This is a genomic window from Streptomyces sp. AC627_RSS907, assembly GCF_019049165.1.
The window spans coordinates 55,205-104,271 of record NZ_JAGMUE010000092.1 but is presented as its reverse complement, the minus strand read 5'-3'; the positions used below and the strand labels follow the sequence as shown (position 1 = coordinate 104,271).

Below are 49,067 nucleotides of genomic sequence, written 5' to 3'. Positions count from 1 at the left end.
CCCCCGACGACCCAGGCACCCCCGACACCCCCGACGGCTCCGACACCCCCCGGAACCGCCCGTACTCCCCAGGAGGCCCGCAGTGAACGACGTGCTCGACGTCACCCTGCGCCTCCTCGTCGTCTTCGTCGTCTTCCTCACCTTCCCCTTGGTCGTCGGCCAGACCGAGCACAAGGTGATGGCCCACATGCAGGGCCGCCTCGGCCCGATGTACGCGGGCGGCTTCCACGGCTGGGCCCAGCTCGTCGCGGACGGCGTGAAGTTCGCGCAGAAGGAGGACGTGGTCCCCACCGACGCGGACCGCCGCATCTTCCAACTGGCCCCCGCCGTCGCCCTCCTGCCGTATCTCCTGGTCCTCCTCGCCATCCCCGTCGGCCCCGGCGAGGGCGCGGTCGGCCAGGTCGTCGACGCGGGCATCTTCTTCGTCCTCGCCGTCATGGGCGTGGGCGTCCTCGGCTCGCTCATGGCCGGCTGGTCCTCCGCCAACAAGTTCTCCCTCCTCGGTGGTCTGCGTACCGCCGCCCAGCTCCTCGCGTACGAACTCCCGATGCTGCTCACCGCCGCCTCCGTCGCCATGGCGGCGGGCACGGTCTCGCTCGTCGGCATCCTCGACGCCTTCGAGTGGTGGTGGCTGCCCTGGCAGATCATGGGCGCGATCGTCTTCTTCGTCGCCGGGCTGGCCGAGCTGCAGCGGCCCCCCTTCGACATGCCGGTCGCCGACTCGGAGATCATCTTCGGCGCCTACACCGAGTACACCGGCCTGCGTTTCGCCCTGTTCCTCCTCGCCGAGTACGCCGGGATCGTCGTCCTGTGCGGCCTGACCACCGTGCTGTTCCTGGGGGGCTGGCACGGCCCCTGGGGCGCCGACGGCCTCGGCTGGGTGTGGACCCTGCTGAAGACGGCCATCCTCGCCTTCGTCGTGATCTGGCTGCGCGTGACCTACCCCCGCCTGCGCGAGGACCAGCTCCAGAAGCTGTCCTGGACTCTCCTCGTCCCCCTCTCCCTCGCCCAGATCGCCCTCACCGGCATCGTCAAGGTGGTGATCCAGTAACCATGTCCCACCCGTCGCCCGACCACCGCCCCCCGACGACGCCCTCCCGGCGGACCCGCCTGTCGATCCCCGGCTCGGGCCTGGCCAAGGGCCTGGCCGTCACCCTGCGCACGATGACGAAGAAGACCGTCACCGAGCAGTATCCGGACGCCCAGCCCGATCTCCCGCCCCGCACCCGCGGCGTGATCGGTCTGTTCGAGGAGAACTGCACGGTCTGCATGCTGTGCGCCCGCGAGTGCCCGGACTGGTGCATCTACATCGACTCCCACAAGGAGACGGTCCCGGCGGCGACCCCCGGTGGGCGCGACCGCAGCCGCAACGTCCTCGACCGCTTCGCCATCGACTTCTCGCTGTGCATGTACTGCGGTATCTGCATCGAGGTCTGTCCTTTCGACGCCCTGTTCTGGTCCCCGGAGTTCGAGTACGCCGAGACCGACATCCGCGACCTCGTCCACGAACGCGACAAGCTCCGTGAGTGGATGTGGACGGTCCCGGCCCCGCCCGCGCTCGACCCCGGAGCGGAGGAACCGAAGGAACTCGCCGCCGCCCGCAAGACCGCCGACAAGCTGGCCGCCCAGCAGGAGGCGGCCCGGGCGAGCGGATCCCACGCCGACGAGCAGTCCCGCGCCGCCGAGCAGCCCACCCGCCCCATGGGGGACTCCAAGCAGCAGACGGACCAGCCGCGGCCCCCGGACCAGCCGCAGCCCCCGGACCGGCCGGGGCGTCCGGAGCAGCCGGGGCGTCCGGACCGGCCGGGGCGTCCGGAGCAGCCGGGGCGTCCGGAGCAGCCGGGGCGTCCGGGCCAGCCGAAGCCGGACGAGCCGAACGACCAGCCGAAGCCGGAGCAGGGAGGCCGGGAATGACCCTCGCAGCGACCGTCACCCGTCTCGCCGCTGGCTCCACGACCACGGCGGCCGAATCCCACGGCTTCCTCTCCCCGACCGGCGTCGAGATCGCCTTCCTCCTCGTCGGCCTGGTCACCCTCGGCGCCGCCGCCGTCACGGTCACCACCCGGCAGCTCGTCCACGCCGCCCTGTGGCTGGTGGTCGCCCTCGGCGGACTCGCCGTCGAGTACCTCCTGCTCACCGCCGAGTTCATCGCCTGGGTGCAGGTCCTCATCTACGTCGGTGCCGTCGTCGTCCTCATCCTGTTCGGCCTGATGCTCACCAGGGCCCCCATCGGCCGGTCCCCGGACGCCGATTCCGGCAACCGATGGGCCGCACTCACCGTGGCCCTCGCCGCCGCGGCGGCCCTGGTGTGGGTCGTCGTCGACGCCTTCCGCACCACCTGGATCGACCTGGACGGCCCGGCCGCCGGATCCACCGCCGTCACCGGAGCGAGCCTCTTCCAGAACTGGGTCCTCCCCTTCGAAGCCCTCTCCGTCCTCCTCCTCGCCGCCCTGGTCGGCGCCATCGTCCTGTCCCGCAAGGCCAAGGCGGTACGGGCAGCCGACGCGGCACGCACGGCCGACGCGGGCCGGGCGGCCGGTTCCGACCGCGAGACCGCCCCGAAGGGGTCCGGCAAGGGTGGTGTCCGCTGATGCACCTCGCCTATCCCGCCGTTCTCTCCGCTCTCCTGTTCTGCACCGGCCTGTACGGCGTCCTCGCCCGCCGCAACGCGATCCTGGTCCTGATGTCGGTCGAGCTGATGCTCAACGCCGTCAACCTCAACCTGGTCGCCTTCGACGTCTGGCTCAGCCGGGCCGCCGAGGAGACCCTGCACTCCGGCCAGGCCCTGACCCTGTTCACCATCGCCATCGCGGCCGCCGAAATCGGCATCGGCCTGGCGATCGTGCTCGCCGTCCACCGCAACCACGGCACCTCGGACATCGACAAGCTCCGCGACACCGCCGAGGGCCACGAACCGGACGCTCCGGACACCGACACCCCCGCGACCGGGACGGCCACCGAGAAGGCTGAGGCCACCGCGTGACCACGACCACCCTCGCCGTACTCGTCCCCCTCCTCCCCTTCCTGGGGGCAGCCGCCGGCCTCCTGCTGGGCCGCACCGCACCCGGCTTCGTCCGCCCGCTCGCCGTCCTGCCGACGCTGGCAGCCCTCGTCCTCGCCGTACTGGTCGCAGCGCGCCAGGGCGGTGACCAGGCCGTCGACGCCGTCACGGAGCTGACGCCCACCGGGTCGGTCCCCATCGAGCTCGCCCTGCACATCGACGGGTTCGCCGCCCTCGTCGCGGTCCTGGTCGGCACCGTCGCCACCTGCGTGCAGATCTACTCGACGGGCTACCTGCGCGACGACCCGCGCTACACCTCGTACGCCGCTCTCGTCTCCCTGTTCACCTCCGCGATGTTCCTCGTCGTCTACTCCGGCGACCTGATGGTGCTCCTGGTCGGCTGGGAGATCATGGGCATCTGCTCGTACTTCCTGGTCGGGCACTACTGGGAGACCCCGGAGGCGCGCGCCGCCTCCCTCAAGGCCTTCCTGGTGACCAAGCTCGGTGACGTCCCCTTCCTGATCGGCCTGCTGGCACTGGCCACCGACGTCGGCTCCTTCCGCATCACCAAGGTCCTCGGCGCGGTGGCGAGCGGCTCGCTCGATCATCCGACGCTGATCGCCCTGCTGCTCCTGGCCGGTGTCGCGGGCAAGTCGGCGCAGTTCCCGCTGCACACCTGGCTCCCCGACGCGATGGCGGGCCCGACGCCCGTCTCCGCGCTGATCCACGCCGCGACGATGGTCGCCGCCGGTGTCTACTTCGTCGCCCGGCTCCTTCCGCTCTTCGAGGCCTCACGGGCCGCGATGGTCGTCCTCGCCGTCATGGCCGCGGTCACGATGGCCGGCTCGGCGCTCGCCGCGCTCGCCCAGGACGACATCAAACGCGTCCTCGCCTACTCGACCATCGGCCAGCTCGGCTACATGACCGGCGCCCTCGCCGCCGGCGACCGCGGTGCGGCCGTCTTCCACCTCCTCACCCACGGCGCCTTCAAAGCGCTGCTGTTCCTCGCCGCCGGCGTGATCATCCATGCCGCCGGCACCAACTCACTGGCCGCCATGTCCCGCATGCGCAACCTGCGCGACCGCGTTCCGGACGCCTACTGGACGATGACCGTGGCGCTGCTCGCCCTCGCCGCGATCCCGCCCTTCAGCGGCTTCTTCTCCAAGGAGTCCGTCCTCGGGGCCGCGGAGCACGTCGCCACCGGCCACACGGAGCACGCGCCCGGCGCCGCGGGCTGGACCGTGCTCCTGGCCGGTCTGCTCACGGCCCTGCTCACCGCCGCGTACGCGACGCGCCTGTGGCTGCTGGCCTTCCACGGGCGGGGCGCCGAGGCCCCCGACCACGGCAGGCAGCCGGTGGTCATGAACGCCGTGCTCTGGGTGCTCGCCCTCCCCTCACTCGCCCTCGGCGGGCTCGCGTTCCGCCTGCTGCCCGACTGGTTCGACGGCCACGACCTCACCCCCACGCTCACCACCTCCGTGCTCGGCACGGGCGTGGCGCTGGTCGGCGGCATCGTCACCTACGCGGCCTGGCGCCACACCACCGCCCTCGCGGCCCGCTCCCCGCTGGGCGCGGTCGCGGCCCATCCGGAGGGTGACGCCGCCCTCGTGGAGGCCGCGGCCATCGCCAGCCACCAGCCCGCCTACGGAGACGTCGCCTACGCCACCGACCCCGCGGACCCCGGACGGCTCCTGCTGGGCCCCCTGCACCGGCACGCGGCCGTCGGCTTCCACCTGGACGCCGTGTACACGACCCTCTTCGTCCGCCCCGTGCAGGCCGGCGCGCGTCTCGTCCGGTTCCTCGACCGCGAGGTCGTCGACACCTACGTACGCGGGGCGGGCACCCTGCCCCGCTGGCTCGGGGCCGCCGTACGCCGTGCCCAGACCGGCAATGTGCAGACCTATGTGAGCGCGCTGCTCGCCGGCACCGTCGTCCTCGCGGTCGCCGCCGTCCTCGTCGCCACGGGAGCGTGAGCAGGCGTGATCGATATCAACGAGTCCGTGATGCAGTTCCTTCTGGCATTCGTCGTCGTCGGACCGCTCCTCGGCGCCGCCGCGGCTCTCCTGCCGGCCCCGCCCGGACTGAAGGGGAAGTCACCCGAGCAGGCGGTCCTGAGGCACGGTGTGACCGTGACCGGCGTCGTCCTCCTCGCCGCGATCGTTCTCGTTCTCGGTTTCGACCACGACCGTCCGTCGACGATGCAGGCTGGCACGGACATCAGCTGGATCCCCGCACTCGACGTGCGCATCCACCTCGGCATCGACGGCATCTCCCTCCCCCTGCTGGTCCTGACCGCGCTGCTGACGTTCCTCTGCGCGCTCTACTCGTACTTCAAGCCGCCCGCGGGCCCGGCCCCGAAGGCCTTCGTCGCGCTGCTGCTCGTCCTCGAGTCCGGCACCCTCGCGACCTTCGCCGTCCTCGACCTGATCCTGTTCTTCCTCGCCTTCGAGATGGTCCTCATCCCGATGTACTTCCTCATCGCCCGCTGGGGCGGCGAGGGACGGACCGGGGCCGCCTGGAAGTTCATCCTCTTCACGCTCCTCGGCTCCGTCGTCATGCTGCTCGGCCTGCTCCTGACCGGGATCACGGCGGGCACATTCGACATGGTGGCACTCGCCACTGACAACGGCCGGTCGCTGACCACGTCCGTGCAGGTCACCGCGGTTCTGGCGATCGGGCTGGGACTCGCGGTCAAGACCCCGATGTGGCCGCTGCACAGCTGGCTGCCCGACGCCCACACCGCCGCGCCGACCGTCGGTTCGGTCCTGCTGGCCGGCGTCCTGCTGAAGATGGGTACGTACGGGTTCGTCCGGATCCTCCTCCCGGTCGCGCCGGACGGCTTCCGCACCTTCGCGCCCTACCTCGCCGCGTTCGCCGTGGTCGGCATCATCTACGGCTCCCTCGCCTGCCTGGCCCTCGCCAAACAGGGCGCGAAGGGCGACCTCAAGCGCCTCATCGCCTACTCCTCCGTCGGCCACATGGGCTTCGTCCTGCTCGGCATCGCGACCATGACCCCGACCGGCGTGAACGGCGCACTGTTCGCCAACATCGCCCACGGCCTCATCACCGGCCTGCTCTTCTTCGTCGTCGGCGCGCTCAAGGACCGCACGGGCACCACCGACCTCGACACCCTCTCCGAGGACGCCGGAGCCGCCCTGTACGGCCGCGCACCGCGCCTGGGCGGCCTGCTCGCCTTCGCCGCGGTCGCCTCGCTCGGCCTGCCGGGCCTGGCCGGGTTCTGGGGCGAGATGCTGGCCCTGTTCGGCGCCTTCGACCCCCACGACGACCTCAGCCGTCCGGCCTTCCTCACCTTCATGGCCGTCGCCGCCTTCGGCACGTTGCTGACGGCCGCGTACATGCTGATCGTGGTCCGCCGCGTCTGCATGGGCGCCGTAACACGGGAGGCCCCGCAGCTCACCGACGTACGCACGTACGAGTTCGCCGCCTGGTCCCCGCTCGTCGCCCTCACCGTCGTCGCCGGGCTGTGGCCCAGGACTCTCCTCGGGCTGACCGACCCAGCCGTGCAGCAGCTCCTCTCTGGAGGCACCCGATGAGCTCCCCGGCCCAGCCCCTCGCCGAGACCCTGTCGCAGCCACTGGCCCAGAACCTCGTCCAGTCCGTCGACTGGCTCACCATCGCGCCGCCCACCATCGCGGCGGTCGTCGGACTCGCCGTCCTCGTGGCCGACCTGTTCGTCGGCGACGCCCGCAAGTCGCTGCTCGGCTGGGTGTCGGTCGCCGGTCTCGCCGCCTCCACCCTCATGCTGCTGCCCCTGGCCGACGGCGACCGCTCGACGTTCTGCCTGACCGGCGAGCCCGGCGTCTGCAGCTACACCGCGGACACCTTCACCCTCGCCATCCAGTTCCTGGTGCTCGGCGGCGCCCTCCTGACCGCCCTGCTCTCGGTCACCGCGGTGAGGGACGCCGACCGTGCACTCCCCGAGGGCGAGTTCTGGTTCCTGCTGCTCTCCTCGGCGGCCGGCGCCGCGCTCCTGCCGGCCTCCCGCGACCTCGCGACCCTCATCGTCGCCCTGGAGGTCGCCTCCCTGCCCGCCTTCGCCCTCGTGGGCCTGAGGCAGGGCGACCGCCGGTCCTCGGAAGCGGCCCTGAAGTTCTTCCTGTCCTCGGTCACCGCGACCGCGGTCAGCCTCATGGGCATCAGCTTCGTGTACGCCTCCACCGGCACCCTCTACCTCACCCAGGTCGCCGACCGCATCCAGCACGTCGACGGGCAGCTCACCACGCTCGCCCGGACCGGCGTCGTCCTCACCCTCGTCGGCTTCGCCTTCAAGACGGCCGCCGTCCCGTTCCACTTCTGGGTGCCCGACACCTACGTGGGCGCGCCCCTGCCGATCGCGGCCTACCTGTCCGTGGTCGGCAAGGCGGTCGGCTTCTCCGGCCTGATCCTCGTCACGGTCGTCGCCCTCCCGTCGTACGCCGACGTCTGGGGACCGGCCCTCGCGGCCCTGGCGGCGCTCACCATGACCGTCGGCAACGTCGGTGCCCTGCGCCAGCGCGCCACGCGCGCGTACAGCGCGGTCCGTCTGCTCGCCTGGTCGTCCGTCGGCCAGGCCGGCTACCTCCTGGTGCCGATCGCCGCCGCGGCGTACTCCGCCGACCCCGAGCGGTCGACCGGCTCGACCGTCGCCTACGCCCTCATGTACGCCGCGGTGAACCTCGGCGCTTTCGCGGTGGCCGCCTTCGTGGGCCGTACGAGGTCTTCGAACCGCGTCTGCGACTACCGGGGCCTGTACGCGTCCAACCCGCTGACCGCCCTGCTCCTGGCGTTCTTCCTGCTCTGCCTCGCCGGCCTGCCGCCCGGTGTCATCGGTCTCTTCGCCAAGGTCACGGTCTTCTCCGCGGCCGTCGACGCGGGCCTCGGCTGGCTGGCCGTCGTCATGGCCGTCAATGTGGTCGTCGCGCTGTTCTACTACCTCCAATGGACGGCGCTGCTGTTCCGCGCGCCGGAGGGCACGACCGTCAAACACCGCGTCCCCGCCCCCGTCACGGCCGCGATCACCCTGACCGCGGTCCTCGCCGTGGCCCTGTCCGGGGCACCCCAGCTGATCCTTCGCTTCGCCGACACCGGCCTCTTCTGAGCGACAGCGGTCTCGCGGTACGCGGGTGGGGGCACCCGCCTTCCACGCGTGCGTGCCGCCCGTCACGACCGTCACCCGTACGGACCACGCGTGCCTCCGCGGGCGCCGGGGAACTGGTGGCCGTCGCCTGGCGTTGACCAGTACGGAAGGGTCCACTGGACGTGAAGCCACGGCACCGGTGGCATCGAGGACCAGGAAGCAACCACAGCGAGCGAGACCAGCAAGCGAAGGGTTCCCCTGCCGCACCACTTGGAGGGCGTACCGTGCACCGCCGGCACAACGGGCTAAGGACCGCAGCACTCCTCGGGGGGCTGTCCGCACTCATCATCGTCATCGGCGGTTTCTTCGGCCGAGCGGGGCTCGTCGTCGCCGTCCTCGTCGCCCTGGGGACCAACGCGTACGCGTACTGGAACAGCGACAAGCTCGCGCTGCGCGCGATGCGCGCCCGCCCGGTCAGCGAGTTCGAGGCACCGGCGCTCTACCGCATGGTCCGCGAGCTCTCCACCCAGGCCCGCCAGCCCATGCCCCGGCTGTACATCTCGCCGACCGAGGCACCGAACGCCTTCGCGACCGGCCGCAACCCGCGCAACGCTGCCGTGTGCTGCACCGAGGGCATCCTGAGTCTGCTGGACGAGCGCGAGCTGCGCGGTGTCATCGGGCACGAGCTCAGCCATGTCTACAACCGCGACATCCTGATCTCCTCCGTCGCGGGTGCCCTGGCCTCCGTGATCATGTTCCTGGTCAACTTCGCCTGGCTGATCCCCGTCGGGCGGTCCAACGACGACGACGGCCCCGGTCTGCTGGGCATGCTTCTGATCATGATGCTCGGCCCGATCGCCGCGACCGTCATCCAACTGGCGATCAGCCGTTCCAGGGAGTACGAGGCCGACGCCTCCGGTGCCCAGCTCACCGGCGACCCGATCGCCCTCGCCGGCGCGCTGCGCAAGCTGGAACACGGCACCAAGCAGCTTCCACTGCCCCCGGAGCCCCGGATCGAGACCGCCAGTCACATGATGATCGCCAATCCGTTCCGTCCGGGCCAGGGGCTGTCGAAGATGTTCTCCACCCATCCTCCGATGGCGGAGCGGATCGCCCGGCTCGAAAAGATGGCAGGTCGACAGCAGTGAAGACCATCCTCAACGTCATATGGCTCGTATTCAGCGGCTTCTGGCTGTTCCTCGGCTACCTGGTCGCGGGCGTCCTGCTCTGCGTCACGGTCATCGGCATCCCCTTTGGAATCGCTGCCTTTCGCATTGGGGTCTACGCGCTGTGGCCTTTCGGGTACACGGCGGTCGAGCGCCGCGACGCGGGCGCGCCCTCCTGCATCGGCAACGTGTTGTGGCTGGTCCTCGCCGGCTGGTGGCTGGCCGTCGGCCACATCATCACCGGCATCGCGCTGTGCGTGACGATCATCGGAATCCCGCTCGGCATCGCCAACTTCAAGCTGATCCCCGTCTCCCTGCTCCCGCTGGGCCGCGAGATCGTGCGGACGGACCAGCCGTTCACGGCCACCGGCGGCACGCAGAGGACGTGGTAGGACCCGTCGTTCTCCACAACCGACGGGTTGTCCACAGGCCCGCCCGATTGTCAGTGGCGGCCTGCATCATGAACCCATGACCGAGATCGAGCAGTTGCTGGCACGGGTGGCCGCCAAGGCGCGCACCACCCGTCCGTGGGGCTGGACTTGCCTGCCCGAGCCCGCCGACGGGGCGACGCTGGCCCGCGCCGAGGCGGCCCTGGGCTTCTCCCTGCCCACGCTGCTCGCCGAGCTCTACCTGCGGATAGGGGACGGCGGTTTCGGCCCGGAGTACGGCTTGTTGCCCTTGCTCGACAGCCCGCCCGCCGGTGAGCCCGCCGCCGTCGCCCAGTACCTGACCAATCGTGAGGACGGCCTGAAGGACCCCGACTGGCCCTGGCCCGAGGGCGTCCTGCCGATATCCCACTGGGGCTGCGCGATGTACGCCTGCGTGGACTGCCGCTCCCCCCAGGCCACCGTCCTGCTCTTCGAGCCCAACGCCGGAGAAGCGGACCACGCCTGGTACGTCGACGCCCCGAGCCTCACGGACTGGCTGTGTGCCTGGGTCGACGGCACGGGCTGGTACGAGGAGGCCAACGAAGGACTGGAGCCGGCCCCGTGGTCCGACTTCGCCATACGTACGGCCGGAAGGCACACGACCGGCACAGCGCCCGCACGGGCCTCCTGAGGGGCAGCCGGCCGACAGGCTCCCGGCGTCGGAGCCACGCGCCGGGGAAGGGCCCGCCAGGCGTGCCTGCGGTACGGCCCGACCAAGCCCGACCCGGGGTCGGCTCACGTACAGCGGACCAGGTCCGATCGGGCCGGCAGACACACCCCGGCGTTCGCCCCCCGGACATGCTCACGCACGGCGAACGCCGCACAGCGAAGCGGATGCCCTGCCGAGCCCACGGCCCATCCGAGCCCACGGCCCTGCCGAGCCCGTCCGCCGCGGCCTGCCCCTCCTCGGCGGCCCGACCCGGGGCAGGCCGCGTAGGCGCACCCCCGCAGCCGCCTACCGCGAAGTCCCCCGTCGGCGCACCCCGTACGCCACCGCACCCACCGCCAGCACACCCGCACCCACGCCCACCGAGACCACCGGAAGCGAGAACGCGAGCCCCACACACCCGACCAGCCCCAGCGCCGGTACGACCCGCGCCGCCCTCGACGGGTCCAGGGTCCAGGCCGAAGCGTTGGCCACGGCGTAGTACAGCAGCACCCCGAAGGAGGAGAAGCCGATCGCGCCCCGCACGTCCACCGTGGCGGCCAGGACCGCCACCACCGCGCCCACGGCCAGCTCCGCACGGTGCGGCACCTGGAACCGCGGGTGCACCGCGGCCAGCGCCCCGGGAAGATGACGGTCCCGGGCCATGGCCAGCGTCGTCCGTGAAACGCCCAGGATCAGCGCCAGGAGCGAGCCCAGCGCCGCCACCGCGGCACCCACCCGCACGACCGGCACCAGCTCCGGCAGGCCGGCCGCCCGTACCGCGTCGGCCAGCGGCGCCGTCGCCTGCCCGAGACCACCCGAGCCCAGCACGGAAAGGACAGCCACCGCGACACACCCGTACACCGCCAGCGCGATGCCCAGGGCCAGCGGGATCGCACGGGGGATCGTGCGCTCCGGGTCCCGCACCTCTTCTCCGAGGGTCGCGATGCGCGCGTACCCCGCGAAGGCGAAGAACAGCAGACCGGCCGCCTGCAGGACCCCACCGACGCCGTCCGACAGCCCGACGTCCAGCCGTCCGGCACCCGACCGGCCGGACCCCAGGCACACCACCACCACGGAAGCGAGGACGACCAGGACCACCGCCACGATGGCACGCGTCAGCCAGGCCGACTTCTGGATGCCGCCGTAGTTCACCGCGGTCAGCATCACCACGGCCGCCACCGCCACCACGTGCGCCTGCTCCGGCCAGACGTACGCGCCCACGGTGAGCGCCATGGCAGCGCAGGAGGCCGTCTTGCCGACGATGAACGCCCAGCCCGCCAGATACCCCCAGAACTCCCCGAGCCGCTCGCGCCCGTAGACGTACGTGCCGCCCGAAGCCGGATACCGGGCGGCCAGCCGTGCCGACGACATGGCGTTGCAGTAGGCGACGACGGCGGCCACGGCGAGGCCGGGCAGCAGCCCCGACCCGGCCGCGCGGGCCGCGGGTGCCAGGGCCGCGAAGATCCCAGCGCCGATCATCGAGCCGAGCCCCACGACCACGGCGTCACCGACGCCGAGGGTGCGCCGCAGCTCCGAACCCGCAGGTGTCATGGACCGCACCCTACTGATCAGCGCAACCACCCGGAGGAGCCGGAACGTCCTGACCACCAAGAGGACATGAACACACGCGCGGAGGAACGAGCCCACGAAGGAGCCCGCAGCACCGGGTGGGCGCGGGCACAGCGAGAAAGGGCAGGGTCACGGTATGACCGTCATCAGCTGGATCATCCTCGGACTGCTGGCCGGAGCCATAGCCAAGTTCCTGCTGCCGGGCCGCGACCCGGGCGGGCTCGTCGGCACCACCCTCATCGGCATCGCGGGCGCCTTCATCGGCGGCTGGATATCGGCCCGCTGGCTGGACCACCCGATCAGCAAGGACTTCTACGACGGTGCCACCTGGGCGGCGGCGATCGGCGGTTCCCTGGTCCTCCTGGTCGCCTACCGGCTCCTGTTCGGCAACTCGCGCGATTGAAACGCGGCAGCGCGCCGTCGGCCGAGGAGGAGGGCGGGCACCGACGGATAGGTGCCCACCCTCCTCGCGATCGCCGTCCCGCACCTTGAACGGTGCCGTCCGAGCCGTCGCTCAGCAGGTCACCGGTAGTTCACGAACTGCAGCGCGAAGTCGAAGTCCTGGCCCTTCAGCAAGGCGATCACGGCCTGCAGGTCGTCCCGGCTCTTCGACGAGACACGCAGCTCATCACCCTGCACCTGGGCCTTCACGCCCTTGGGGCCCTCGTCGCGGATGAGCTTGGCCACCTTCTTCGCGTTCTCCTGGGAGATGCCCTCCTCGATCGACGCGAAGATCTTGTACTCCTTGCCGGAGAGCTGGGGCTCGCCCGCGTCCAGGGCCTTCAGCGAGATACCGCGCTTGATCAGCTTGGACTGGAAGACGTCGAGGACAGCGCTCACCCGGTCCTCGGAGTCGGCCACCATGAGGATCTTGTCTCCGGACCAGGAGATGGAGGCGCCCACGCCCTTGAAGTCGTAGCGCTGCGAGATCTCCTTGGCGGTCTGGTTGAGGGCGTTGTCGACCTCCTGCCGCTCGACCTTCGAGACGATGTCGAAACTGGAGTCGGCCATGTCCTGTGGCTCCTTGTATCGGGTGCGTGATGGGTCTGGGTGCGTGTCGGGCCGCGTATCGGGTCCGCGCCGGCATTCATCGGCGGCCGCCGGGCCCGGCAGGGGTCCTCGGCCGCATCCGGACAAGCCTAGCCACCCCCCGCCTCCTGGGTGGCGATCAATCGGGTGGCGAAGCACCCCTCCACATCAGGTATCGTTTACGTCGTTGCCACGGAGCACCGCCGAAAAGCGGTTCGAAGGGCAGCGAACCCCGGCGGTGTGCCCGAGCGGCCAAAGGGAGCAGACTGTAAATCTGCCGGCTCAGCCTTCCCAGGTTCGAATCCTGGCGCCGCCACAAGATCGAAAGGGTCTGTGACCAGCAGCAATGCTGATCGCAGACCCTTTCGGCGTTGACGGGCCCGACCTGGTCGCTATGGGCGCTTTTTCCCAGTGTGTCTCACCCTGATTCGGGTGCTGACCAGTCCGTGTGGGGCAGGTGTGGGGCAGCTTCCGGCCCTCCTAGCTGCCGTTCTTCAGCGCCCACTCGATGCGGGCGTTCGCCGTGGCGGCGCCGCCGTCCAGGCACTTCGCGTACACCCGGAACAGCACGGCCACGCTATGGCCGGCGCGCGCGGCCACCTCCTGCGGTTCCACCCCGGAGCTGAGCCAGGTGGACACGGCGGCGTGGCGAAGATCATATGGACGCTTCGCCAGCAGCGACGCGCACTGAGCGGGCGTGAGGGCACGTGCGCGAGCTTCCGCCCACACTTCGCCGTACCCGGTGTCCTGGATGAGCCCTCCGCGCTGCGTGCGGAACAGTCGCCCGTCCGGCGCGACGCCGTACGCCGTGACGTGCCACCGCAGCAGGTTCACGAGGTCGGGCGGGATCGGCACAGTACGGACCGCTTTCCGGGGCCGGTGTTTCAAGCCCCGCCGGTCGTGCGCTTCGCCGCTGTCCGTCCAGGCCGACCCCGACCGCGGACGGGTCTCCCGGAGCCGCAGGGTTCCCCACCCCCGGCGAGGCAGGTCGCAGTCTTGTAGGCGCAGGCCGATGACTTCCGCCGGCCGTGCCGCCGCGTAGTACATGCACCCGAAGAATGCGACCAGACGGCGCCCACGGGCGCTCTGTGTCCGCACGGCGTCGAGCAGCGCGAGTGCTTGCCGGGGGTCGGGCACCGACGCGGGGTCCAGTTCCTCGGCCACCTGTTCCGGGGCCTTCCACTGAACCTGCGGCAGGGGGTTGTCCGTCAGGCGGCCGGCATCGACGGCGTAGCCGAGCGCGTTGTGGAAGATGGCCCGCTTCCGACGGATGGTCGACGCGGACGCCGTGGTGCCGTCCAGTTTCTTCGTCAGGGCGTCCAGGGCGGCGCGTACGCGCATCCGGTCGGCCAACGAGGACGTGGGCAGGGACTTCCGCTCGAACCACGCCAGCACGGCGGCCACGTCGTCCGGCGGTTCCTGGTCACGGCGGCTCACGTTGAATGCCCAGCTATAGAGGGCCGTCCGTACCATTTGGGCATCAGCCATGCCCTTCGTGTCCCTGACGAGAGCGGGCGTAACGGTGGCCATGGCTTCCGCGAGCGTCCGGCGTGTGGAGCCGGGGGAGTGCTGCCACTTCATCTCGATGTACTCGCGGGCGTGCTGGTACCAACTGACGTCGTTGCGCTGTCGCAACTCGGAGAGCGGCGCCCCGGTGGTCTCGTCGAAGGGCTCGCCGGCGTGAGCCGCCCGCAGCAGTTCGGCGCGGCGGCCCTCTGCCAGTGTCTTGGTGCGGAACGTCTGGGAGTGCGGAGTGTCGCCTGTCTTCCAGCGCAATTCGGCGGATGCCTGTCCACGGTCCTTCCGCTGTCGGACGGACCAGATTCGAACGTCGTAAGTCTTCCCCATCGAGGGCCTTCCTGCGAACGGGGCCCGGCATGAGCCGGGCCCCGTGGGTGGGATGGTCAGTCGGCACGATCAGTAGGCGGGGGAGTCCAGGTTGCTGAGCCAGTCGTCCAGGTCGATGCGGCGGACACGCAGGTGACCGTTGGGCAGCTTCACGAGACGCGGCGCCTGCCCACGGGCGCGCATGCGGTAGAAGGCGGCGCGGCTCATGCCGATCTCGGTGAGGACTTCGGGGAGCTTGAGCATCTTGGTGCCAGCCAAGGTGGTGACTCCTTCTCAGGGCGAGTCGTCCGGGGGGCCCTCTGAGGGCCGCTACTTCCGCTACCGCCGCTACCTCGCAGGTCAGGGGCGTGATCGAGGTAGCGGGAAGGGGTAGCGGTAGCGGATGGGTAGCGGGAAGGTAGCGGCAACCGGGGCGGGTTGCCGCTACCTCATCAGTGCTGGTCAGGCCGCGTTTTCGGTGCCGGGTAGCGGAGGTAGCGGACTTTCCGGGGGTGGGGGGCAGTAGCGGGCCCAGGCGTCCCACAGATCGGCGCTGTAGTAGCCCTTGAGGACACTCCCGGCGGCCTTGATGTTGCGGGAGGCGATCGGCTCGTTGTCGGCCGTCATGTACTCGGCGAGCATCTTGGACAGGCGCCGGTTGTCGAGCGGCTTACCGTGCAGATCCGCCCACGGGGCATCGTCCAGGGCGTTCAGCCGGTCCAGGATCGCGACGGTGGGAAGCCGGTCGACGCCGGCCATGACGTGGTCCCGCAGGTCGGTCAGCAGCCGCACTCCGAGACTGCCCTTGTCGTTGGCCTTGGACGCGGCCACCAGCGCCACGCACGCCTCCCGCGCCCGGTCGGGCCAGTCCCCGCCGGCAGCGTCCGCGATGGCGAGCAGGGGCTCCCACACGTCCGCCGGCCGGTCGGTCACCCCGTCGGGCATCTCGGGCCAGGACCCCATCACGGAGTCGCGTGCCTGCTCCGTCCACTGCGCGAGCCGGTCACGGAGCTTATGACCCTCGGCTTCGTGGAGGCGGGCGCGGAAGGCTTCCACGGTCTCGTTGCGGGCCCGGCGCCGCATCCGGATCACGACCGAGCGCGTCATGATCGTATCGGGGAGCGCTCCGAGTCCGGCGACCGCGACCGCGCAGTACGACGGGAAGGCTTGCACGGTCTGGTTGCCGCCGTCGCCGATGCACCGGTACGTGACGCCGGTGCGGCGGTGTCCGGCATTGAGGAAGCCGCGCAGTTCCTCGTTGTCCCCGGCCTTGGGGCCGAAGATCGTGTCGATCTCGTCGAACAGGATCGTGGGCCGTCCGTTGGGGTTGGACACGGACCGGAACAGGGCGGCGGCGGACGCGTTGACGGCCGTCATGGGCTGCGGCACGAGCGTCTCCACCACCTCCAGCGCCCGCGACTTCCCCGACCCCGGCTCAGGGGACAGGAAGGCGAGGCGGGGGGTGGAGTCGAAGCAGTCGAGCAGGTGGGCGTGTGCGTCCCACAGTGCCACGGCGACGTAGGCGGCTTCGTGGGGGAAGACGTTGAAGCGGCGGTGGAAGGCTTCCACCTCGTTGAGCAGCGCGGCCCCGTCGGTGGGGGTCATGCGGCGGCCCTCCCTTCCGTGGTGGCGGCGTGCGGGCAGACGCCCACGCGCACACGGGCTTGCAGCTCGGAGACGTCGGCGCGGCCCCGGGCGCGTTCGTGGTGGCCGCAGGCGCAGAGCCAGTCGGCGACCGGAACGCCCTTGGTGCGGATGTGCAGGCCCGGGGTGATGCCGGTGACGGTGACCGGCTGCGGGTCAGGGCGAAGGGCAGTGACGACGCCCTGACGGGCGGCGCCTTTCGGCTCGCCCACCACCGGCAGGGGCACGGCCGGCCGGGCGGCGCGCGGGCCGGTCGGGATGGCGGTGATGCTCTTCAAAGGGCGGGGGCGGGTGGTCATGCCGCCACCCCCGCGCCGGTGTGGTTGCGGCTGATGGACCAGTCCAGGGCGCTGCGGAGGGTGGCGCGGCACTCGGCCGCGGGCAGTCCCGCCGACTCCCCCGCCCCTTGAAGAGCGTCCTCCACCACGGTGCGGGGCAGATCGCCGGACGCGACGAACCGTCCCAGCGCCCGCCCGGCGCGCAGGAGCGTCGCGTTTCGCTGCCCCTCACGCGCTGCGGCCACGGCGTTGGTCTCCCGGGCCAGGGCCGCAGCGACGTAGGGCCGGTGACGCCCTGCGGCCGGTGCGACCGGTCCGGCCACGGGCGGCCGGTTGACCGGGTGTGGGGGCACCAGCAGCGTCTTGAGCCAGGCGGGCAGGGGTCGCAGCAGGGCGGGCCCCACCGTCTCGTACAGGGCCCCGTCGACCAGACTGCCGGCGGCGACGACGTAGCCGCCCCACGCACGGGTGTCGACCAGCGGGGCGAGCGTCCCGGCGGTGTTGTGTAGCCGTACGGCGGCGGGGGCGGTGAAGTACAGGTGGCTACCGCCGCTCGCGGTCCGCACGGTGCGGGTGCGGGGGACGGGCTGCCCGGTGCGCTCGCAGAGCGCCGCGAAGGTCGCCGCGCCGCAAGGCGCGTCCGTGCTGCTCCTGTCCTTGGCCACGTCCAGGTCGACGACCAGCAGCCCGGAGGGGCCGGTGGCGATACCGACGTTGAACGGGGCCCGGGACCAGGCGGCGCGGATGCGGTCCGGGTCGGTGGTGGCCCGGTCCTCCCACTTGCGGTGACCGCCGGCGCACGGCCCGGTGCCCGGGCAGGCGGTTTCGCCGTGCAGGGCAGGGCGCTTGGTGCCGGGACGGAGCGGGAAGACGTGCCAGCCGCGTGCTGCGGCGGCCAGGGCCGCGCGCATCAGGTTCGCGCTCATGCCGCCACCTCCGGCACAGGGGCGAGGTTGGCGAGGGCGGCGTGGCCGATGTGCTTGGCGTAGGCGGGAGGGATGGCCTCGCAGACGCCGCGGATGGTGGTGATCCACGGCGTGCCCATGGCCTCGGCCGCAGCGCGCTGCCATGCCTTGGAATGGCGGCCGCCGGTGATGGTCATGAACGGCCGCTCGGGGGTGGGCAGGTAGCCGTTGCGCGTGCACCTGGCGACGTGCGCCGGGTGGGGCGGCGGCAGGAGCGGGAACGACGTCTCGAACAGGCGGTGGCGGTACATGCGTAGCCCGAACATCGGGCCGCACAACATCACCGGGTCGACCATCTCCGGGCGTGCGGCCTCCACGTTCTCGATGACGTGGGGGCGGCCGACGGCGCGCATCGCGGCGCGGGTGGGGGCGATCAGGTCGGGATAGGTCTTGTGGTTGTAGGCGTTCAGCGGCGTGTAGGCCTGGCAGGGCGGGGAGCCGTGGACGAGGTCGTACTCGTGGCCGTGCGCGAGGAGGTACTCGATCGCGTCGCCGTGGACGAACGTGAACGGGTACTCCTCGGCGCAGCTCGCGTCGAGGTCGACGCCGACTACGTCGAAGCCGGCCTGGTGATAGCCCATGGCCATGCCACCGCGGTGGCAGAACAGGTCCAGGACGCGGGGGCGGGAGCCGGCTCGTGGTGGGCGAATGGGGGTGGGGTGGGTCATGCTGGAGACCTCCATCAGGTCAGTCCTGTGACGGGTGGAGAAAGGGCGGCCGCCGTCTTGTGGTGAGGGGCGGCCGCCCGCAAAGACCCCATGGCCGCGCGCGGGACGCGCCTGCCGGTGATGGGATTCGGGGTGGGGGTAGGCCCCGCCTATGGCGCGAGGCGTTGTCAGTGGTGCCCGCTACGTTGATCACGAGCGTGCGGGCGAGCGCGATCCGTGTCCGCGCGGACGGTCGTTGGGTGTGTTCTATGGGAGGGCTTGATGACGGCGTGGCTGGTGTTGGCGAAGGCCGGGAGCAAGCGGATCAGTGAGGGCTACGACGACAGCCCCGCCACCCACTACAGCTGGGACAGCACCGTCCCCAATCACGCGACCTTGAAGGTCGGCGACGTGATCGCCCTATGGGACGGCGTTGAACTGTTGGGCCTCTCGGCGATCGAGGAGATCGCGGTCGGCCAGGCCGTGAAGGAGACCCCGTACTGCCTCAAGTGCGGCAAGGCAGACGTGGCCGAACGGAAGAAGAAGCTGCCCCGCTTCGTGTGCTGGAACCAGGACTGCAAGCACGAAGCCGATCAGGCCGGGTGGAAGACCAAGCAGGTCACCACCTACCGCAGCCAGCACGAAGCCGGATGGGTCGACGCGCGCGGCACCCTGACCGCACCCGAACTGCGGTCCCTGTGCGTGCGGCAGGCGTCACAGAACTCCCTGCGGGAACTGCGCTGGGACGACTTCCACCACGCCCTCACCCACGGCGGGGTGCCCCTGCCGTTGCGGGTCGTCGACACCGCCCGACAGGTGATCGCCGGCGGCCACGGCACGGCCACCATCCGGGTCCGCAAGGGACAACCCGCCTTCCGCAAGCACCTGCTGGCAGTGTTCGGCGAGGTATGCGCGTTCACCGGCCCCGCACCGGTCCAGGCGTTGGAGGCCGCGCACCTGTACAGCTACGCGGCCAACGGCAAGCACCACAAGGGCGGCGGCCTGCTGCTCCGCCGCGACCTGCACCGTCTCTTCGACCTCGGGCTGATCGCGGTCAACCCGAAGACCAAGACTCTGCACCTCGCCGACGAGCTGAAGACGTACCCGGACTACGCCAAGCTGGACGGCGCCCCGCTCACCGTCGCTGTGACGGCCGACCACACCAAGTGGTTGACCAAGCACTGGGACATGCACCGCCCGGGGATGCCGCTTGCGGTGATTCCCGGCAGGCGAGCCAGCAGATGAGCGTCGCCTAGCCGGAAGGCTCAGCCGCGGAAGTGACTCCGCTTGAACACGGCCTTACGGATGTTGACCGTCGTGCCGCTCTCGCGGTGACCGTTCGCGCTGAAGATCTGTACGGCGATCCATCCGCCGAAGATCACGGCGGCGAGGGTGATCAGTTGGGTCATGAAGGCGGTGAGTGCGGCGATGAACGAGGTGAGCAGGATCAGTCCGCCGCACACCGCGAGGAACCCGACGCCCCCGAGGGCGACGTTCACCGCCGCCCGGGAGACGGCCGGCTTGGCCGCGACCGGCTCGGGGTGGGCGGGGTTGATGGCGTAGCCGGTGACGACGCGGCCGTCCGGCAGGACGATGCTCGCCACCGCCGGCACGGCGTTCGGGTGCACCGGCACGACCGGCGCCGGCGCCACGGCGGCGGGCGGGAGCGGGGTCGGCTGGTGGACCTCCACGGCCCGCTGTGCGGGCACGTGCGGGGTGTGGTCGGGGTACATGCGGAATCCCTTCCGGTGTTCGGTTGGGGAGGCAGCGGCACCCCCTTGGGGGTGCCGTGTGGAGGGGGTTTCGGGGGTCTGAGCAGGCAGGCTCCCCGCCTCCCCGAAGCAGCGTTTTCACTGATCAATGCGGGGGAGGCGGCCCGGGGAGGGGGTTGGGGAGTTCTCCCCGCCTCCCCGGGCCGGACGGTCCTGCCTCCCCGCTACTCGGCGACGGAAGCGGAACCCGTCTCGTCGCGGTTGGCGAGCGCCCGAAGGACGTGATCGCGGTGGACGACCATGACGCCGTGCGACTTCTTCGGCTCCTCGCCGTGCTCCTCCAGCAGGCTCTTGAGTCGGTCGTTGGTCCACTGGTCGCCGTAGACCGTCGGGGCCAGGGAGTGCAGCCGCTTGAGGACCTCGTTGGTCCGAAGCCGGGCCGCGTCGCCGATGACGTGGGCGACGTCGGCGAGCGCGTCACGGTCCTCGGTCTGGTCGACGACGCGCAGGGTGGTGACGCCGTCGCGCAGGGCCTTGGCCCGTGTGGCGACCTCCTTGGCCGGGTCGTCGTCGATGAAGTGGGTGCGGACCGTGATGGAGGACTGGCCTGCCGGCATGTCGATGCCGTCGGACGCGACGACGAGGGTGCCCTTGTCCTTGCCCTGGCGCAGCAGGTGCGGGGCGGCGCCGTCGTCCACGGCCTTGTCCCCCAGCGCCATCCGGGACTGCGTCTCGGTGCCCAGCACGAGGGAGGCACGGGTGTGAGCACCCTCGCGGACCAGCTTGGGGAGGTTTTGGTCGGTGGGGTCCTGCGTGCCCTGCCACATCAGTACGTCGACCGCACGGCCCTGGTTGTGAATCTTGCGGACGGCCATGAAGTAGCGGGAGGTGGCCTTGGCGCCGCCGTAGGGGCGCTTGTCCTCGCCGACGACGGGGCACATGAACGCCACCTGGGCTTCGTCCACCAGGACGATGAGCGGCGGGAACGTGGCTGCCGGGTCGGTGCGGCGCACCTCGATCCGCCGGTTCATCTCCTCCACCGCGTCCTCGACCATCTCGGTCGCCTGGACGACGTGGTCGTCGGACGGGCCCTCGATCAGCACCTCCGCGATCCCGTCGTACATGGACCAGTCGCCCACGCCCTTGAGGTCGGCGATCCAGAACTGCACGGAACGGTCCAGCGACAGCCACAGGGCGAGCGAGCGCAGGGCGGCGGTCTTGCCCTGGTTCGAGCGGCCGGTGATGAGCAGGTGCCGCTGATACACGCTCAGCTCCGCGACGTCCCCGCGCAGGTTCCGGCCCCACGGGGCCTTCCCCTTCTTGTAGTCGGCGGTCATCGTCTCGTCCGTGACCAGCGGGGACGGGCCGATCGGCTCGTCCAGCGCGCCCGAGTCGGCGATCCACAGCCGCACCGTCCGCGCCGCCTCCGGGATCGTGATGAACACCTCGTGCTCGTGCCGGGTCAGGTTCTCCGCGAGCTTGCGGCGCCGCTGCTGGACCTCGTTGGTCGACACCCCGGAGGGAAGGGTCACGTCGACTTCCACACCGCATCCGGCAATCCGGATGGGACCGAGCATGGAGGCGCCGGCGTCGCCCATCTCCTTGATGGCGTTGCGCAGTGCGGGCACTCCGAGGTCGCGCAGGGCCTTGACCACGATGGACGGGGTGATCGGCTCCCCCTCACCGCCCCGGACGTTGGCCGGGAGGGCCCAGGCGGGCGCGGCGTGCTGCTTGCGGCCGACCGACCACAGGGCGAGCAGCGCGAGGAACGGGCCGATGGTGAGCGCCGGACCCCACACGATCTGGACGATCCGGATCAGCAAGGCGATGAAGTCGACCGTCGCCGACAGGGGGGTGATGACGTCCCCGACCTGGCCGGTGCTGATGGCCATCACGACGCCAAGGGCGACCAGCACACCGATGCTCATCCCGGCGCCGACGGCCACGCCCTTGGCCGCGTCGACCGGGGAGTGGAGCAGGTCCATGCGGCGGTGGTGGCGGGCGGCGCGGAAGCGCTGCAACCGCTCCTCCCACTCCTCGGCCGCTTCCAGGTTCCCCGCGGCTTCCGCCGCACGGATCATCCGCTCGTACCGGGAACCGGTCCGGCCGTCCCACGCCCGGCGGGCCACGATCCGGCCCCCGTTGAGGGTGTAGAGGCCGTGCCGGGCCGTCGCGCGCACGGCCGTCTTCGTCCGCTCGTGCGTCACGGCCGTCTTCACCGCGCGGCCGGAGCGCACCCACAGGGGCACGGGCGGTGCCGGCGGCGCGTCCGGCACGACGGTCAGGACCGTGGGGGCCGTGTCGGGAGCCGGGGGATCGGTGGGCTTGTGGAGATAAACGACGTTCTCAGACATGCTGGAACTGCTCCTGACTGCCCCCAGCGGGGGCGGGAGATGAGGGAGAGCCGGGGTGGCCGGGTCCGTGGAAAGAGCGGCCACCCCGGGCTAAATCAACGTGCAGGTCAGCGGCGGTGGCTGGCCTTGTGGGCGCGTCGTGCTGCCTTGCAGGCCGGGCACTTGCGCTCAGGGCCGTCGCCGACGACCGGGGCCGGGATCATCTGACCGCAGACGGCCCGGGTCACGCCGAACACCAGCGGCCCGCAGTCCGGGCAGTGAAAGTGCGAGATCAGCACGGGCCCCTTGCCGGTGCGCCGCATGGTCACCACCACCCCTTCGACGGCTTGGGCACGAGATTGGGGTGGCCGTTGACCATGTGGTCAACGCACTGCGGGCAGTCCTCGCGCGGCTTGAGCTTGCGGTGAATGCGCCGGTCGTGGGCGTGCTGCCAGCACTGCGGGCACTCACCCGGCGGCGTCTCCAGCGGCTTGGCCACGCTCACCACCACCCCGACGACTTCCGGGCCGCCTTCACGCGGGCCCCCTCGGTCATGAGCCTCTGCCGTTCGGCGTGCAGGGCGGTCAGCTCCGCGCTCAGCCGCGTCTCCGCGCTGTTGCCGGTGGCGTCCATCCGGCGTTCCTCACGGCCGGCGCTGCGACCCCGGGCCACCTTGTAGCCACCCACGGCCAGGGCCCGGGCCATCGCCCGGCGCTCACTGCCGGTCAACGGCCACCACTCACCACGGCGGACCGCTTCCAACTTCTTCTCCGTCGACTGGATCGCACGATCCAACCGGCGGATATCAGCGTTACGCATGGTCAGACGCTCCTCGGAGAGTCGGGGTCGGGGTAGGCACAGGGCACGCAGGACCCCAGCGAGGCCGGGATGACGTAGCCCGCATCCCGGCGGCACTGCGGGCAGATGCGGCGGGCCCTGTTCGCCGCCGTGAGCGCCGCCCACCGTCCCGGCGTCATCGGCCGGACCGGCTTGGCCAGGTCGACGCGGTACAGGTAGGCGACCAGGGGTTCGCGGCGGCGGCGCGGTCGTTCGAGCGTCGCGGCCACCTCCTGGCCACCGGGCCGCAGACCGCGTGCGCGCAGTTGCCGGCGGGTGGCGTAGCCGTCCGGGGCCAGGCGCCACCGGAACACCGGTAGCGCCGCCATCACGCGGCCTCAGCCGCCGTAGCGGCCCGCTCGGCGAGGATCGTGTCCCGCAGGGAGCGGGCGTTCGCCGGCGACGTGCGTACCTCCCGGCGGATGCCCTCGGCGGTCACCTTCGCGTCCGGCCAATCGGCCGTCACCTCGCGTGCTTCGGCGAGCAACTGTTCCGGGGTGCGCTTGGGGCGGGTCGACTTCGCCACCGCCGGGACGCGGCCGGTAGCCCGACGCGGTCGGGTCGATTCGACGGCTACCGCGCGCCGCTCGATCGAGGCGACCGGAGCGGGGTCGACCGACGGGAGCGGCTTGGCCGGGAGCGTCGACTTCAGGAAGCCGACGGCCACCGGTCGGGGCAGCACGGGCGTGTTCGGGCTGATCGGCGCGGGGGTCGATACCGCGAGGTCAGCCGTAGACCGTTTCCTCTCGGTCTCGGTGGATTCCTCCGCATTCGTGCTCGCGACCGGGATCGAGGCGGGACGGTGGTGGAGCACCTTGGCCACGAGGTCGGAACCGAAGTAGATCGACCCGACCGGCAGCGACGTGGCGAGCAGGACCAGGGCCCAGTTCGCCGGGTCCCAGTCGGCCAGCCGTCCCCAGTCGACCGTGCGGTCGTGCAGCTCCGGGATCAGCCCGTGCACGTAGTTCAGGACCAGCGACGCGACCGTGTATGCCCCGAGCACCCGCAGCGCGAAGCGGCGGGCGTCACCGGCGAGCACGAGGGTGGCGATCAGGGCGAGCGCCATCAGGCCGTCGACCACGAACGGATAGAGCGTCGCGGCGGTGTCGTCCGCGCCGACCGCGCCGGCGATGTCCCGGAGCGCGTTCCACGACACCCGGAACGCCATACCGACCACGGCCACCAGCGCGAGCACCAGGGCGGCGCGGCCCTTGCGGTGGAGGCTCATGACCGACCCCCCAGCCACGGGAACGGGTGGGTGTGGTGCGCGGCGCGGAAGACCCGCATGGCCACCCCGGCGGGGGAGTCCGGCTTGGCGACCGGGCGGCCCCCGGTGATCGAGGCCAGCATGCGGGCGGCGTGGTGCTCGCACCCGTCGGCGCCGGCGTTCTCCCGGTCGACGATGGTCACGACAACCGGGCCACCGCACGGCGTCGGGTCCTCCGGGTGCGCCGCCGGACACCGGACGACGTTCGTGTCCGGCGTCTCGTCGACCAACTCGATCAGCCGCTCCACGGCGACTTCGAGACGGCCGATCAAGCGGGCCAGGGCGTTGCCGTCCAGCAGGTCCACGTTCTCCGCAGCCGCCAGGGCTTGGCGGGCGGCGACGATGGTCCAGCGGTCGTGCTCGGTGAGGTCGAAGCGGGCCATCAGGCGGCACCCCCCGCCGTGATCAGTGCGGCGAGGATGAGCAGGGCGCCGCCGGTCATGGTGAGGTCGACCGCGCGGCGCAGGCACGTGAACTTGACGACCGCGATCCGGGACAGTCCGGCGATGTCGGCGGCCAGGTCGGAGGTCACGGCGACGCCGATCTCCTCGGCGGTGAGGGTGGCCCACAGGGGGAAGCCGTGCCGGCCGCTCAGGTTCGGGCGCACCGACCGCAGCAGCAGACCGGCCGCCGCGACCAGCAGCGCCAGACCGATGCTGCCCATGACGATGGCGGGCGTGTTCAGCGGCACGTCGCGGGTGACCGTGAACGTGCCGGCGAGGACCGCGCCGACGAACGCCAGCAGCAGCGCCGTCTTCGTGTCCGTCCGCGCGATCTCCGCCTTCACCTCGGCGTGCGCGGCGGTCAGGTTCCGGTCGGTGGCGCTCACGCGGCACCCCCGGAAAGGCTCGCGCCGGCCGCACTGTTGACCAGCGCGACCCGGGCGGCCAGCGCGCGGCGGCGGGCCCGGCGGATGCGGCGCTCGTCCAGTTCGCTCGGCGTGCGGTCCAGGGTGACGATGTGCGCGTCCAACAGGTCGACGTCCGCCAGGATCACGGGCATCTCCTGCTCGATCGCGTCCAGCTCCGCGTTCGTCGGTTCCATGAAGTCGGCGAACGCGGTAACAGCGTCCTGAACAGTGACGATGTGGTTCATGGGTCGTGGTTCCTTCCAGCGAGGAACGGCCCGAACGCGGCTCCCGGGGTGCCACCCGGGAGCCGCTCGCCGTTGGAGTCGGTTTCCGGCTCCCCGCGCTCCTGCCCGTACGTCCCGCAGAGCGCGGAACGGACGGGCAGGAGAGGCAGCCGACGCGGCATCAGCGCCGCGAACCAGTACGGACCGAACTACGGATGGCACCGCCAGCCGGTCCGTACCGGCGGCGCCTGGATATGTCGTCGGTACACACCGACCTCCCGCGTGAGCAGGGACATTGAAGGGCGCGACTCCCCGCCGCGCGGTCCGTCTTTTCAACTCGGGGAGACGGGGCCCACCTATGCAGTTCTCAACCAACAGACGCTCACTTCGTACTCACCCCCGACGGGGGCTTTCCTCCGGACGCTGCCTCGCGCACCACGTCCCAGGACCGGCCTGCTATCTGGTGCGCACCAGTAGAATGCAACTGGTGCGCACCAGTGTCAAGGTGGTTCGTTGGTTCGGGTGGCGGTCGGACCGCCGCGGTGCATCTCCAGAAGACCTCTGGAGGCAGGGCAACCGGTAGCCAACAGGGCTTAACTTCCGGCCTGTTAACCCCTGTTGACCTGCGGCAACGTGCGTAATGCTGGCAAGGTGGTGCGAAGGGAACCGACGCCGGGAGGGGGGCCCATGAGTGCGGGGCTTCGGAGCGCGCGGACTGCGCGCGGATGGTCGCAGGAACGGCTGGTTCGCGAGATCGAGCAGTTCGCCCGGCGGAACCTCACGGACGTTGCATCAACCGCGAGTCTGCGGGTGTACGTGTCCGAGTGGGAGAACGGCAAGCGCACCATCTCCGACCGTTACGCGCGCATCTTGCGGCAGCTCCTCGGTGTCACGGACGGGGAGCTGCGGGATTCCGACCCGGCCCCCGTGGCGCCGACCGCCGACGGCTACGACGACCTACTGAGCCGGATTGATTCGGCCAGCAGTGTCAGCGAGTCCATGGTGAAGATGTTCAACGACCAGACCGAGCTACTGCGGACCATGGATCGCCAGAGAGGCGCCGCGGCCCTGGTCGATCAGATGTCCGGCCACTTGTCCGCCCTTGAAGACGCGCTCAATTTTGCCGTGCTGCCTTCTGCCCGTCGGCCTGTGGCACTCGCGCTCGCAGGTGCCTCAACTCTCGCAGCGTGGCAGGCCATCGACTCGGGCGCCGTCGAGCGGGCGTGGCGACACTACGAACTTGCCAAGCGCGCGGCGCGCGACGCTGAGGAGCCCATGTACCTAGCCCATGCCATGGGCGAGCAGGCGTACGTGCTCTGCGAAGCGGGACGGCCGGCGCTCGCCGTCGACCTCGTGCGGGACGCTCAGCGCACCGTCGGCCAAGCCGGTTCGGCCCGACTCCGGGCGTGGCTGCACGCCGCTGAAGCCGAGATGTGCGCGCACGCCGACATGCCGGACGACTGCCGGCGTGCGCTGGACGCGGCCACGGCCGTCATCCCGTCGGGTCCCGAGGACCGGGACCCGGACATGCTGAGCATCTTCTTGAATGGCGCTCATCTCACCCGGTGGCAGGGCAACGTGCTTGCCTTGCTCGGGGAAGAGTCGGCGGTCACCAGCCTCTACAGCGCGCTGGAAGTGATGGACCCGACGTTCGTGCGCGCCCGGGCCGGTCTGCACGCCGACCTGGCCCAGGCGCACCTCACGCGAGCCGAGTACGACGACGCCAGCACGCACCTGCGCCAGGCTCGCCTGTTGGCGAGCCGGACCGGTTCGGTCCGGCAGCGCCGTCGCGTCGACATGCTTACTGCGCGGCTGTGAGCCCAGGCGTCCGTCGCGCCGCCAGTATGTGTAGCAGAGCGACCAGGGTGCCCGAGCCCAGCAGCTCGCCGCGGGCCATGAGCCCGGGGATGTCTGCCAGCGGTACCCATTCGATGTGGCCGGCCTCTTCCAGGTCGGTCGGCTCGCCGACCTTCTCGGCGCCATGCGCTACGAAGATCTCATGCGGCGAGTCGACCATGCCGACCATGGGCTGATAGCTCACCACGTGTTCCAGCGACTTGGGCCGCCATCCCGTCTCTTCGACAGTCTCCCGTAGCGCCGTGTCCGCAGGGTCTTCCCCCTGGTCGACGATGCCGCCGGGGAGTTCCCATCCGAATTGCTTCGGAACGAAGCGGTACCGCCACATCATCAGTACCCGGTCCTGATCATCAATGACGGCCGTGACCGCCACGTGGTGGAGCCTCACAACGTGGTGTTCGAACCGCTTTACCCCTGGGGGTTCCACGTCCCAAAGTTGGAGTCTGACCCATCGGTTGTCGTACACGTCGCGCTCGCCGTAGATGCGCCAGGGTTCCAGCCCTGCCGGACGCTGAACGCTCACCGCGCCCGGCACCCGGTACGAACTCCGTCCCCGAACCTCCAACAGTCCCTCGGAGACGAGGCGGGCGAGCACCTGCCGTAGAGCCGTTCGGCCGATGCCGAGTTCTTCCACGAGTGTGCGTTCTGAGGGGAGCTTGTCACCGGGCGCGTATTCGCCTGCCGCGAGTCGCGCGCGAAGCGTCTCGTAGACCTTGGTCGTCTTCGGTCCCATCCGCGGAGCACTCTCCGTTCTGACGTGGTGCGTACCAGCGTAGCTGGAACCCCGCGCAGACTGGCGGCCCGCTCCCTTGATGATGGCATCAAGGGAGCGGGCCGTTTACCTGGCTGGGTGATTGCAGGGCTTTCTAGGTATTTCGCAAGCTAGTTACTGCATAAATCTTGCGTTCGCGCCCGCCAGCGAATTGCACCTTAGTGACCTCGACTTCGGCTTCCACTCGCTTGTTGAAGAATTCGTGCAGAAGGGGGGTCAACTCTTCATCCGTGCTAGCGCGGATGAGTTCTCCACCGTCGGTTCGAATCTCAACCTTGCCATTGAATGAACTCGCTGTCCCTAGCCAGCCGGTAATGGTTACAGTTTCCGATTCGGTAAATTCACTAACCTCGCAGAGGTAGCGGACTCGCTGTACTCCCGAAGGACTCCAGTCGCTCCGCCTTACTTGACCGCCCTGTGTATGCCAGGCGACTCGCAGTCCCACGCTCGCTTCGCTTAGGCCAGAAGTCAGAGCGCCGATATGCTTCAGGGCTCGTTGCCCGAGCGGTACAAGCTGTTCCGCCAGCATGTCATTGGACTGGCTTGGCCCCTCCGAGAGATCCACGATGTCGAGTACCGTGTCCACGGCGTCATCAAGGACAGTGCGGGTTTCTCGCTGGAAATCAGGGAACAGGCTATTCTCTGCCTGGTCAAGCTCGGGTCCGTAAATGGTCAAACCGAAAGAAGAGGGGAAGACTGAAGCTGCTCTGAGAGTAGTCGCGTCTCGGATGTCGCGCGGGATGGAGGCGAAGCTGGTGGGTTTGCCTGTAAGGGCTTGGGCGACGGCGGCGACGGACTCTTGTAGGTTCGTCAGGAATGGCCCAAGCGTCGAAACAGGAACCATGTGTTCGGCTGTGGTCGCGCCTGTTAGGGCTACGTCAAGGCGGCGACGCTCCATCTCTTCCTGCTCAACATTCAGAGCCTGGAAGAGGCGTCTACGCTGACGTACGGAGAACTCTGCGGGTGTCGTCGGCGCGCCATGCCCTTGATGCATCGTGGCATTGCGAACCTGCCGCATCCAGTCGCGAAGGGCACGCTTGTCGGAAGGGTCGGGCATGGGCACGTGTGATGTCACAGCCGCACCTCCACGTAACCGCGCCGCGTCTCACCCGGCAGTTCGCCGATTGAGTCAGCCTTTGTGCACTGCCACACTTCATCGTAGAGGCCAAGGTCCCTGTATGAGTCCCCTTCCCCTGGCTGGAGAAGGCTTGGAACCATCTGGGAGACGGGTACCCGCTTGGGGAGGCGCAGCAGGAGAGCGTCAACGCGCATGTTGTGCTCCACGCACCAGCCGCGCAGCGTGACGTCATCCAGGTAGGAGAGAGCTTCCGAGTCCAAGCGGTCGAATACCTCAGCGCGTACTAGGTAGGTGACATCCACATCGCTCGGGTCGGGCTTGCGCGAGATGAAGCTACCTCCTACCCACATGCGACTGATCTCCCCTGTCCATGCCTCAACGATGGCGCGATGCTGAGTCCATTCTTCCCAGATCGCCTGCCTGATCGCAGACCCTGTGGACGCAACGAACTCGTCGTGCATCTGTTCCAGTGACATGGCGTAGCGGCCCGGCGGCAGCAGGTCCGTGACCAGGTCGGGCTCCGGCAGATAATTCGTACTCAAGCGCACGACCCCCCCTCAATCATGATCGGCCTTGCGATGCTACTGGGGGTGAGTCACGTTGAGCCCTGACTCGCTGCATCTCGTTACGTCCTTGTGCTGATCGCCCCGCAGTAGGAGCAGTCGCCTGTCAAGGGTGTCTGAGGACACGGACGGCCGACGGAGGCCCGGAGGGTCAGAGCATCTGGAGGACGGACACCGTCCAGTCTTTGTGGGGCAGGCGTGGGGCAGTCGGGTGCAGTCACATAGAGGGCGCTGGTCAGCGTCTGTGGCTCGCGCAGACTGTAAATCTGCCGGCTCAGCCTTCCCAGGTTCGAATCCTGGCGCCGCCACACGGGAACGAGAGGCCCCGTGACCTGCCCGAACGGCAGGTCACGGGGCCTCTCGTCGTTTCAGGGACAGGAAAGAGCGATCACCGGCCCGGCTCGGTGTCCGTGTTCCGGGCAGACTGGTGTCATGGCCTCGTCCTCCCGACGCAGAACCTGCCCCGAGTGCCGTCGCGAGATCGCCGTCGTCGCCGGGCGGTACGCGCGTCACGACCCGTCCGGTGCGCGGCGCAGCGGCGATCTCGTCTCCTGCCCGGGCTCACGGCGCCCGGCGCAGCTGGGCGCCGTGCAGCCGTCCTTGGACGGCTACGCCGTCCCCGACTTCCCCGGCCAACTGCCCCTGTTCTGACCGTGCGCGCCCCGCGCGGCCTCAGTTCCCGGCGACCGACTTCACCGCCACCGACACCGGCGTCGAGCCGCTGATCAGCTCCAGGGTCAGGCCGTTCGTGGCCGGGGTGTCGACCAGTTCCGCCAGGACGGCGGCCACGTCGTCGCGGGGGACCGGGCCGCGGCCGGTGTGGGCCTCCAGGCGGACCAGGCCGGTACCGGCGTCGTCCGTCAGCACGCCGGGGCGCAGGATGGTCCAGTCCAGCTCGTCCAGCGAGCGCACGTACGCGTCGGCCTCGCCCTTGGCGCGCTGGTAGACGTCGAAGACCTCGTCCCCCTGGTGGTGCGGGTCGGCGCCCATGGACGACACGACGAGCAGGCGCCGTACGCCCGCCCGGACCGCGGCGTCCGCGAAGAGGACCGCCGCCGCCTTGTCCACCGTCTCCTTGCGGGCCGCCCCGCTTCCGGGGCCCGCGCCCGCGGCGAAGACCGCCGCGTCCGCGCCGCGCAGCCGCTCCGCGACCTCCTCGACCGAGGCCGACTCGAGGTCGAGCACGACCGGTTCGGCGCCGGCCTCGCGCAGGTCGTCGGCCTGCTCGGCCTTGCGGATGATGCCCGCCACCTCGTCTCCGCGCGCGGCGAGCAACCGCTCCAGCCGTAGCGCGATCTGACCATGACCCCCAGCGATGACAATGCGCATGTCTTCGACCGTACGCCCCGACGGCCGCACATGCCGTACGGTTCCGGCGCTTGCCGGCACGCACCACCGGACTCCGCCGGTACGGGCGGCGTTCCCCTTCCTGCCCCCGCGGTCGTTCGCCGCGCTCCCGTCAGGGCCGGTCCCCGCGTTCCCCACGGTCCCCGCGCCCCTGCCGGGGCAGTTCCAGGTCCGTCGCGGTCGCCGAGTCGCCGTACTCCCGGACCGCGCTCGTACGCGCCACCACGCGCCCCTGGTGCACCACGATCCTGCTGTAGGCCAGGGACAGCGCTCCCGCCAGCCGGTCCCCGCGCACCGCGAGGAGTTCGGCCGGGAAGCCCGCCTCCACCCGGACCTCGGGCAGACCCAGCGCCGTCCGGGCCGCCGCGCTCACCGCGTCGTACGCGTCCTCGGGGCGCAGCCCGTGGCGGGAGGCGAGCAGGAACGCCGCCTCCAGGGGGTCGCCGCGTCCGACCGGGTTGGACACGTCCCGCAGCGCGCCGCTGCCGGCGGCGACCCGCACCCCGGCCGCCCGCAGCAGCCGTACCGGAGCCGTGCCGTCGCGGCGGTCCAGGGCCCCGCAGGCGCCCTGTGGCAGGCACACGACCGTCACTCCGGCCGCCGCGAGCCGGTCCGCGGCCCGGGCGGCCAGGTCGGCGGGCAGCCGCCCCATACCGTCGCAGGGGCCGAGGGTCACTCCGGGGCGCAACCCGGCCGCCATCGCCGCCAGCCGGGCCAGTCGCGCCGGGTCGGCGGCGTCCGTGTGCAGGTCGACCGGGCAGCCGTGCTCACCGGCCACCTCCAGGAGTGCCTCCACGTACCCCGTCGGGTCGGGATCCAGGTCCGGGCACCCGCCCACCACGTCCGCGCCCATCTTGACCGCGTCCCGCAGCATCGCCAGCCCGTCGGCCCCGGCCGCTCCGGTCAGCACCCTCGGCATCGCCACGGTGGACAGTTCGGCCAGTCCGCGCAGGGTCCGGCGCGCCCGCAGTACGGCGGTCAGGGCACCCAGTCCGGGAACGTCGCCCACGCGTACGTGTGCCCGTAGCGCGGTGGCCCCGTGCCCCAGCTGGAGCAGGGCGGCCTCCGTGGCCCGGCGCTGGACGTCCTGGGGGTCGTAGAAGACGGGGCCGGGGGCGTCGGCCGTCAGCGCCGTGTCGCCGTGGACGTGGGGTTCGGCGGGGGCGGGCAGGAGCAGGTAGCCGCTGAGGTCCACGCGGATGCCGGTACCCGGCGGGCGGGCCGTCGTCAGGCTGCCGGCGGTGCCGACCGCCTCGATGCGCCCGCCGTGCAGCCGTACGTCCACGGTCCGGCCGTCGGCGAGCCGCGCGCCGGAGAGCAGGAGGGAGCCGCGGCCGGCGGGACCGGAGGAGGAGGACGAGTGGGGCGGCTGCGGCTGACTGTCGGGCATCGCGCTCCTCTGGGCTCGGGGCTGCGCAGTGGGGGACGCAAGATCACGCAGAGTGAGTCGAGCCTAGGACGGTGATCAGTCGGCGGCGCGGAGGAGCGCAATAGTCGTACCGATGCGGTCCGCCATGAGGCCGGCCGGGGCGCGCGCGAGTGGGCGGCCGGGGAGGGCCGGGGCGGGTGCGGGACGGGACGGGGCAGCGGCGGGCGAAACGGATTTGGGCGAACGGCGGGCGACCGTGTAATGTCTTCATCGCTCGCCCCAATAGCTCAGTCGGCAGAGCGTCTCCATGGTAAGGAGAAGGTCAACGGTTCGATTCCGTTTTGGGGCTCTGGTGTGAGAGGTTCCCGCCGCAAGGCGGGGCCCGATCGCATCACAGCGGTGTAGCTCAGTCGGTAGAGCAAGCGGCTCATAATCGCTGTGTCACCGGTTCAAGTCCGGTCACCGCTACTCTTAGTAGCCGATTGCGGGGTCGGTCCTTCAATCGGCTACTCTTTCCTGCGTTAATACCATCAATCCGTTCGTCAAGGAGCACTCACGTGGCTGCCACCGACGTCCGCCCGAAGATCACGCTGGCCTGCGTGGAGTGCAAGGAGCGGAACTACATCACCAAGAAGAACCGGCGTAACAACCCGGACCGACTGGAGATGAAGAAGCACTGCCCGCGTTGCAACGCGCACACCGCGCACCGCGAAACGCGATAAACCAGGCTCGTACACGAGGCCGTCCCCGGAACTGGGGGGCGGCCTCGCGTCGTTTGGGTCAGCGGTGCCCGAGAAGGCACCCACAGCCGCAGAGAGCAGCAGGAGGTTGCGAGCCCATGGCGCTCGACCAGTCGTTCGTGGGGCGGACCTATCCGCCGACCGCGCCCTACGAGGTGGGCCGGGAGAAGATCCGCGAGTTCGCGGAGGCGGTGGGGGACGCCAATCCGGCGTACACGGACGTGGACGCCGCGAAGGCGCTCGGCCACCCGGACGTGATCGCGCCGCCGACCTTCGTGTTCTCGATCACTTTCAAGGCGGCTGGTCAGGTCATCGAGGACCCTCAGCTCGGCTTGGACTACAGCCGGGTGGTACACGGCGACCAGAAGTTCGCCTATGACCGCCCGGTGCGGGCCGGCGACCGGCTCACGGTCACCTCGACCATCGAGGCGATCAAGTCGATGGCGGGCAACGACATCCTGGACATCCGCGGCGAGGTCCACGACGAGGCCGGTGAGCACGTCGTGACCGCCTGGACCAAGCTGGTGGCCCGCGCGGCCGAGGAGGCGTGAGCATCCCATGACGGACCCCCTGACCCCTTCCACGACGGCGGAGATCGCGTACGACGACGTCGAGGTCGGCACCGAACTGCCGGCGCAGACGTTCCCCGTGGACCGCGCCACGCTCGTGCGGTACGCGGGCGCCTCCGGTGACTTCAACCCGATCCACTGGAACGAGAAGTTCGCCAAGAAGGTCGGCCTGCCGGACGTGATCGCGCACGGCATGTTCACCATGGCCGAGGCGATCCGCGTGGTCACCGACTGGACCGGCGACCCGGCGGCGGTCGTGGAGTACGGCGTCCGCTTCACCAGGCCCGTGGTCGTCCCGAACGACGACCGGGGCGCCGTCATCGAGGTCAGCGGCAAGGTCGCGGCCAAGCTGGACGACAACAAGGTCCGCGTCGACCTCACGGCCACCAGTGCCGGACAGAAGGTCCTCGGCATGTCCCGCGCCGTCGTACGACTGGGCTGACCGGCCCGTCAGGTGCTGACCGGCCCGCCCGGTGAGGGGTGCTCCTCATGGGGTGAGCACCCCTCACACGCGCGCGACGCCCGGTGGCCCCCGATGGTCCAGCGGGCCGATGGCGCCCCGCCGGGCATCCTTGACGTAGTTAGTGATTGAGCACTAACTTACCTTCATGGTCAGGATGAGCGCCGAGGAGCGTCGCGAGAGCGTCATCCGCGCGGCGATGAACGAGTTCGCCAAGGGCGGTTACCACGGCACGTCCACGGAGGCCATCGCCAAGAGGGTCGGGGTGTCCCAGCCCTACCTCTTCCGGCTCTTCCCGAGCAAGAAGGCGCTCTTCCTCGCGGTGGCGGAACGCTGCCTCCAGGACACGCGCCGGGTCTTCGAGGAGTCGTCCGAGGGGCTGCACGGCGAAGAGGCGCTGCGCGCCATGGCGGAGGCCTACACCCGCCTGATCACCGAGCGGCCCGAGCGGCTCCAGATGCAGTTGCAGACGTACGTGACGGTCGCGGCGGCCGAGGCCGCCGGGGACCACGAGTTCGGCGAGATGGTGCGCAAGGGCTGGCTGGAGATCTGGGACGCCGTACACCTGCCGCTCGGCGGCGATGTCGGCGAGACGACGAGCTTCATGGCGTCCGGCATGCTCATCAACGCACTGGCCGGCATGGGATTCCCGCCGGAGCACCGGATCTGGGACGGCCTTCGCCTCTCGGCGGGGAGCGAGCGGAACCCGGACGGCTCGTAGGGCAGGGCGGTGCCCGGCTGTGCCGCGCGTCCTCATGACCACAAAAGTTAGTGATCAATTACTTCATTCATCGGCCTGGGGGAGAGATGCCACAACAGAGCGAACGTCCGGAGGCACGCCGCGGGGGAGCGGCCTGGGCCCTCGTCATCACCAGCGTCGCCGGCTTCATGGCGGCCCTGGACAATCTCGTCGTCACCACCGCCCTGCCCTCCATCCGCGAGGACCTGGGCGGGGCGCTGCACGACCTGGAATGGACCGTGAGCGCCTACACGCTCACCTTCGCCGTCCTGCTGATGTTCGGCGCGGCCCTCGGCGACCGTTTCGGCCGCCGCCGGCTCTTCCTCGTCGGCCTCACCGTCTTCACCGCCGCCTCCGCCGCCGCTGCCATGGCGCCCGGCCTCGACTCCCTGATCGCCGCCCGCGCCGTCCAGGGCGTCGGCGCGGCGATCATGATGCCGTTGACACTGACCCTGCTGACGGCCGCCGTGCCCGCCGAGCGGCGCGGGACGGCGTACGGCATCTGGGGCGCGGTCAACGGACTGGCCGTGGCCTCCGGCCCGCTGGTCGGCGGCAGCCTCACCGAGCACATCTCCTGGCAGTGGATCTTCTGGCTGAACGTTCCGCTGGGCGTCGCCCTGCTGCCGCTCGCCCGCCTCCGCCTCGCCGAGTCGCACGGCACCGGCGCCCCGCTCGACCTTCCCGGCACCCTGCTCGCCAGCGGCGGCCTCTTCGGCATCGTCTACGGCCTGGTGCGCGGCCCCGTCGACGGCTGGAGCGGCGCCGTGGTGCCGACCGCGCTGTCCGCAGGCGCCGCACTGCTCGCCGGCTTCGTCCTCTACAGCACCCGCGCCAAGAACCCCATGCTCCCGATGCGGCTGTTCCGCTCCCGCGCCTTCTCCGGCATCAACGCGGCGAGCCTGCTGATGTTCCTGGGGATGTTCGGCTCGATCTTCCTGCTCAGCCAGTACATGCAGGGCGTGCTCGGCTACTCGCCCACCGAGGCGGGCCTGCGCATGCTGCCCTGGACCGGCATGCCGATGCTGGTCGCGCCGATCGCCGGTCTCCTCTCGGACCGCGTCGGTGGGCGCCCGGTCGTCGCCGCCGGACTCTTCCTCCAGGCGGCCGGTCTCGGCTACCTCGCCTCCGTGATCACGACCGACGCCTCCTACGCCGTCCAACTGCCCGGTCTGATCATCAGCGGGATCGGCATGGCCCTGTTCTTCGCCCCGGCCTCCGCCCTGGTGATGACCAGCGTCGTACCGAAGGAGCAGGGCATCGCCTCCGGCGCCAACAACGCGCTGCGCGAAGTGGGCGGCGCGCTCGGCATCGCGGTCATGTCCTCCATCTTCGCGGCCCGGGGCGGCTACGAGTCCGCGCGGTCCTTCGTCGACGGGCTGCGGCCCGCGGTCGCGGTGGGCGCCGGGATCGTGGCCCTCGGAGGCGTCGCGACCCTCCTGATCCCGACCCGCCGCCCGGCCCGCCCCCCGGCCACGGACGGGGCCGGGACGGACGAGGCCGCACCGGCAGCCGAGCCGGCGCTCGCCGCCACACGCAAGGCCTCCCGCTGACCCGCGCGCCAACCGAGAAGCGACACACGAGAAGCGACCTGCGACACACGCACCCACGCGCCGACCTCCCGAGGACTGTCCGCGCAGATGCGGGACGCGAAGTTCGCCACCTGGCCGGCGACGAGCGACGAACTGCCGGTGAGCTGGGAGGAGGTGCGCCGACGCCTGACGTGATCCCGCGCGGGGCACCCGGTGGTACCGCCCCACGAGCACCGGACGTCCACCCGGACAGGAACGCCTCGGCCGGCCGGCCGAGGCGTTTCCCACCGCGCGGGGCTGTCGGTGCCGTCTCGTAGTCTTGAGCGCGTGCAGGAACTCCACGACGCTCCCCTCGCCCCGCTGACCACCTTCCGGCTGGGAGGACCGGCGACCCGCCTGGTCACGGCCACGACCGACGCCGAGGTGATCGCCGCCGTCCGCGAGGCCGACGACACCGGCACGCCCCTGCTGCTCATCGGCGGCGGATCCAACCTGGTCATCGGCGACAAGGGATTCGACGGCACCGCCCTGCACATCGCCACGCGCGGCCTCTCCCTGGACGGCACGACGCTGGAGCTGGCGGCCGGCGAGATCTGGACCGACGCCGTCGCCCGCACCGTCGAGGCCGGACTCGCCGGCGTCGAGTGCCTCGCGGGCATCCCCGGCTCGGCGGGCGCCACCCCCATCCAGAACGTCGGGGCGTACGGCCAGGAGGTCGCCTCCACGATCACCCAGGTGACGGCGTACGACCGCCGCGTGCAGGAGACGGTCACCCTCACCAACGCCGAGTGCGCCTTCTCCTACCGCCACAGCCGCTTCAAGGCCGAGCCCGAGCGGTACGTGGTCCTGCGCGTGCGCTTCGAGCTGGAGGACGCCGGCGGCCTCTCCGCGCCCCTCCGCTACGCCGAGACGGCCCGCGCCCTCGGTGTCGGTCCGGGCGACCGGGTGCCGCTCGCCACCGCCCGCGACACCGTGCTGAAGCTGCGCGCGGGCAAGGGCATGGTCCTGGACCCCGAGGACCACGACACCTGGTCGGCCGGGTCGTTCTTCACCAACCCGATCCTCACGGACGAGGAGTTCGCCGCCTTCCGCGCGCGCGTGGACGAACGCCTCGGCGGGGGCGTCGAGCCGCCCGCCTTCCCGGCAGGGGAGGGCCGTGTGAAGACCTCCGCCGCCTGGCTGATCGACAAGGCCGGCTTCACCAAGGGCTACGGCACCGGCCCCGCCCGCATCTCCACCAAGCACACCCTCGCCCTCACCAATCGCGGCGAGGCGACCACGGAGGACCTGCTCGCGCTGGCCCGCGAGGTCGTCACCGGTGTCCGCGAGGCCTTCGGCGTCACCCTGGTCAACGAACCGGTGACGGTCGGCGTCAGCCTCTAGCCGAAGTCAAGGGCCTCTGTGGCTCAGTAGGCCACCCCCACGCCCTGCTTCACCGTCCCCGCGTCCTCGGTCATCGCGAGCAGGGCGTGCGCCACGTCGGCGCGGCCCAGGAAACGGCCCTTGGACGGGAAGCCGCCGACCACCGTCCGGTACCGGCCGGAGAGCGGCTTGTTCTGCAGCCGCGGCGGCCGGACGACCGTCCAGTCCGTGGCACTGCGCGCCACTTCCGCCTCCATGGCGCGCAGATCGGCGTAGATGTCCTTGAGGATCACGGAGACCACCTGCCGCGCGCTCCGGTCCAGCAGCCCGGCGTTCTGGGGCTCGGGGCCGACCGGCGCGGCACTGACGACCAGCAGCCTGCGCACGCCCTCCGCCTCCATGGCGCCGAGCACCGTCCGGGTCAGCCTCGTCGCGACCCCGGCGTCGGCGCGGCGGCGGGCGCCGAGCCCGGACAGCACGGCGTCCCGGCCGGCCACCGCCGGGCGGAGCGCCGCCGGGTCGCTCAGGTCCGCCCGGAACACCTCCAGGCGCTCGCCGGTCACGGACAACCGCGCGGGGTCCCGTACGACGGCCGTGACCTCGTGCCCGGCCCCGAGTGCCTGACGGACGACCTCTTGGCCGACGCCTCCCGTGGCACCGAAGACGGTGAGTTTCATGGCGTACTCCTCCCATAGGTGGGTGAGTACTTACTCACCCCCGTCTCCTCTACTCTGAGTAAGCAATCACCCGCTGGTCAAGCCCGACTGGAGCAGCCATGCCGTCCGCCAAGCCGGCCCGGGAACGCATCCTGGACGCCGCCCACGAGCTGATGCTGACCGTCGGGCTCGCCCGGGCCACCACCAAGGAGATCGCCAAGGGGGCCGACTGCTCCGAGGCCGCGCTGTACAAGTACTTCGCGAGCAAGGAGGAGCTCTTCATCCGGGTCCTCTCGGAGCGGCTGCCGCGACTGACGCCCTTGCTGCACGGCCTCGCCGCCGAGCCGGGCCGGGCCGCCCTCGAGGAGAACCTCACGGAGATCGCCCGCCAGGCCGCGCTCTTCTACGAGCAGAGCTTTCCGATCGCCGCGTCGCTGTACGCCGAGACGCGGCTCAAGCGGCGGCACGACGACGTGATGCGGGAGATGGGTACCGGGCCGCACCTGCCGATCGAGGGGCTCGACGCGTACCTGCGCGCCGAGCAGGGCGCGGGGCGTGTCCGGGCCGACGCGGACACGTTCGCCGCGGCGTCGCTGCTGCTGGGGGCGTGTGCGCAGCGGGCGTTCGCGTACGACGCGACGCGGGACGGTACGCGGCCGCCGGTCGATGACTTCGCCCGGCGACTGGCCCGGACGTTGCGAGCGGGGCTCTGCTGACGGGTGAGCGGCGCCCGGGGGAGGCGTGGTGGGCCCGGCACCCGGCGTGGGTGCGGGGGTGGGTTGCGCGGCCCGGCGCTACGGAGCGCCTCCCCCACTCCCGGCTTCGCTCGAGCGGGGGGACCCCCACCGCCTACCCGGCCAGCCAGTCGTCCACCCCGGCCAGCAGCTTCCCCTTCACGTCCTCCGGCGCAGCCGACCCCCGTACGGACTGGCGGGCCAGTTCCGCCAGCTCCGTGTCCGTGAACCCGTGATACTCACGCGCGATCTCGTACTGCGCCGCCAGCCGCGAGCCGAACAGCAGGGGATCGTCCGCGCCCAGCGCCATCGGTACCCCCGCCTCGAACAGCGTCCGCAGCGGCACGTCCTCCGGCTTCTCGTAGACGCCCAGGGCGACGTTCGACGCCGGACACACCTCGCACGTCACCTGCCGGTCCGCCAGCCGCTTCAGCAGCCGCGGATCCTCCGCCGCCCGCACCCCGTGCCCGATCCGGTCGGCCTCCAGGTCGTCGAGGCAGTCCCGCACCGACATCGGCCCGGTCAGCTCACCCCCGTGCGGCGCGGACAACAGCCCCCCGTCCCGTGCGATCGCGAACGCCCGGTCGAAGTCCCGGGCCATGCCCCGCCGCTCGTCGTTCGACAGCCCGAAGCCGACCACGCCCCGGTCCGCGTACCGCACCGCGAGACGCGCCAGCGTGCGTGCGTCCAGCGGATGCTTCATCCGGTTCGCGGCGACCAGCACCCGCATCCCGATCCCGGTGTCCCGAACGGTCGTCTCCACCGCGTCCAGGATGATCTCCAGCGCCGGAATCAACCCGCCCAGCCGCGGCGCGTACGACGTCGGGTCCACCTGGATCTCCAGCCACCCCGACCCGTCCCGCAGGTCCTCCTCCGCGGCCTCCCGGACCAGCCGCTGGATGTCCTCCGGCTCCTGGAGGCACGACCGCGCCGCGTCGTACAGCCGCTGGAAGCGGAACCAGCCCCGCTCGTCCGTCGCCCGCAGCTCCGGCGACTCCCCCTGACTCAGCGCCTCGGTCAGCGTCTCGGGCAGACGCACCCCGTGCTTGTCGGCCAGCTCCAGCAGGGTCGCGGGCCGCATCGACCCGGTGAAGTGCAGGTGCAGATGGGCCTTCGGCAGGTCAGAGACATCACGTACACGCTCCATTCCGTGATCCTGCCGCACGCCACGCCCACCCCGGTAGCAGTTTCCCCGTACGTGGTCTTGCTCGCACAAACAAACTGGGCAAACGAACAGGGCACCCCCCGAATCCGAGGAGTGCCCTGCCGGAAGCAGCGACGACGAGCGTCGAAGGGCGACGTCAGGCCCTGGCCTCCGCCAGCAGCTTCTGGATCCGGCTCACGCCCTCCACGAGGTCCTCGTCCCCCAGCGCGTACGAAAGCCGCAGGTAACCCGGCGTGCCGAACGCCTCGCCCGGCACCACCGCGACCTCGGCCTCCTCCAGGATCAGCGCGGCCAGCTCGACCGTGTCCTGCGGACGCCTGCCGCGGATCTCCTTGCCGAGCAGCGCCTTCACCGACGGGTAGGCGTAGAACGCGCCCTTGGGCTCCGGGCACAGCACGCCGTCGATCTCGTTGAGCATCCGCACGATGGTCTGACGGCGCCGGTCGAAGGCCTCCCGCATCCTCGCCACGGCGTCCAGGTCACCGGAGACCGCGGCCAGCGCCGCCGCCTGGGCCACGTTGGACACGTTGGACGTGGCGTGCGACTGGAGGTTCGTCGCGGCCTTGACGACGTCCTTCGGGCCGATGACCCACCCGACGCGCCAGCCGGTCATCGCGTACGTCTTCGCGACACCGTTGACCACGATGCACTTGTCGCGCAGCTCGGGCAGCAGCGCGGGCATGGACACGGCGGAGGCGTCACCGTAGACGAGGTGCTCGTAGATCTCGTCGGTCAGCACCCACAGACCGTGCTCGACGGCCCACTGGCCGATCGCCTCGGTCTCGGCCTCGCTGTACACGGAACCCGTCGGGTTGGACGGCGACACGAAGAGGACGACCTTCGTCTTCTCCGTGCGGGCCGCCTCCAGCTGCTCCACGCTCACTCGGTAACCGGAGGTCTCGTCGGCGACGACCTCGACGGGGACACCGCCGGCCAGCCGGATCGACTCGGGGTACGTCGTCCAGTACGGCGCCGGGACGATGACCTCGTCGCCCGGGTCGAGGATCGCGGCGAACGCCTCGTAGATGGCCTGCTTGCCGCCGTTGGTGACCAGGATCTGCGACGGGTCGACCTCGTAGCCGGAGTCGCGCAGCGTCTTCGCGGCGATCGCGGCCTTCAGCTCGGGCAGCCCGCCGGCCGGCGTGTAGCGGTGGTACTTCGGGTTCTTGCAGGCCTCGACGGCGGCCTCGACGATGTAGTCCGGCGTCGGGAAGTCGGGTTCACCGGCGCCGAAGCCGATCACCGGACGTCCGGCGGCCTTGAGGGCCTTGGCCTTGGCGTCCACGGCGAGGGTGGCGGACTCGGAGATCGCGCCGACTCGGGCGGAGACCCGGCGCTCGGTGGGAGGGGTTGCAGGGCTCATGGACCCATCGTTCCAGACCGGAAACTCCGGCGGCACACGGGTTTCACGGACTGAACAGACCGAACGGGCGAGGGCGAACGCCTGAACGCCGGCCTGAACGGCAGTCCGGAACCACCCGCGACACCAGTTCGGATCCGCCCCGGGAAAAGGGCGGTCTCCGGCCGGGACGGCCCGGGAGGAACGCCCGCGCGTCCTTTCTGTTCGACGCCTGGCCCGTGAGCACGTACACTCTCACCTCGTTGGCCTTCAACGGCCCGCGCTCACCCGGTGCACACCAGGCATCCGGGGGGATGCGGTACGTTGGGGGACACACAAAGGGTCGTAGCTCAATTGGTAGAGCACTGGTCTCCAAAACCAGCGGTTGGGGGTTCAAGTCCCTCCGGCCCTGCTACACACTCCATCGCCAGGATGTGTGCGCATGTACGTACAGCAATGCACCGCCGTGCGGCTCAGACCGGGCGCGGCACGGCCACGACCCGGAATCAGGTGAGGACGAGTGACGGACGCCGTGGGCTCCATCGACATGCCTGATGCCCAGGACGAGGCGCCGGACTCCAAGAAGGCCCGCAAGGGCGGCAAGCGCGCCAAGAAGGGCCCGCTGAAGCGTCTCGCGCTCTTCTACCGCCAGATCGTCGCGGAACTTCGCAAGGTCGTCTGGCCCAGTCGTAACCAGCTGACGACGTACACCACCGTGGTGATCATCTTCGTGGTCATCATGATCGGCCTGGTGACACTGATTGACTATGGCTTCAGTCACGCCGCCAAGTACGTCTTCGGCTGAGTCGAGAGCGAAGGGCGCCGAGGTACCCGGCGCCCCTTTCGCGTGTTCCACCCCTATGTATCCAGGAAGAAGCAGCCACCGTGTCTGACCCGAACGTGAACGACGCCATCGAGCCGGTCGAGTCCGTCGAGGACGAGCTCGGCACCGTCGAGGGCGCCGACAACGAGGACACCGAGGCCTCCGCCGAGGCCGAGGCTGCCGACGACGCCGTCGTCGCGGACGCGGACGAGACCGCCGAGGCCGAGGACGAGACCGAGGCCGAAGAGGCCCAGGACGAGACCGACGAGGACGAGGCCGAAGAGGCCCAGGACGACGACGAGTCCGAGACCGCCGAGTCGGCGGACGAGGCCGCGGAGCCCGAGCCCGAGCTCGACCCGATCGAGAAGCTCCGCCAGGAGCTGCGCGTCCTCCCCGGCGAGTGGTACGTGATCCACACCTACGCCGGTTACGAGAACCGCGTGAAGACCAACCTCGAGCAGCGCGCCGTCTCGCTCAACGTCGAGGACTACATCTTCCAGGCCGAGGTGCCGCAGGAAGAGGTCGTCCAGATCAAGAACGGCGACCGCAAGACGATCCGGCAGAACAAGCTGCCCGGCTACGTCCTGGTCCGGATGGACCTGACCAACGAGTCCTGGGGTGTCGTCCGCAACACCCCCGGCGTCACCGGCTTCGTCGGCAACGCCTACGACCCGTACCCGCTGACGCTGGACGAGATCGTCAAGATGCTCGCCCCCGAGGCCGAGGAGAAGGCCGCCCGCGAGGCCGCCGAGGCCGAGGGCAAGCCGGCTCCCCAGCGCAAGGTCGAGGTCCAGGTGCTGGACTTCGAGGTCGGCGACTCGGTCACCGTCACCGACGGTCCGTTCGCGACGCTGCAGGCCACGATCAACGAGATCAACGCCGACTCGAAGAAGGTCAAGGGCCTCGTCGAGATCTTCGGCCGCGAGACCCCGGTCGAGCTGAGCTTCGACCAGATCCAGAAGAACTAGTTCTTCCTGGGCGCACACTTCCGGACAGGTCAGACAGGCTCAGGCAGCCGGTCTGACCTGCTCGGTTTTTGGCCGCACATCCATACCCGTTATCGTTGTGCGGTATGCCTGTGTCCGGGTAGCTCCCGAACCCAGGCAGGACCCGAATCGAAAGGACCCGGAGAGCTATGCCTCCCAAGAAGAAGAAGGTCACGGGGCTCATCAAGCTCCAGATCCAGGCCGGTGCCGCGAACCCGGCTCCGCCGGTCGGCCCCGCGCTGGGTCAGCACGGCGTCAACATCATGGAGTTCTGCAAGGCCTACAACGCCGCGACCGAGTCGCAGCGCGGTTGGGTCATCCCGGTGGAGATCACGGTCTACGAGGACCGTTCCTTCACCTTCATCACCAAGACGCCGCCGGCCGCCAAGATGATCCTCAAGGCCGCGGGCGTGGAGAAGGGCTCCGGCGAGCCGCACAAGACCAAGGTCGCGAAGATCACGCGTGACCAGGTCCGTGAGATCGCCACCACCAAGATGCCCGACCTCAACGCCAACGACCTGGACGCCGCCGAGAAGATCATCGCCGGCACCGCGCGTTCCATGGGCGTCACGGTCGAGGGCTGACCTCCACCCCCGTAACCAAGCAGTAGTGGCAGGGCCTGCTCGGCCCGGACCACAACTCCTAAGAAGCCACAGGAGCAGTAGTGAGCAAGCGCAGCAAGTCTCTCCGCGCTGCGGACGCCAAGATCGACCGGGACAAGCTCTACGCCCCGCTCGAGGCCGTCCGTCTCGCCAAGGAGACCTCCACGACCAAGTTCGACGGCACCGTCGAGGTCGCCTTCCGTCTGGGTGTCGACCCGCGCAAGGCCGACCAGATGGTCCGTGGCACCGTGAACCTCCCGCACGGCACCGGTAAGACCGCCCGGGTCCTGGTCTTCGCGACCGGCGACCGTGCCGAGGCCGCGCGTGCCGCGGGCGCCGACATCGTCGGCGCCGACGAACTGATCGACGAGGTGTCGAAGGGCCGTCTGGACTTCGACGCCGTCGTCGCCACCCCGGACCTCATGGGCAAGGTCGGCCGCCTCGGCCGCGTGCTCGGTCCCCGTGGTCTGATGCCGAACCCCAAGACCGGCACCGTGACCCCGGACGTCGCCAAGGCTGTCAACGACATCAAGGGCGGCAAGATCGAGTTCCGCGTCGACAAGCACTCGAACCTGCACTTCATCATCGGCAAGACGTCGTTCGACGACACCAAGCTGGTGGAGAACTACGGCGCGGCGCTGGAGGAGATCCTCCGTCTGAAGCCGTCCGCCGCCAAGGGCCGTTACATCAGGAAGGCCGCCATCAGCACCACGATGGGCCCCGGCATCCCGGTCGACTCCAACCGCACCCGCAACCTCCTCGTCGAGGAGGACCCGGCCGCGGTCTGAGCCGACGGCTCGCCCAACCGGTTCACGGGCCCCGCACCTTCCTTCCGAGGTGCGGGGCCCGTTCCCTTTGTCCCGCGGGTTCCCGTGGGGATTTCCCCGTACGGGTGTCCGTGCCCTGCGTTAGCGTGCGGGCACCGGACTCGCACGGGGGTGGCACGCATGACGCGCACGACGGCACGCCGCACGGTCGTCTCGATCGCGGTGACGGCCGCGCTGGCCTGCGCCACCGCCTGCACCGACGCGGAGGGGCCCACCGGCGGCCCCGCCGGAACCCCGGCGCTCACCGGCCCGGCGGCCGAGGCCCTGCGGACCGTGGAGCGGGCCACCGGACGGGCGGGGTCGGCCCGGGTCGAGTCCACGACCGTCATGGGCCGCGAGCTGTCCCTGGAGGCCGTCGGCGCCCTCGGCTGGAGCGGCGGACTCACCGGGACCTTGACGATCACGTACACGGGCGGCACGACCGCCGAGACGATGCGCCGGCTCGGCACCACCTCGATGGAGGCCCGGTACCTGCCCGACGCCTACTACGCCAGGATGGGCGACAGGTTCGCCGGCCGGGCGGGCGGCAGACACTGGATCAAGTACGTCTACGCCGACGTGGAGGACCTCGGCGGCGACACGGCCGTCGGTTTCGCGGACCAGATGCGCGACACCACGCCCCACCAGGCGGTGAAGCGGCTGCTGGCCGCCGACGACGTGCGCGAGGTCGGCGAGGAGACGACCCGCGGCCGGCGCACCACACACTGGACCGGCACGGTGGGCGGCGCCACCCCCCAGACCGTCGACATCTGGGTCGACGACCGCGACCTGCCGGTCAAGAAGGTCGAGCGGGGGCGGACCGGGACCGGGGAGCTGACCCAGACCGCGTACTACAGCGACTACGGCGTCACCGTCTCCGCGAAGCGCCCACCGGCCGGCGACACGGCGGACTTCAAGGAGCTGCTGGCGGCGCGGGACTCCTGACCGGGGCTGCCGGACACAGAGATCGCGAGATCAGTCGGTCCGCTGATCATGCACGGGCCCGGCGGGGCTGAGCCCGGCGGGGCCGGACCGGCCGTGCCGAGTCGCCGTACGGGCGGATTTGCTTGACACTGCCCCGTTCGCGTACGCTCTCCGAGAAGCCAAAGACCGCTGGTCGTTGCCGTTGCGCTCGCGAGAGGGCACGGTGGCCGAAGGATCCGCTGAACTGCGGACGACCCGCGCAGGTGACAGTGGATGAGCTCCCTTCAGTCCGCGCCTCGTGCGTGTGGCGAAAGGTCGAGCCACGCCCCGTGCGCCTGCGCCGGGGCGTTTCGTTTTTCCCAGTCCTCCTTCGGGTCCGCGCGGTCCGAATCACCCGGAAGGAGGCCGAGGCTCTATGGCGACGCCCGACAAGGCTGCCGCGGTTGCCGAGCTGACGGACAAGTTCCGCAGCTCCAACGCCGCAGTGCTGACCGAGTACCGCGGTCTCACCGTGGCGCAGCTCAAGACGCTGCGCCGGTCGCTCGGTGAGAACGCCCAGTACGCCGTGGTGAAGAACACGCTGACCAAGATTGCGGCCAACGAGGCCGGGATCACGACGCTGGACGACCAGTTCAATGGTCCGACGGCTGTCGCCTTCATCACCGGTGACCCGGTGGAGTCGGCGAAGGGTCTGCGCGACTTCGCCAAGGACAACCCGAATCTCGTCATCAAGGGCGGTGTCCTTGACGGCAAGGCGATGACCGCCGACGAGATCAAGAAGCTTGCGGACCTCGAGTCCCGCGAGGTTCTGCTCTCCAAGCTGGCGGGTGCCTTCAAGGGCAAGCAGTCCCAGGCTGCTCAGCTCTTCCAGGCGCTTCCCTCGAAGTTCGTCCGCACCGTGGACGCGCTCCGTGCCAAGCAGGACGAGCAGGGCGGTGCCGAGTAACTCGGCTCGCTTTCCGATCCTCGCCGCATGAACCGCATGAGGTGAGGGTCGATGCGGGCCCGACGTACGCCCGCCTCACCCCGTACATCCGGCACCTGCCGAATTAGTGGAAGGACCGCCATCATGGCGAAGCTCAGCCAGGACGACCTGCTCGCCCAGTTCGAGGAGATGACCCTCATCGAGCTCTCCGAGTTCGTGAAGGCCTTCGAGGAGAAGTTCGACGTCACCGCCGCCGCCGCGGTCGCCGTCGCCGGCCCCGCCGCCCCGGGCGCCCCGGTCGAGGCCGAGGCCGAGAAGGACGAGTTCGACGTCATCCTCACCGGCGCCGGCGACAAGAAGATCCAGGTCATCAAGGTCGTGCGTGAGCTGACCTCCCTGGGTCTGAAGGAGGCCAAGGACCTCGTCGACGGCACCCCGAAGCCGGTCCTGGAGAAGGTCAACAAGGAGACCGCCGACAAGGCCGCCGAGTCCCTCAAGGGCGCCGGCGCCTCGGTCGAGGTCAAGTAAGACCGCACGGGCACCACGGATCCGCGAGGACCTGTAACGCCCACGCACCGAAGAGCGATCATCCATCCGGGTGGTCGCTCTTCGGCGTACCCGGGGTCCGGTGGCGGCTGCCTTGCACGTGTGACGGCGGAGAGTATGGTGATCTTCGTCGTGCCGTCGCCGGGGCGCTGTGGGCCACTGGTGGCAACCCGTTCGGGCAAGGGGGGCCTTGACGAACCGCACGCAGCGCGCAATTCTCAGGGCGTCGTCACAAGGATCCGAATCCGAGGCATGGATCCGCGACGAAGAGGGCAGTATCAACGTGCGTTGAGGGCTAGGCCTTGCCGCAGGTGGTGAGAACAACGAGGAGCGAACACGGTCCCCGAGAACGGCACTGGACATCAGTGTGCCAAGTGGCTACACTGACCCTTTGCGCTGCCTGTTAGCTGCCCCCTGCCCGTCACCAGGGGTCTGCCCTCGCCCGAGCACCGATGACCAGAGCACGCCCGATCTGGCTCTCAGCCACATCAGGCACCACCTGTCTTCGTGCACGGAAGAGGGGCCGGTACGCGCGTAGTGAGTCCGAGCCCTCGGAAGGACCCCCTCTTGGCCGCCTCGCGCAATGCCTCGACCGCGAATACGAACAACGCTGCCAGCACCGCCCCGCTGCGCATCTCCTTTGCAAAGATCAAGGAGCCCCTCGAGGTTCCGAACCTTCTCGCGCTGCAAACCGAGAGCTTCGACTGGCTGCTCGGCAACGACGCGTGGAAGGCTCGCGTCGAGTCGGCTCTGGAGTCCGGTCAGGACGTCCCCACCAAGTCCGGTCTGGAAGAGATCTTCGAGGAGATCTCGCCGATCGAGGACTTCTCCGGGTCGATGTCGCTGACGTTCCGCGACCACCGCTTCGAGCCCCCCAAGAACAGCATCGACGAGTGCAAGGACCGCGACTTCACGTACGCGGCCCCGCTCTTCGTCACCGCCGAGTTCACCAACAACGAGACCGGCGAGATCAAGTCCCAGACGGTCTTCATGGGCGACTTCCCGCTCATGACCAACAAGGGCACCTTCGTCATCAACGGCACCGAGCGTGTCGTCGTGTCGCAGCTGGTCCGTTCGCCGGGTGTCTACTTCGACTCCTCCATCGACAAGACGTCCGACAAGGACATCTTCTCCGCCAAGATCATCCCGTCCCGGGGTGCCTGGCTGGAGATGGAGATCGACAAGCGCGACATGGTCGGTGTGCGCATCGACCGCAAGCGCAAGCAGTCCGTGACCGTCCTGCTCAAGGCCCTCGGTTGGACGACCGAGCAGATCCTCGAGGAGTTCGGCGAGTACGAGTCCATGCGCGCCACCCTGGAGAAGGACCACACCCAGGGCCAGGACGACGCGCTGCTCGACATCTACCGCAAGCTGCGTCCGGGCGAGCCCCCGACCCGTGAGGCCGCGCAGACGCTGCTCGAGAACCTCTACTTCAACCCCAAGCGCTACGACCTCGCCAAGGTCGGCCGCTACAAGGTCAACAAGAAGCTCGGCGCCGACGAGCCCCTGGACGCCGGCGTTCTCACCACCGACGACATCATCGCCACGATCAAGTACCTGGTGAAGCTGCACGCCGGTGAGACCGAGACGGTCGGCGAGTCGGGCCGGGAGATCGTCGTCGAGACCGACGACATCGACCACTTCGGCAACCGCCGCATCCGCAACGTCGGCGA

The 49,067-nt window shown here is 70.3% G+C and carries 54 protein-coding genes, 5 tRNA genes and 1 pseudogene (1 of these 60 cut by a window edge); 34 read left to right on the top strand and 26 right to left on the bottom strand.

The window, feature by feature from the left end; all coding sequences use genetic code 11:
* The first annotated feature begins 82 nt into the window (after nt 1–82).
* The 10 genes and pseudogenes from KUM32_RS20590 to KUM32_RS20545 all read left to right on the top strand — a co-directional run bounded on the left by KUM32_RS20590 (nt 83) and on the right by KUM32_RS20545 (nt 10,303).
* Nucleotides 83–1,051: a complex I subunit 1 family protein gene (locus KUM32_RS20590; RefSeq protein WP_217143381.1), complete on the top strand. Its 969-nt coding sequence runs from the start codon at nt 83–85 to the stop codon at nt 1,049–1,051.
* Nucleotides 1,052–1,164: 113 nt separating this feature from the next.
* Nucleotides 1,165–1,635 (top strand): annotated as a pseudogene (locus tag KUM32_RS45340) (4Fe-4S binding protein); the annotation flags it as partial.
* A 275-nt stretch (nt 1,636–1,910) separates the two neighbouring features.
* Nucleotides 1,911–2,591, top strand: coding sequence for an NADH-quinone oxidoreductase subunit J (locus KUM32_RS20580; RefSeq protein WP_217143380.1), 681 nt, complete (start codon nt 1,911–1,913; stop codon nt 2,589–2,591).
* Nucleotides 2,591–2,983, top strand: a complete 393-nt coding sequence (gene nuoK, locus KUM32_RS20575) for an NADH-quinone oxidoreductase subunit NuoK (RefSeq protein ID WP_217143379.1) — start codon at nt 2,591–2,593, stop codon at nt 2,981–2,983. The genes KUM32_RS20580 and nuoK overlap by 1 nt, the downstream gene beginning before the upstream one ends.
* On the top strand, nt 2,980–4,974 hold the full coding sequence (locus tag KUM32_RS20570; RefSeq protein ID WP_217143378.1) for an NADH-quinone oxidoreductase subunit L: 1,995 nt from the start codon (nt 2,980–2,982) through the stop codon (nt 4,972–4,974). Before nuoK ends, KUM32_RS20570 begins: the two co-directional genes overlap by 4 nt.
* Before the next feature lie 6 nt (nt 4,975–4,980).
* A complete protein-coding gene (locus KUM32_RS20565; RefSeq protein WP_217143377.1) occupies nt 4,981–6,555 on the top strand; it encodes a NuoM family protein in 1,575 nt (524 codons plus the stop codon).
* The gene (locus KUM32_RS20560) at nt 6,552–8,099 is read left to right on the top strand and encodes an NADH-quinone oxidoreductase subunit N (protein ID WP_217143376.1); all 1,548 of its coding nucleotides are present in this window, start codon (nt 6,552–6,554) and stop codon (nt 8,097–8,099) included. The genes KUM32_RS20565 and KUM32_RS20560 overlap by 4 nt, the downstream gene beginning before the upstream one ends.
* Nucleotides 8,100–8,362: 263 nt before the next feature.
* Entirely contained in the window at nt 8,363–9,226 is an 864-nt protein-coding gene (gene htpX / locus KUM32_RS20555; RefSeq protein ID WP_217143375.1) for a zinc metalloprotease HtpX, read from the top strand.
* Nucleotides 9,223–9,636, top strand: a complete 414-nt coding sequence (locus KUM32_RS20550; protein ID WP_217143374.1) for a YccF domain-containing protein — start codon at nt 9,223–9,225, stop codon at nt 9,634–9,636. The genes htpX and KUM32_RS20550 overlap by 4 nt, the downstream gene beginning before the upstream one ends.
* Before the next feature lie 76 nt (nt 9,637–9,712).
* A complete protein-coding gene (locus tag KUM32_RS20545) occupies nt 9,713–10,303 on the top strand; it encodes an SMI1/KNR4 family protein (RefSeq protein ID WP_217143373.1) in 591 nt (196 codons plus the stop codon).
* Nucleotides 10,304–10,627: 324 nt separating this feature from the next.
* On the opposite strand, the gene KUM32_RS20540 is transcribed toward KUM32_RS20545, so the two are convergent.
* The gene (locus tag KUM32_RS20540; RefSeq protein ID WP_217143372.1) at nt 10,628–11,872 is read right to left on the bottom strand and encodes an APC family permease; all 1,245 of its coding nucleotides are present in this window, start codon (nt 11,870–11,872) and stop codon (nt 10,628–10,630) included.
* Nucleotides 11,873–12,026: 154 nt separating this feature from the next.
* Here KUM32_RS20540 and KUM32_RS20535 point away from each other — a divergent pair, with 154 nt between their 5' ends.
* On the top strand, nt 12,027–12,293 hold the full coding sequence (locus KUM32_RS20535) for a GlsB/YeaQ/YmgE family stress response membrane protein (protein WP_217143371.1): 267 nt from the start codon (nt 12,027–12,029) through the stop codon (nt 12,291–12,293).
* A 119-nt stretch (nt 12,294–12,412) separates the two neighbouring features.
* Here the strand turns inward: KUM32_RS20535 and KUM32_RS20530 are convergent, their stop codons facing one another.
* A complete protein-coding gene (locus KUM32_RS20530) occupies nt 12,413–12,901 on the bottom strand; it encodes a YajQ family cyclic di-GMP-binding protein (protein ID WP_217143370.1) in 489 nt (162 codons plus the stop codon).
* 252 nt (nt 12,902–13,153) lie between these two features.
* Here KUM32_RS20530 and KUM32_RS20525 point away from each other — a divergent pair.
* Nucleotides 13,154–13,235: transfer RNA gene (locus tag KUM32_RS20525), tRNA-Tyr, on the top strand.
* Between the two features lie 164 nt (nt 13,236–13,399).
* Here the strand turns inward: KUM32_RS20525 and KUM32_RS20520 are convergent.
* The 6 genes from KUM32_RS20520 to KUM32_RS20495 form a co-directional block, all read right to left on the bottom strand.
* Entirely contained in the window at nt 13,400–14,767 is a 1,368-nt protein-coding gene (locus KUM32_RS20520) for a site-specific integrase (protein ID WP_217143369.1), read from the bottom strand.
* A 69-nt stretch (nt 14,768–14,836) separates the two neighbouring features.
* Nucleotides 14,837–15,025 (bottom strand): AlpA family transcriptional regulator, encoded by a 189-nt coding sequence (locus KUM32_RS20515; RefSeq protein ID WP_217143368.1) that lies wholly within the window; start codon nt 15,023–15,025, stop codon nt 14,837–14,839.
* A gap of 183 nt (nt 15,026–15,208) precedes the next feature.
* Complete coding sequence (locus KUM32_RS20510) at nt 15,209–16,351, bottom strand: DUF3631 domain-containing protein (RefSeq protein ID WP_217143367.1); 1,143 nt, start codon at nt 16,349–16,351, stop codon at nt 15,209–15,211.
* Nucleotides 16,348–16,689, bottom strand: a complete 342-nt coding sequence (locus KUM32_RS20505; RefSeq protein ID WP_254405860.1) for a hypothetical protein — start codon at nt 16,687–16,689, stop codon at nt 16,348–16,350. The genes KUM32_RS20510 and KUM32_RS20505 overlap by 4 nt, the downstream gene beginning before the upstream one ends.
* Entirely contained in the window at nt 16,686–17,594 is a 909-nt protein-coding gene (locus tag KUM32_RS20500; RefSeq protein ID WP_217143366.1) for a bifunctional DNA primase/polymerase, read from the bottom strand. Before KUM32_RS20500 ends, KUM32_RS20505 begins: the two co-directional genes overlap by 4 nt.
* Nucleotides 17,591–18,301 (bottom strand): DNA cytosine methyltransferase, encoded by a 711-nt coding sequence (locus KUM32_RS20495; protein ID WP_217143365.1) that lies wholly within the window; start codon nt 18,299–18,301, stop codon nt 17,591–17,593. Before KUM32_RS20495 ends, KUM32_RS20500 begins: the two co-directional genes overlap by 4 nt.
* Before the next feature lie 261 nt (nt 18,302–18,562).
* Here KUM32_RS20495 and KUM32_RS20490 point away from each other — a divergent pair, with 261 nt between their 5' ends.
* Nucleotides 18,563–19,525, top strand: a complete 963-nt coding sequence (locus tag KUM32_RS20490; protein ID WP_254405859.1) for an HNH endonuclease — start codon at nt 18,563–18,565, stop codon at nt 19,523–19,525.
* 20 nt (nt 19,526–19,545) lie between these two features.
* Here the strand turns inward: KUM32_RS20490 and KUM32_RS20485 are convergent, their stop codons facing one another.
* The 10 genes from KUM32_RS20485 to KUM32_RS20440 form a co-directional block, all read right to left on the bottom strand.
* Complete coding sequence (locus KUM32_RS20485) at nt 19,546–20,013, bottom strand: hypothetical protein (protein ID WP_217143364.1); 468 nt, start codon at nt 20,011–20,013, stop codon at nt 19,546–19,548.
* 203 nt (nt 20,014–20,216) lie between these two features.
* Nucleotides 20,217–22,346, bottom strand: a complete 2,130-nt coding sequence (locus tag KUM32_RS20480) for an FtsK/SpoIIIE domain-containing protein (protein ID WP_217143363.1) — start codon at nt 22,344–22,346, stop codon at nt 20,217–20,219.
* Nucleotides 22,347–22,453: 107 nt separating this feature from the next.
* Nucleotides 22,454–22,654 carry a hypothetical protein gene (locus tag KUM32_RS20475; RefSeq protein ID WP_217143362.1) on the bottom strand — a complete coding sequence of 67 codons (201 nt, stop codon included), beginning with the start codon at nt 22,652–22,654 and terminating at the stop codon, nt 22,454–22,456.
* Nucleotides 22,651–22,836, bottom strand: a complete 186-nt coding sequence (locus KUM32_RS20470) for a pRL2-8 (RefSeq protein ID WP_374227536.1) — start codon at nt 22,834–22,836, stop codon at nt 22,651–22,653. The genes KUM32_RS20475 and KUM32_RS20470 overlap by 4 nt, the downstream gene beginning before the upstream one ends.
* Entirely contained in the window at nt 22,827–23,144 is a 318-nt protein-coding gene (locus KUM32_RS20465; RefSeq protein WP_217143360.1) for a hypothetical protein, read from the bottom strand. The genes KUM32_RS20470 and KUM32_RS20465 overlap by 10 nt, the downstream gene beginning before the upstream one ends.
* 2 nt (nt 23,145–23,146) lie before the next feature.
* Entirely contained in the window at nt 23,147–23,491 is a 345-nt protein-coding gene (locus KUM32_RS20460) for an RRQRL motif-containing zinc-binding protein (protein WP_217143359.1), read from the bottom strand.
* Nucleotides 23,491–24,390 (bottom strand): DUF2637 domain-containing protein, encoded by a 900-nt coding sequence (locus tag KUM32_RS20455; RefSeq protein ID WP_217143358.1) that lies wholly within the window; start codon nt 24,388–24,390, stop codon nt 23,491–23,493. The genes KUM32_RS20460 and KUM32_RS20455 overlap by 1 nt, the downstream gene beginning before the upstream one ends.
* Nucleotides 24,387–24,812 carry a hypothetical protein gene (locus tag KUM32_RS20450; RefSeq protein WP_217143357.1) on the bottom strand — a complete coding sequence of 142 codons (426 nt, stop codon included), beginning with the start codon at nt 24,810–24,812 and terminating at the stop codon, nt 24,387–24,389. Before KUM32_RS20450 ends, KUM32_RS20455 begins: the two co-directional genes overlap by 4 nt.
* Nucleotides 24,812–25,258 carry a Pycsar system effector family protein gene (locus KUM32_RS20445; RefSeq protein ID WP_217143356.1) on the bottom strand — a complete coding sequence of 149 codons (447 nt, stop codon included), beginning with the start codon at nt 25,256–25,258 and terminating at the stop codon, nt 24,812–24,814. Before KUM32_RS20445 ends, KUM32_RS20450 begins: the two co-directional genes overlap by 1 nt.
* Nucleotides 25,255–25,524 (bottom strand): DUF6284 family protein, encoded by a 270-nt coding sequence (locus tag KUM32_RS20440; RefSeq protein WP_217143355.1) that lies wholly within the window; start codon nt 25,522–25,524, stop codon nt 25,255–25,257. Before KUM32_RS20440 ends, KUM32_RS20445 begins: the two co-directional genes overlap by 4 nt.
* A gap of 666 nt (nt 25,525–26,190) precedes the next feature.
* Here KUM32_RS20440 and KUM32_RS20435 point away from each other — a divergent pair.
* Nucleotides 26,191–27,321 (top strand): helix-turn-helix transcriptional regulator, encoded by a 1,131-nt coding sequence (locus tag KUM32_RS20435; RefSeq protein ID WP_254405858.1) that lies wholly within the window; start codon nt 26,191–26,193, stop codon nt 27,319–27,321.
* Here KUM32_RS20435 and KUM32_RS20430 read toward each other — a convergent pair.
* From KUM32_RS20430 to KUM32_RS20420, 3 genes are all read right to left on the bottom strand, one after another.
* Nucleotides 27,305–28,093: an NUDIX domain-containing protein gene (locus KUM32_RS20430; protein ID WP_217143354.1), complete on the bottom strand. Its 789-nt coding sequence runs from the start codon at nt 28,091–28,093 to the stop codon at nt 27,305–27,307. The genes KUM32_RS20435 and KUM32_RS20430 overlap by 17 nt on opposite strands.
* Before the next feature lie 133 nt (nt 28,094–28,226).
* On the bottom strand, nt 28,227–29,189 hold the full coding sequence (locus KUM32_RS20425) for a hypothetical protein (RefSeq protein WP_254405857.1): 963 nt from the start codon (nt 29,187–29,189) through the stop codon (nt 28,227–28,229).
* A 14-nt stretch (nt 29,190–29,203) separates the two neighbouring features.
* Nucleotides 29,204–29,758: a hypothetical protein gene (locus KUM32_RS20420; protein ID WP_217143353.1), complete on the bottom strand. Its 555-nt coding sequence runs from the start codon at nt 29,756–29,758 to the stop codon at nt 29,204–29,206.
* 206 nt (nt 29,759–29,964) lie between these two features.
* On the opposite strand from KUM32_RS20420, the gene KUM32_RS20415 reads away from it, so the two are divergent.
* Together KUM32_RS20415 and KUM32_RS20410 are read left to right on the top strand one after the other, a co-directional pair.
* Nucleotides 29,965–30,081, top strand: a tRNA-Tyr gene (locus KUM32_RS20415).
* 124 nt (nt 30,082–30,205) lie between these two features.
* On the top strand, nt 30,206–30,424 hold the full coding sequence (locus tag KUM32_RS20410) for a hypothetical protein (RefSeq protein ID WP_217143352.1): 219 nt from the start codon (nt 30,206–30,208) through the stop codon (nt 30,422–30,424).
* Between the two features lie 21 nt (nt 30,425–30,445).
* Here KUM32_RS20410 and KUM32_RS20405 read toward each other — a convergent pair whose 3' ends face one another.
* Nucleotides 30,446–31,102 (bottom strand): NAD(P)H-binding protein, encoded by a 657-nt coding sequence (locus KUM32_RS20405; protein WP_217143351.1) that lies wholly within the window; start codon nt 31,100–31,102, stop codon nt 30,446–30,448.
* 130 nt (nt 31,103–31,232) lie between these two features.
* Nucleotides 31,233–32,510 (bottom strand): hydrolase, encoded by a 1,278-nt coding sequence (locus tag KUM32_RS20400; protein ID WP_217143350.1) that lies wholly within the window; start codon nt 32,508–32,510, stop codon nt 31,233–31,235.
* A 255-nt stretch (nt 32,511–32,765) separates the two neighbouring features.
* On the opposite strand from KUM32_RS20400, the gene KUM32_RS20395 reads away from it, so the two are divergent.
* The 8 genes from KUM32_RS20395 to KUM32_RS20360 all read left to right on the top strand — a co-directional run bounded on the left by KUM32_RS20395 (nt 32,766) and on the right by KUM32_RS20360 (nt 37,909).
* Nucleotides 32,766–32,838, top strand: a tRNA-Thr gene (locus tag KUM32_RS20395).
* Between the two features lie 46 nt (nt 32,839–32,884).
* Nucleotides 32,885–32,957, top strand: a tRNA-Met gene (locus KUM32_RS20390).
* A gap of 89 nt (nt 32,958–33,046) precedes the next feature.
* Nucleotides 33,047–33,211 carry a 50S ribosomal protein L33 gene (gene rpmG / locus KUM32_RS20385; RefSeq protein WP_003948671.1) on the top strand — a complete coding sequence of 55 codons (165 nt, stop codon included), beginning with the start codon at nt 33,047–33,049 and terminating at the stop codon, nt 33,209–33,211.
* 116 nt (nt 33,212–33,327) lie between these two features.
* On the top strand, nt 33,328–33,780 hold the full coding sequence (locus KUM32_RS20380; protein WP_217143349.1) for a MaoC family dehydratase N-terminal domain-containing protein: 453 nt from the start codon (nt 33,328–33,330) through the stop codon (nt 33,778–33,780).
* Nucleotides 33,781–33,787: 7 nt separating this feature from the next.
* Nucleotides 33,788–34,240 carry a MaoC family dehydratase gene (locus KUM32_RS20375; RefSeq protein ID WP_217143348.1) on the top strand — a complete coding sequence of 151 codons (453 nt, stop codon included), beginning with the start codon at nt 33,788–33,790 and terminating at the stop codon, nt 34,238–34,240.
* A 166-nt stretch (nt 34,241–34,406) separates the two neighbouring features.
* A complete protein-coding gene (locus tag KUM32_RS20370) occupies nt 34,407–34,979 on the top strand; it encodes a TetR/AcrR family transcriptional regulator (RefSeq protein WP_217143347.1) in 573 nt (190 codons plus the stop codon).
* An 86-nt stretch (nt 34,980–35,065) separates the two neighbouring features.
* Entirely contained in the window at nt 35,066–36,547 is a 1,482-nt protein-coding gene (locus KUM32_RS20365) for an MFS transporter (protein WP_217143346.1), read from the top strand.
* Between the two features lie 306 nt (nt 36,548–36,853).
* Nucleotides 36,854–37,909: a UDP-N-acetylmuramate dehydrogenase gene (locus tag KUM32_RS20360; protein WP_217143345.1), complete on the top strand. Its 1,056-nt coding sequence runs from the start codon at nt 36,854–36,856 to the stop codon at nt 37,907–37,909.
* A 23-nt stretch (nt 37,910–37,932) separates the two neighbouring features.
* Here the strand turns inward: KUM32_RS20360 and KUM32_RS20355 are convergent, their stop codons facing one another.
* The gene (locus KUM32_RS20355; RefSeq protein WP_217143344.1) at nt 37,933–38,565 is read right to left on the bottom strand and encodes an NAD(P)-dependent oxidoreductase; all 633 of its coding nucleotides are present in this window, start codon (nt 38,563–38,565) and stop codon (nt 37,933–37,935) included.
* A gap of 98 nt (nt 38,566–38,663) precedes the next feature.
* Here KUM32_RS20355 and KUM32_RS20350 point away from each other — a divergent pair, with 98 nt between their 5' ends.
* The gene (locus KUM32_RS20350) at nt 38,664–39,260 is read left to right on the top strand and encodes a TetR/AcrR family transcriptional regulator (RefSeq protein WP_217143343.1); all 597 of its coding nucleotides are present in this window, start codon (nt 38,664–38,666) and stop codon (nt 39,258–39,260) included.
* A 133-nt stretch (nt 39,261–39,393) separates the two neighbouring features.
* On the opposite strand, the gene KUM32_RS20345 is transcribed toward KUM32_RS20350, so the two are convergent.
* Together KUM32_RS20345 and KUM32_RS20340 are read right to left on the bottom strand one after the other, a co-directional pair.
* Nucleotides 39,394–40,425: an adenosine deaminase gene (locus KUM32_RS20345; RefSeq protein WP_217143342.1), complete on the bottom strand. Its 1,032-nt coding sequence runs from the start codon at nt 40,423–40,425 to the stop codon at nt 39,394–39,396.
* Between the two features lie 154 nt (nt 40,426–40,579).
* On the bottom strand, nt 40,580–41,806 hold the full coding sequence (locus tag KUM32_RS20340; protein WP_217143341.1) for a pyridoxal phosphate-dependent aminotransferase: 1,227 nt from the start codon (nt 41,804–41,806) through the stop codon (nt 40,580–40,582).
* Between the two features lie 315 nt (nt 41,807–42,121).
* Between KUM32_RS20340 and KUM32_RS20335 the strand changes: the two genes are divergently transcribed.
* The 9 genes from KUM32_RS20335 to rpoB all read left to right on the top strand — a co-directional run.
* Nucleotides 42,122–42,194 (top strand) — tRNA-Trp (locus tag KUM32_RS20335).
* 108 nt (nt 42,195–42,302) lie between these two features.
* Nucleotides 42,303–42,587, top strand: coding sequence for a preprotein translocase subunit SecE (gene secE, locus KUM32_RS20330; RefSeq protein ID WP_217143340.1), 285 nt, complete (start codon nt 42,303–42,305; stop codon nt 42,585–42,587).
* Nucleotides 42,588–42,667: 80 nt separating this feature from the next.
* Nucleotides 42,668–43,573, top strand: a complete 906-nt coding sequence (nusG, locus tag KUM32_RS20325) for a transcription termination/antitermination protein NusG (protein ID WP_217143339.1) — start codon at nt 42,668–42,670, stop codon at nt 43,571–43,573.
* Between the two features lie 167 nt (nt 43,574–43,740).
* On the top strand, nt 43,741–44,175 hold the full coding sequence (gene rplK / locus KUM32_RS20320) for a 50S ribosomal protein L11 (RefSeq protein ID WP_006130605.1): 435 nt from the start codon (nt 43,741–43,743) through the stop codon (nt 44,173–44,175).
* A gap of 80 nt (nt 44,176–44,255) precedes the next feature.
* Nucleotides 44,256–44,981: a 50S ribosomal protein L1 gene (gene rplA, locus KUM32_RS20315; protein WP_217143338.1), complete on the top strand. Its 726-nt coding sequence runs from the start codon at nt 44,256–44,258 to the stop codon at nt 44,979–44,981.
* A gap of 159 nt (nt 44,982–45,140) precedes the next feature.
* Complete coding sequence (locus tag KUM32_RS20310; protein WP_217143337.1) at nt 45,141–45,944, top strand: hypothetical protein; 804 nt, start codon at nt 45,141–45,143, stop codon at nt 45,942–45,944.
* A 394-nt stretch (nt 45,945–46,338) separates the two neighbouring features.
* Nucleotides 46,339–46,869 carry a 50S ribosomal protein L10 gene (gene rplJ / locus KUM32_RS20305; protein ID WP_217143336.1) on the top strand — a complete coding sequence of 177 codons (531 nt, stop codon included), beginning with the start codon at nt 46,339–46,341 and terminating at the stop codon, nt 46,867–46,869.
* Nucleotides 46,870–46,992: 123 nt separating this feature from the next.
* Nucleotides 46,993–47,376 (top strand): 50S ribosomal protein L7/L12, encoded by a 384-nt coding sequence (rplL, locus tag KUM32_RS20300; protein ID WP_217143335.1) that lies wholly within the window; start codon nt 46,993–46,995, stop codon nt 47,374–47,376.
* Nucleotides 47,377–47,961: 585 nt separating this feature from the next.
* Nucleotides 47,962–49,067: the start of a DNA-directed RNA polymerase subunit beta gene (rpoB, locus tag KUM32_RS20295; protein WP_217143334.1), read on the top strand. Its footprint extends 2,380 nt past the window's final position; 1,106 of the gene's 3,486 nt are visible here — the first part of the coding sequence; its start codon is at nt 47,962–47,964; its stop codon lies beyond the right edge, outside the window.

Coding starts and splice junctions, on each gene's coding strand:
- KUM32_RS20580 (WP_217143380.1), top strand. CDS start 1,911: ATGACCCTCGCAGCGACCGTCACCCGTCTCGCCGCTGGCTCCACGACC.
- nuoK (WP_217143379.1), top strand. CDS start 2,591: ATGCACCTCGCCTATCCCGCCGTTCTCTCCGCTCTCCTGTTCTGCACC.
- KUM32_RS20560 (WP_217143376.1), top strand. CDS start 6,552: ATGAGCTCCCCGGCCCAGCCCCTCGCCGAGACCCTGTCGCAGCCACTG.
- KUM32_RS20545 (WP_217143373.1), top strand. CDS start 9,713: ATGACCGAGATCGAGCAGTTGCTGGCACGGGTGGCCGCCAAGGCGCGC.
- KUM32_RS20540 (WP_217143372.1), bottom strand. CDS start 11,872: ATGACACCTGCGGGTTCGGAGCTGCGGCGCACCCTCGGCGTCGGTGAC.
- KUM32_RS20535 (WP_217143371.1), top strand. CDS start 12,027: ATGACCGTCATCAGCTGGATCATCCTCGGACTGCTGGCCGGAGCCATA.
- KUM32_RS20530 (WP_217143370.1), bottom strand. CDS start 12,901: ATGGCCGACTCCAGTTTCGACATCGTCTCGAAGGTCGAGCGGCAGGAG.
- KUM32_RS20520 (WP_217143369.1), bottom strand. CDS start 14,767: ATGGGGAAGACTTACGACGTTCGAATCTGGTCCGTCCGACAGCGGAAG.
- KUM32_RS20510 (WP_217143367.1), bottom strand. CDS start 16,351: ATGACCCCCACCGACGGGGCCGCGCTGCTCAACGAGGTGGAAGCCTTC.
- KUM32_RS20505 (WP_254405860.1), bottom strand. CDS start 16,689: ATGACCACCCGCCCCCGCCCTTTGAAGAGCATCACCGCCATCCCGACC.
- KUM32_RS20500 (WP_217143366.1), bottom strand. CDS start 17,594: ATGAGCGCGAACCTGATGCGCGCGGCCCTGGCCGCCGCAGCACGCGGC.
- KUM32_RS20495 (WP_217143365.1), bottom strand. CDS start 18,301: ATGACCCACCCCACCCCCATTCGCCCACCACGAGCCGGCTCCCGCCCC.
- KUM32_RS20490 (WP_254405859.1), top strand. CDS start 18,563: ATGACGGCGTGGCTGGTGTTGGCGAAGGCCGGGAGCAAGCGGATCAGT.
- KUM32_RS20485 (WP_217143364.1), bottom strand. CDS start 20,013: ATGTACCCCGACCACACCCCGCACGTGCCCGCACAGCGGGCCGTGGAG.
- KUM32_RS20480 (WP_217143363.1), bottom strand. CDS start 22,346: ATGTCTGAGAACGTCGTTTATCTCCACAAGCCCACCGATCCCCCGGCT.
- KUM32_RS20465 (WP_217143360.1), bottom strand. CDS start 23,144: ATGCGTAACGCTGATATCCGCCGGTTGGATCGTGCGATCCAGTCGACG.
- KUM32_RS20460 (WP_217143359.1), bottom strand. CDS start 23,491: ATGGCGGCGCTACCGGTGTTCCGGTGGCGCCTGGCCCCGGACGGCTAC.
- KUM32_RS20455 (WP_217143358.1), bottom strand. CDS start 24,390: ATGAGCCTCCACCGCAAGGGCCGCGCCGCCCTGGTGCTCGCGCTGGTG.
- KUM32_RS20450 (WP_217143357.1), bottom strand. CDS start 24,812: ATGGCCCGCTTCGACCTCACCGAGCACGACCGCTGGACCATCGTCGCC.
- KUM32_RS20440 (WP_217143355.1), bottom strand. CDS start 25,524: ATGAACCACATCGTCACTGTTCAGGACGCTGTTACCGCGTTCGCCGAC.
- KUM32_RS20435 (WP_254405858.1), top strand. CDS start 26,191: ATGAGTGCGGGGCTTCGGAGCGCGCGGACTGCGCGCGGATGGTCGCAG.
- KUM32_RS20430 (WP_217143354.1), bottom strand. CDS start 28,093: ATGGGACCGAAGACGACCAAGGTCTACGAGACGCTTCGCGCGCGACTC.
- KUM32_RS20425 (WP_254405857.1), bottom strand. CDS start 29,189: ATGCCCGACCCTTCCGACAAGCGTGCCCTTCGCGACTGGATGCGGCAG.
- KUM32_RS20410 (WP_217143352.1), top strand. CDS start 30,206: ATGGCCTCGTCCTCCCGACGCAGAACCTGCCCCGAGTGCCGTCGCGAG.
- KUM32_RS20405 (WP_217143351.1), bottom strand. CDS start 31,102: ATGCGCATTGTCATCGCTGGGGGTCATGGTCAGATCGCGCTACGGCTG.
- KUM32_RS20400 (WP_217143350.1), bottom strand. CDS start 32,510: ATGCCCGACAGTCAGCCGCAGCCGCCCCACTCGTCCTCCTCCTCCGGT.
- KUM32_RS20380 (WP_217143349.1), top strand. CDS start 33,328: ATGGCGCTCGACCAGTCGTTCGTGGGGCGGACCTATCCGCCGACCGCG.
- KUM32_RS20375 (WP_217143348.1), top strand. CDS start 33,788: ATGACGGACCCCCTGACCCCTTCCACGACGGCGGAGATCGCGTACGAC.
- KUM32_RS20370 (WP_217143347.1), top strand. CDS start 34,407: ATGGTCAGGATGAGCGCCGAGGAGCGTCGCGAGAGCGTCATCCGCGCG.
- KUM32_RS20365 (WP_217143346.1), top strand. CDS start 35,066: ATGCCACAACAGAGCGAACGTCCGGAGGCACGCCGCGGGGGAGCGGCC.
- KUM32_RS20355 (WP_217143344.1), bottom strand. CDS start 38,565: ATGAAACTCACCGTCTTCGGTGCCACGGGAGGCGTCGGCCAAGAGGTC.
- KUM32_RS20350 (WP_217143343.1), top strand. CDS start 38,664: ATGCCGTCCGCCAAGCCGGCCCGGGAACGCATCCTGGACGCCGCCCAC.
- KUM32_RS20345 (WP_217143342.1), bottom strand. CDS start 40,425: ATGGAGCGTGTACGTGATGTCTCTGACCTGCCGAAGGCCCATCTGCAC.
- KUM32_RS20340 (WP_217143341.1), bottom strand. CDS start 41,806: ATGAGCCCTGCAACCCCTCCCACCGAGCGCCGGGTCTCCGCCCGAGTC.
- rplK (WP_006130605.1), top strand. CDS start 43,741: ATGCCTCCCAAGAAGAAGAAGGTCACGGGGCTCATCAAGCTCCAGATC.
- KUM32_RS20310 (WP_217143337.1), top strand. CDS start 45,141: ATGACGCGCACGACGGCACGCCGCACGGTCGTCTCGATCGCGGTGACG.
- rplJ (WP_217143336.1), top strand. CDS start 46,339: ATGGCGACGCCCGACAAGGCTGCCGCGGTTGCCGAGCTGACGGACAAG.
- rplL (WP_217143335.1), top strand. CDS start 46,993: ATGGCGAAGCTCAGCCAGGACGACCTGCTCGCCCAGTTCGAGGAGATG.